The sequence below is a fragment of the Streptomyces sp. NPDC045022 genome (assembly GCF_056432605.1).
The window spans coordinates 1-57671 of sequence record NZ_JBWKIR010000009.1 but is presented as its reverse complement, the minus strand read 5'-3'; the positions used below and the strand labels follow the sequence as shown (position 1 = coordinate 57671).

At 70.4% G+C, this 57671-nt stretch carries 42 protein-coding genes, 2 tRNA genes and 3 pseudogenes (1 of these 47 running past the window's edge); 19 read left to right on the top strand and 28 right to left on the bottom strand.

The features are described from left to right. Both AC07C1_RS17950 and pepN read right to left on the bottom strand, forming a co-directional pair. Nucleotides 1–889 carry the 5' portion of a hypothetical protein gene (locus AC07C1_RS17950; protein WP_478940031.1) on the bottom strand. Its footprint begins 161 nt before the window's first position, so 889 of the gene's 1050 nt are visible here — the first part of the coding sequence; the start codon lies at nucleotides 887–889; the stop codon falls past the left edge of the window. 207 nt (nucleotides 890–1096) lie between these two features. After that, the gene (pepN, locus tag AC07C1_RS17945; RefSeq protein ID WP_478940029.1) at nucleotides 1097–3679 is read right to left on the bottom strand and encodes an aminopeptidase N; all 2583 of its coding nucleotides are present in this window, start codon (nucleotides 3677–3679) and stop codon (nucleotides 1097–1099) included. Between the two features lie 141 nt (nucleotides 3680–3820). Here pepN and AC07C1_RS17940 point away from each other — a divergent pair, with 141 nt between their 5' ends. Beyond that, entirely contained in the window at nucleotides 3821–4483 is a 663-nt protein-coding gene (locus AC07C1_RS17940) for a mycothiol-dependent nitroreductase Rv2466c family protein (RefSeq protein ID WP_478940027.1), read from the top strand. A 72-nt stretch (nucleotides 4484–4555) separates the two neighbouring features. Here the strand turns inward: AC07C1_RS17940 and AC07C1_RS17935 are convergent. The 3 genes and pseudogenes from AC07C1_RS17935 to AC07C1_RS17925 form a co-directional block, all read right to left on the bottom strand. Then, a pseudogene (locus AC07C1_RS17935) lies at nucleotides 4556–4768 on the bottom strand (response regulator transcription factor); the annotation flags it as partial. A 10-nt stretch (nucleotides 4769–4778) separates the two neighbouring features. Then, nucleotides 4779–5021, bottom strand: coding sequence for a zeta toxin family protein (locus AC07C1_RS17930; protein ID WP_478940025.1), 243 nt, complete (start codon nucleotides 5019–5021; stop codon nucleotides 4779–4781). A 368-nt stretch (nucleotides 5022–5389) separates the two neighbouring features. Beyond that, nucleotides 5390–6874 carry a glycosyltransferase family 39 protein gene (locus AC07C1_RS17925; protein WP_478940023.1) on the bottom strand — a complete coding sequence of 495 codons (1485 nt, stop codon included), beginning with the start codon at nucleotides 6872–6874 and terminating at the stop codon, nucleotides 5390–5392. Nucleotides 6875–7195: 321 nt separating this feature from the next. Between AC07C1_RS17925 and AC07C1_RS17920 the strand changes: the two genes are divergently transcribed. The 3 genes from AC07C1_RS17920 (at nucleotide 7196) to AC07C1_RS17910 (ending at nucleotide 10373) form a co-directional block, all read left to right on the top strand. Then, nucleotides 7196–7489: a lactococcin 972 family bacteriocin gene (locus AC07C1_RS17920; RefSeq protein ID WP_478940021.1), complete on the top strand. Its 294-nt coding sequence runs from the start codon at nucleotides 7196–7198 to the stop codon at nucleotides 7487–7489. A gap of 74 nt (nucleotides 7490–7563) precedes the next feature. Beyond that, the gene (locus AC07C1_RS17915) at nucleotides 7564–9666 is read left to right on the top strand and encodes a hypothetical protein (protein WP_478940020.1); all 2103 of its coding nucleotides are present in this window, start codon (nucleotides 7564–7566) and stop codon (nucleotides 9664–9666) included. Next, nucleotides 9663–10373 carry an ABC transporter ATP-binding protein gene (locus AC07C1_RS17910; protein ID WP_478940019.1) on the top strand — a complete coding sequence of 237 codons (711 nt, stop codon included), beginning with the start codon at nucleotides 9663–9665 and terminating at the stop codon, nucleotides 10371–10373. The genes AC07C1_RS17915 and AC07C1_RS17910 overlap by 4 nt, the downstream gene beginning before the upstream one ends. Nucleotides 10374–11223: 850 nt before the next feature. Here the strand turns inward: AC07C1_RS17910 and AC07C1_RS17905 are convergent. The 7 genes and pseudogenes from AC07C1_RS17905 to AC07C1_RS17875 form a co-directional block, all read right to left on the bottom strand. Then, nucleotides 11224–12606, bottom strand: a complete 1383-nt coding sequence (locus AC07C1_RS17905) for an amino acid permease (protein WP_478940017.1) — start codon at nucleotides 12604–12606, stop codon at nucleotides 11224–11226. A 121-nt stretch (nucleotides 12607–12727) separates the two neighbouring features. Further along, nucleotides 12728–13624: a TauD/TfdA dioxygenase family protein gene (locus AC07C1_RS17900; RefSeq protein WP_478940015.1), complete on the bottom strand. Its 897-nt coding sequence runs from the start codon at nucleotides 13622–13624 to the stop codon at nucleotides 12728–12730. A 14-nt stretch (nucleotides 13625–13638) separates the two neighbouring features. Beyond that, nucleotides 13639–14979: an LLM class flavin-dependent oxidoreductase gene (locus AC07C1_RS17895; protein WP_478940013.1), complete on the bottom strand. Its 1341-nt coding sequence runs from the start codon at nucleotides 14977–14979 to the stop codon at nucleotides 13639–13641. Further along, a complete protein-coding gene (locus tag AC07C1_RS17890; RefSeq protein WP_478940011.1) occupies nucleotides 14976–15710 on the bottom strand; it encodes an ABC transporter ATP-binding protein in 735 nt (244 codons plus the stop codon). The genes AC07C1_RS17895 and AC07C1_RS17890 overlap by 4 nt, the downstream gene beginning before the upstream one ends. Beyond that, nucleotides 15686–16534: an ABC transporter permease gene (locus tag AC07C1_RS17885; RefSeq protein WP_478940009.1), complete on the bottom strand. Its 849-nt coding sequence runs from the start codon at nucleotides 16532–16534 to the stop codon at nucleotides 15686–15688. Before AC07C1_RS17885 ends, AC07C1_RS17890 begins: the two co-directional genes overlap by 25 nt. Further along, nucleotides 16531–17574, bottom strand: coding sequence for an ABC transporter substrate-binding protein (locus AC07C1_RS17880; RefSeq protein ID WP_478940007.1), 1044 nt, complete (start codon nucleotides 17572–17574; stop codon nucleotides 16531–16533). Before AC07C1_RS17880 ends, AC07C1_RS17885 begins: the two co-directional genes overlap by 4 nt. 204 nt (nucleotides 17575–17778) lie before the next feature. Continuing rightward, nucleotides 17779–18977 (bottom strand): annotated as a pseudogene (locus AC07C1_RS17875) (ROK family protein). A 445-nt stretch (nucleotides 18978–19422) separates the two neighbouring features. Here AC07C1_RS17875 and AC07C1_RS17870 point away from each other — a divergent pair. Continuing rightward, nucleotides 19423–20004, top strand: coding sequence for a biotin transporter BioY (locus tag AC07C1_RS17870; protein WP_478940006.1), 582 nt, complete (start codon nucleotides 19423–19425; stop codon nucleotides 20002–20004). Between the two features lie 48 nt (nucleotides 20005–20052). On the opposite strand, the gene AC07C1_RS17865 is transcribed toward AC07C1_RS17870, so the two are convergent. Both AC07C1_RS17865 and AC07C1_RS17860 read right to left on the bottom strand, forming a co-directional pair. Further along, on the bottom strand, nucleotides 20053–21378 hold the full coding sequence (locus AC07C1_RS17865) for an FAD-binding oxidoreductase (RefSeq protein WP_478940004.1): 1326 nt from the start codon (nucleotides 21376–21378) through the stop codon (nucleotides 20053–20055). 80 nt (nucleotides 21379–21458) lie between these two features. Continuing rightward, nucleotides 21459–22883 (bottom strand): amino acid permease, encoded by a 1425-nt coding sequence (locus tag AC07C1_RS17860; RefSeq protein WP_478940003.1) that lies wholly within the window; start codon nucleotides 22881–22883, stop codon nucleotides 21459–21461. A 215-nt stretch (nucleotides 22884–23098) separates the two neighbouring features. Here AC07C1_RS17860 and AC07C1_RS17855 point away from each other — a divergent pair, with 215 nt between their 5' ends. Next, a complete protein-coding gene (locus AC07C1_RS17855; protein ID WP_478940001.1) occupies nucleotides 23099–23587 on the top strand; it encodes a ribose-5-phosphate isomerase in 489 nt (162 codons plus the stop codon). Nucleotides 23588–23621: 34 nt separating this feature from the next. Next, nucleotides 23622–24431, top strand: a complete 810-nt coding sequence (locus AC07C1_RS17850) for an Fpg/Nei family DNA glycosylase (RefSeq protein ID WP_478939999.1) — start codon at nucleotides 23622–23624, stop codon at nucleotides 24429–24431. A 103-nt stretch (nucleotides 24432–24534) separates the two neighbouring features. On the opposite strand, the gene AC07C1_RS17845 is transcribed toward AC07C1_RS17850, so the two are convergent. Further along, nucleotides 24535–25776 carry a GNAT family N-acetyltransferase gene (locus AC07C1_RS17845; protein ID WP_478939997.1) on the bottom strand — a complete coding sequence of 414 codons (1242 nt, stop codon included), beginning with the start codon at nucleotides 25774–25776 and terminating at the stop codon, nucleotides 24535–24537. Between the two features lie 176 nt (nucleotides 25777–25952). Here AC07C1_RS17845 and AC07C1_RS17840 point away from each other — a divergent pair, with 176 nt between their 5' ends. Together AC07C1_RS17840 and AC07C1_RS17835 are read left to right on the top strand one after the other, a co-directional pair. Next, nucleotides 25953–27125 (top strand): SpoIIE family protein phosphatase, encoded by a 1173-nt coding sequence (locus tag AC07C1_RS17840; RefSeq protein ID WP_478939996.1) that lies wholly within the window; start codon nucleotides 25953–25955, stop codon nucleotides 27123–27125. A gap of 353 nt (nucleotides 27126–27478) precedes the next feature. Next, complete coding sequence (locus AC07C1_RS17835) at nucleotides 27479–27943, top strand: HD domain-containing protein (protein WP_478939995.1); 465 nt, start codon at nucleotides 27479–27481, stop codon at nucleotides 27941–27943. Here the strand turns inward: AC07C1_RS17835 and AC07C1_RS17830 are convergent. Then, the gene (locus tag AC07C1_RS17830) at nucleotides 27933–29048 is read right to left on the bottom strand and encodes an acyltransferase family protein (RefSeq protein WP_478940412.1); all 1116 of its coding nucleotides are present in this window, start codon (nucleotides 29046–29048) and stop codon (nucleotides 27933–27935) included. The two genes, AC07C1_RS17835 and AC07C1_RS17830, sit on opposite strands and share 11 nt — an antisense overlap. Before the next feature lie 512 nt (nucleotides 29049–29560). On the opposite strand from AC07C1_RS17830, the gene AC07C1_RS17825 reads away from it, so the two are divergent. Together AC07C1_RS17825 and AC07C1_RS17820 are read left to right on the top strand one after the other, a co-directional pair. Beyond that, entirely contained in the window at nucleotides 29561–29755 is a 195-nt protein-coding gene (locus AC07C1_RS17825) for a hypothetical protein (RefSeq protein WP_478939993.1), read from the top strand. 55 nt (nucleotides 29756–29810) lie between these two features. After that, entirely contained in the window at nucleotides 29811–32012 is a 2202-nt protein-coding gene (locus tag AC07C1_RS17820) for a protein kinase domain-containing protein (RefSeq protein ID WP_478939992.1), read from the top strand. A gap of 235 nt (nucleotides 32013–32247) precedes the next feature. Here the strand turns inward: AC07C1_RS17820 and AC07C1_RS17815 are convergent, their stop codons facing one another. After that, entirely contained in the window at nucleotides 32248–32526 is a 279-nt protein-coding gene (locus AC07C1_RS17815; RefSeq protein WP_478939990.1) for a hypothetical protein, read from the bottom strand. A gap of 217 nt (nucleotides 32527–32743) precedes the next feature. Here AC07C1_RS17815 and AC07C1_RS17810 point away from each other — a divergent pair, with 217 nt between their 5' ends. Together AC07C1_RS17810 and AC07C1_RS17805 are read left to right on the top strand one after the other, a co-directional pair. Beyond that, entirely contained in the window at nucleotides 32744–32917 is a 174-nt protein-coding gene (locus AC07C1_RS17810; protein WP_478939988.1) for a hypothetical protein, read from the top strand. Between the two features lie 165 nt (nucleotides 32918–33082). Continuing rightward, a pseudogene (locus AC07C1_RS17805) lies at nucleotides 33083–34193 on the top strand (tyrosine-type recombinase/integrase); the annotation flags it as partial. 109 nt (nucleotides 34194–34302) lie between these two features. On the opposite strand, the gene AC07C1_RS17800 reads toward AC07C1_RS17805, so the two are convergent. Continuing rightward, a tRNA-Gly gene (locus AC07C1_RS17800) sits at nucleotides 34303–34373 on the bottom strand. Between the two features lie 172 nt (nucleotides 34374–34545). Between AC07C1_RS17800 and AC07C1_RS17795 the strand changes: the two genes are divergently transcribed. The 5 genes from AC07C1_RS17795 to clpX all read left to right on the top strand — a co-directional run bounded on the left by AC07C1_RS17795 (nucleotide 34546) and on the right by clpX (nucleotide 39365). Continuing rightward, nucleotides 34546–34622: transfer RNA gene (locus AC07C1_RS17795), tRNA-Pro, on the top strand. A 179-nt stretch (nucleotides 34623–34801) separates the two neighbouring features. Continuing rightward, a complete protein-coding gene (tig, locus tag AC07C1_RS17790; RefSeq protein ID WP_478939987.1) occupies nucleotides 34802–36184 on the top strand; it encodes a trigger factor in 1383 nt (460 codons plus the stop codon). Between the two features lie 388 nt (nucleotides 36185–36572). Continuing rightward, a complete protein-coding gene (locus AC07C1_RS17785; RefSeq protein ID WP_478940410.1) occupies nucleotides 36573–37178 on the top strand; it encodes an ATP-dependent Clp protease proteolytic subunit in 606 nt (201 codons plus the stop codon). A 69-nt stretch (nucleotides 37179–37247) separates the two neighbouring features. Next, nucleotides 37248–37913, top strand: coding sequence for an ATP-dependent Clp protease proteolytic subunit (locus AC07C1_RS17780; RefSeq protein WP_478939985.1), 666 nt, complete (start codon nucleotides 37248–37250; stop codon nucleotides 37911–37913). A 168-nt stretch (nucleotides 37914–38081) separates the two neighbouring features. Continuing rightward, nucleotides 38082–39365, top strand: coding sequence for an ATP-dependent Clp protease ATP-binding subunit ClpX (gene clpX, locus AC07C1_RS17775; RefSeq protein ID WP_478939983.1), 1284 nt, complete (start codon nucleotides 38082–38084; stop codon nucleotides 39363–39365). Between the two features lie 135 nt (nucleotides 39366–39500). On the opposite strand, the gene AC07C1_RS17770 is transcribed toward clpX, so the two are convergent. From AC07C1_RS17770 to AC07C1_RS17725, 10 genes are all read right to left on the bottom strand, one after another. Continuing rightward, nucleotides 39501–41234, bottom strand: a complete 1734-nt coding sequence (locus AC07C1_RS17770) for a 2-isopropylmalate synthase (protein WP_478939981.1) — start codon at nucleotides 41232–41234, stop codon at nucleotides 39501–39503. A 73-nt stretch (nucleotides 41235–41307) separates the two neighbouring features. Then, complete coding sequence (locus AC07C1_RS17765; RefSeq protein ID WP_478939979.1) at nucleotides 41308–42753, bottom strand: DHA2 family efflux MFS transporter permease subunit; 1446 nt, start codon at nucleotides 42751–42753, stop codon at nucleotides 41308–41310. Further along, entirely contained in the window at nucleotides 42750–43913 is a 1164-nt protein-coding gene (locus AC07C1_RS17760) for an AMP-binding protein (RefSeq protein ID WP_478939977.1), read from the bottom strand. Before AC07C1_RS17760 ends, AC07C1_RS17765 begins: the two co-directional genes overlap by 4 nt. Further along, a complete protein-coding gene (locus tag AC07C1_RS17755; protein ID WP_478939974.1) occupies nucleotides 43910–44917 on the bottom strand; it encodes an ATP-grasp domain-containing protein in 1008 nt (335 codons plus the stop codon). Before AC07C1_RS17755 ends, AC07C1_RS17760 begins: the two co-directional genes overlap by 4 nt. An 8-nt stretch (nucleotides 44918–44925) precedes the next feature. Beyond that, nucleotides 44926–45723 carry an alpha/beta fold hydrolase gene (locus tag AC07C1_RS17750; RefSeq protein WP_478939972.1) on the bottom strand — a complete coding sequence of 266 codons (798 nt, stop codon included), beginning with the start codon at nucleotides 45721–45723 and terminating at the stop codon, nucleotides 44926–44928. A 5-nt stretch (nucleotides 45724–45728) separates the two neighbouring features. Then, on the bottom strand, nucleotides 45729–47225 hold the full coding sequence (locus AC07C1_RS17745; protein ID WP_478939970.1) for a class I adenylate-forming enzyme family protein: 1497 nt from the start codon (nucleotides 47223–47225) through the stop codon (nucleotides 45729–45731). Beyond that, on the bottom strand, nucleotides 47222–47902 hold the full coding sequence (locus AC07C1_RS17740; protein WP_478939968.1) for a class I SAM-dependent methyltransferase: 681 nt from the start codon (nucleotides 47900–47902) through the stop codon (nucleotides 47222–47224). Before AC07C1_RS17740 ends, AC07C1_RS17745 begins: the two co-directional genes overlap by 4 nt. 21 nt (nucleotides 47903–47923) lie before the next feature. Beyond that, nucleotides 47924–49174, bottom strand: a complete 1251-nt coding sequence (locus AC07C1_RS17735; RefSeq protein WP_478939967.1) for a phosphoesterase PA-phosphatase — start codon at nucleotides 49172–49174, stop codon at nucleotides 47924–47926. 148 nt (nucleotides 49175–49322) lie between these two features. Beyond that, nucleotides 49323–53492, bottom strand: coding sequence for a non-ribosomal peptide synthetase (locus AC07C1_RS17730; protein WP_478939965.1), 4170 nt, complete (start codon nucleotides 53490–53492; stop codon nucleotides 49323–49325). Nucleotides 53493–53836: 344 nt separating this feature from the next. After that, entirely contained in the window at nucleotides 53837–54778 is a 942-nt protein-coding gene (locus AC07C1_RS17725; RefSeq protein WP_478939963.1) for a hypothetical protein, read from the bottom strand. A gap of 137 nt (nucleotides 54779–54915) precedes the next feature. Here AC07C1_RS17725 and AC07C1_RS17720 point away from each other — a divergent pair, with 137 nt between their 5' ends. Then, complete coding sequence (locus AC07C1_RS17720) at nucleotides 54916–57540, top strand: valine--tRNA ligase (protein ID WP_478939961.1); 2625 nt, start codon at nucleotides 54916–54918, stop codon at nucleotides 57538–57540. The last annotated feature ends 131 nt before the right edge of the window (nucleotides 57541–57671 follow it).

Sequence of the window (57671 nt, the reverse complement as noted above, 5' to 3'; positions counted from 1 at the left end):
GGGCGTATTCCGACCACAGGGCGTCGTCGTCCTGCCGATGGGCCGGGCGGGGTGCGCGCGTGTCGAGTTCGACGGCGACCGCCTGGTCCGGCCAGTACGCGTCCAGGCCGCCGAGATGCGGGCCGCCGGGCAGGCGCAGGTCGACGTTCCAGACCGGGTCGGGCAGGCCGTACTCGTGGACCATCCGGTAGAGGCGGTCCTCGGCGATCGAGCGGCCCTCCGCCAGCAGCGAGTCCACCGCGTCCACCACGTGCGGCCGGGTCAGCAGCTTCGCCTGGGTCAGCTCCCGCACCACCGAGGCCGGTTCGCAGTGGCCGCCGCGTACCGCCTCCGTCAGCAGCCGCCGTACCGCCTCCGCGTCCGTCAGTTGCGCCACCGCGTCCGCCAGCGCCCGGGGCACCGGCGCCACCGGCAGGCCCGTCACCACCCGGGGCGCGGGCAGGGCGGACGTGCGCAGGACGCGGACGTACCCCGTGGAGCGCAGCCGGCGCAGGCGCGGGACCAGGACGTCGACGTGGTCCAGGGAGAGCAGCGGCGGGGTGGCGGCGAAGCCGTACAGGGTCAGGGCCGCGAGGCCCGTGATCATCGCCTCCGTGTACAGCGTGCGGTGCGGGCTCTCGGCCGTCGGCTGGACCGGGACGCCCGGCGCCGCCTCGCGGGCCGCGTACAGCAGGGCCCCGTGCAGCCGCTCCTCGCTCGTCGGGGCGCCGGGGTGCAGCAGGATCACGTTCGGGAGCAACTGACGCCAGGGGCCGTCGGGGCGGCACTGCCCGGTCAGCTCCGCCGCGGTCACACCGTGGGAGCGGAGCTGGGCCGCCGTCAGGACGCGGCGGTGGACCTCGGAGAGGTGGCGGAGGGGGCGCGGGGAGAGCGGGGTGTTGTGCGTCATGGCCTCGAACTTTCCGCACTCGGTCCCACCCGTAACCGCTGTTACACGGTCGTCGAGAAAGGCGGACAAGAGCGGACTAAAGGTCAGGTGTTCGGATGCCGAGTAGGGACCCGAAACCCCTGGTCCGATCGGGTGTGGACCAGGGGTTACGGCTCGTCTTGACCGAATTTCGTAACGGTCACCGACCGGGCAAGCTCAGGCCAAGGCTCACCGGTCGGTGGCCGCCGCATCGCACTCCTGTGCGCGCAGCGCCCGTGCCAGGTCGTCCCGCGCCTCCAGCACCAGCCGGCGCAGCGCCGGCGCCGCGTCCCGGTGCGCCGCGAGCCACGCGTCCGTCGCGTCGAGGGTCTCCTGACGGTCCTGGTGGGACGGGAAGAGACCCCGGACCACGTCCATGCCGATCTGGATCGACCGCTCCCGCCACACCCGCTCGATCGCCGCGAAGTACAACTGCGCGTACGGCGCGGTCAGCTCCCGCTGCGAGGGCTGGTCGAAGCCCGCGATCGTCGCCTCCACGAGCGCGTTCGACAGCACGTCGGACTCCACCACCTGCGCCCACGCCTGGGCCTTGACCGCCGCCGACGGGCGGGCCGCCAGGCAGCGCACCTGGTGCCGCTTCCCGGAGGCGGTGTCGTCCCGGGCCAGCTCGGCCGCCAGCACCTGCTCGCCGGCCATCCCGTGCGCGGCCAGCGGCTCCAGGAACGCCCAGCGCAGCTCCTGGTCGACCGTCAGGCCGTCGATCGCGGTCGTCCCGTCCAGCAGGTCCCGCAGCAGCTTCAGGTCCGGCTCGGCGAAGGCCACGGCCGCGAAGAACCGCGCCCAGGCGAGCTGGTGTTCACTGCCCGGCCCGGCCGCCCGCAGCTCCCGAAGGGCGCCCTCGGCGAGCAGCTCCCCGCCGGTCTCCCGCCAGGCCGGCGCCGCGTAGTGCACCAGCGCGGAGTTCGCCCAGGCGTGCAGCATCTGCAGCACACCGATGTCCGACTCGCGGCCCGCGAACCGCAGCACCAGAGCGATGAAGTCCCGGGCCGGGAGCAGCGCGTCCCGGGTCAGGTTCCACAGCGCCGACCAGCACAGCGCACGGGCCAGCGGATCGGTGAGCGCGCCCAGGTGCGCGCGCAGCGTCGCCAGCGAGGTCTCGTCGAAACGGATCTTGCAGTAGGTCAGGTCGTCGTCGTTGACCAGCACCAGCTCCGGTGCCTCGGCGCCCGCCAGCTCCGCCACGACCGTACGCGGGCCGTCAACGTCCGTCTCCACGCGCGCGTACCGCTCCACCGCACCCTCGGGGGCGCGGCGGTACAGGCCCACCGCGACCCGGTGCGGGCGCAGGTCCGGGTGGCTCTCCGGGGCCTCCTGGACGATCGCCAGCTCGGCGATCCGGCCGCCCTCGGTGTCCAGCAGCACCTGCGGGGTCAGGGAGTTCACCCCGGCCGTCTGCAGCCAGGAGGCCGCCCACGCGGTCATGTCCCGGCCGCTGGTCTCGGCCAGCACCGACAGCAGGTCACCGAGGCGCGTGTTGCCGTACGCGTTGCGCTTGAAGTAACGGCGGGCACCCTCCAGGAACGCGTCCTGGCCGACGTACGCCACCAGCTGCTTGAGCACGGAGGCGCCCTTGGCGTAGGTGATGCCGTCGAAGTTCAGCTTGGCGTCCTCCAGGTCACGGATGTCGGCCGTGATCGGGTGCGTGGACGGCAGCTGGTCCGCGCGGTACGCCCAGGCCTTGCGGCGGTTGGCGAAGGTGATCCAGGCATCGGAGAATCGGGTCGCGCCGACGTTCGCGAACGTGCCCATGAAGTCCGCGAAGGACTCCTTCAGCCACAGGTCGTCCCACCACTCCATGGTGACCAGGTCGCCGAACCACATGTGCGCCATCTCGTGCAGGATGACGTTGGCCCGCGCCTCGTACGACGCCTGGGTCACCTTCCCGCGGAAGATGTACTCCTCGCGGAAGGTCACCAGGCCCGGGTTCTCCATCGCGCCCAGGTTGTACTCCGGCACGAACGCCTGGTCGTACTTCCCGAACGGGTACGGGTAGTCGAAGTGGTCGTGGAAGAAGTCCAGGCCCTGCTTGGTGACCAGGAAGACGTCCTCGGCGTCGAAGTGCGGGGCGAGACCCTTGCGGCACATCGCGCCCAGCGGGATCTCCAGCTTCGTCCCGTCCTCGAAGGTGCGGGAGTAGGAGTCCGTCACGTAGTGGTACGGGCCCGCCACCACGCATGTGATGTACGTCGGGATCGGCTTGGTCTCCGCGAACCGCCAGACACCGTCGCCGCGTTCGCCCGCGCCGTTGCTCCACACCGTCCAGCCCTCGGGCGCCCGGACCTCGAAGCGGTAGGGGGCCTTGAGGTCCGGCTGCTCGAAGTTGGCGAAGACACGGCGGGCGTCGGCCGGCTCGTACTGCGTGTAGAGGTAGACCTCGCCGTCCTCGGGGTCGACGAAGCGGTGCAGGCCCTCGCCGGTGCGCGAGTAGGCGCACCGGGCGTCGACCACCAGCTCGTTCTCGCCGGACAGGTCCTCCAGCGTGATCCGCGAGCCGTCGAAGACCTCACTCGGGTCCAGGTCCTTGCCGTTGAGCGAGACGGCGGTCACGTTCGGTGCGATCAAGTCGGCGAAGGTGGACGCCCCCGGCTCGTTGCAGCGGAAGCGGATGGTGGTCACCGAGCGGAAGGTGCGCGGCTCGCCGTCCCCGGCGCCGACGGCGGACCTCAGGTCCAGGGACACCTCGTACCCGTCGACGGACAGCAGTGCGGCCCGCTCCCGGGCCTCGTCGCGGGACAGATTCTCACCGGGCACGGGCGGCACTCCCTCGTGGTCGCGTGAATGATGGCTGTACAGCACCGATCCTGCCATGCGCCCCTGACAGGCGGCAGCCGGGAATGCGGTTCGCGGTGAACCCGTTGAGGATGCACAAAGACCGTTTCGCTGAGGAGAACCATGTCCGAGACCGCGACCTCGTCCGGCAAGACCCCCGTCGACTTCTGGTTCGACCCGCTGTGCCCCTGGGCCTGGATGACCTCCCGGTGGGTGCTGGAGGTGGAGAAGGTCCGCGACATCGAGGTCCGCTGGCACATCATGAGCCTCGCCGTCCTCAACGAGAACAGGCTGGACGAGCTGCCCGAGGAGTACCGGGAGATGCTCGCCACCAAGGCATGGCAGCCGGTGCGGGTGGTCACCGCCGCCTGGCGGAAGCACGGCGACGACATCCTCGGCCCGCTCTACACCGCGCTCGGCACCCGCATCCACAACAACGGCGAGGGCGACACCCTGGAGGCCATCGCCGGGGCGCTCGCGGACGTCGGGCTGCCCGCCGAACTGCTCGAGTACGCCGAGCAGGAGGACTTCGAGTTCGACGCCGAGCTGCGCGCCTCCCACAAGGAGGGCATCGAGAAGGTCGGCCAGGACGTCGGCACCCCGGTCATCGCGGTCCCGGGCCCCGACGGCGAGCAGATCGCCTTCTTCGGCCCGGTGGTCACCCCCGCCCCGAAGGGCGAGGAGGCGGCCCGCCTGTGGGACGGCACGCTCGCCGTGGCCTCGGTCCCGGGCTTCTACGAGATCAAGCGGACCCGCACCCAGGGCCCCGACTTCAGCAACCTGTAAGCCCCCTGCGACGGGCCCGGCACCCCTCGGCGGCCGGGCCCGTCGCCGTACCCCGGCCGGCGACGCCGCCGGTCACGGCCGCCGCAACAGTCCCCGCTCCATGGCCACCACCACCGCCCGCGTCCGGTCGCTGACGTCCAGCTTGGCGAACAGGCGCACCAGATGCGTCTTGACGGTGGCCTCGGAGATGACGAGGCGGCGGCCGATCTCGGCGTTGGTGAGGCCGTCGGCCACCGCGTTCAGGACGTCGGTCTCACGGGGCGTGAGCGGGTCCTGGACCGGGCGCAGCGCACCGTCAGCCGCCCGCCCGCCCAGCTCGGCGAGCCGCAATCCGTACGGCCCCGCCGCGCTGCCCGAGCGCCGCCTGGACCAGGTCGGCAACCTTCGTCTTCCCGGCTCCAGGCTGGCCGCCGACGATCACCACGACCGGGCGGCTCTGGGGTACGGCGCTCTTGGTGGCCGCAGGCAGGAGCACGCGTTCCAGGACGTCCTGGCTCTCGCGGGCCGAGAGCACGGCGCAGGCGTCCAGGTCTTCCACGGGGCCTCCAGCCTCATCCGCTTCACCGCTCGCTTGATCTGTGACTTCGCGTGGCAGATGGCCAGCGGCGGGCAGAGAAGCGCAGGTCATCGTGTCGTGACGAGTCGTAGTTGGCCATTTTGACGACCGATAGTTGGTCAGTCGGGATGTCGAAGGGCCATTCCTGCCAGGCGTTTGTCTTGTCGCTCCGGACAGGCTCATGGGCTGGCCGAGGCCGTATGTGCAGAGGAGGACACGGAGGAACTGCGCAGGTCTGCCGTCGTGGCGCCCACCACGGCCACGGCGCCGAGGCAAAGCAGGCCACCGCTGATGAGGGCTGCCAGCAGGGCGGCGGGGGCACTCAACGGCCCAGGATGATCCATGGCCCGTCAGCGAGGCGTCGGCTTACGTTCATAGACTGTCACCCTGCGGCCGCGGACCTGCTCGTCGGCCACCGGGGTGAAGTACTGGCGCAGGATTGCGGTCTTCATTTTGTCACGGTCGGCCGTCACCGGGCGGGCCACCCGAGCTGCGTCCGTCACTAGGAGGACTCGGTGCTCGGCAAGGATCGCGGTGCGTATGCGATTCGGGGCCGCCTCAGTGCCTTTCAATGTGCCGGATGTTTCCGGTGTCACCGCGAGGGCTATGTCCCTCAATCCAGCGAAGGCCTCCGGGCAGACGGACTCGGAGTCGCGGCGGGCTGAGGGCACGAAGAGCACCGCATCCCCGGGCTGCTTCAAGCGCCGTACGTCCGACGCAACAGCCAGGACATCGTCCACCCGGCTGGCCGGGGACCGCTTGGCCAGTGACTGCGGCAGCAGGGCCAGCATGGCCACCGCGAGCCCCGTGGGAAGGAACCATTTCGATGCTGCCGGGAAGCGCGGTTTGACCGCCTGCACCGCGGAGCCGACGGCCGTACCGATCAGCAGTGCCAGCCCCAGCATGCTGTAGAGGATGTAGCGGTCCAGGAAGATCGGTTGAATCAAGGACAGCGCGACGAGGCCCAGTTGCGGCACGGTCAGCAGCGGCAACCCCACGGCCGCCGACGACAAGCGACCCGCCCCCGGCCGATCCAGCAGTGCGCCGGCACCGCCGATTGCCAGCAACACCCCTGGGCCGATCAGCATGTGCCACGACAGCGGTGGGATCCAGGACAGCTGCGCGGATTGACTTCGGCTGAAGACGATCAACGGCAGCACACCGGCGGTGGCGCACCCGGCTGCCACCGTCCAGCGGACGAGAATTCCACGCTCGGCACGGGTCCAAAGCAAGGTAGCCAGGTGTGCCGCGAGGAGCATGAGAGAGAGCCAGTTCAGCAGGCCCACGAGAAGCACGGCCGCGCCGTAGGCAGTCCAATGGCGCGTTCTGACCGGTCGTTGGAGGGCGGTTACGAGGAGCAGCGTCGAAACCCCGGCTCCGGCCGCCACCAGCGCGTATGACCGGCCTTCCTGGAGATAGAACTGTACGGCTGGCAGCAGTGACAGAGCCATTCCGCCAGCCAGGCCTGCCCAGGCGCCAGCCAGCCGGCGGCCGATAACGGCCACGCAGGCCGCTGCCACCGCGGTGGCCAGCACCGATGGCAGACGGAGGGTCGTGGTGCTAGGGCCGAAGCACTCAAACAGCAGGTGCATCAGCAGGTAGTAGAACCCATGGACCACGTCGACGTTCGCCAGCATGTGCCAGATCTCCGCTGTCGAGCGTTGGGCCACCTGCCAAGTCGCGGCCTCGTCGCGCCACACACTGTCCTGCCGCGACAACCCCCACAGGCCGAAGGCGAACGTCCAGAGCATCGGCAGCAGCCACACGAGATCGGCACGGTGCGAGCGGGTAGGCGTTGCAGGCGGTGCCGTCTCTAACTTTTGGCCGGTCGGCATGAAGAAGGGCTCCCGAGGCGGTCGTCGATGAGGGCTGGCCGCCAGGGGTTACCTACCGGCCGTGGCCGTAGCACCCTAGCGAAGAGTCCTGACTCGCACCGCAGCTCACCTGCCTTCCACCGCCATCGCAACCCTGCAAATCACGCCACAGTCTGAATCCAATCTCTCCCTGTCATTCACGCCAACCTCACCCCGTGATCCGGTAGGTTCTGGCCAACTACCCACCCACCAATGATCATACGGTTGCGCAGCGATCACCTTTCGTTAAGGGTTTTGAACCGTTCACAAGCCCAGTAACACTCACAACGAGAGGTGGATCACATGCACAGGAGAAACGTGGTCAAGGCCGCTGTTGCATCCACGGCCCTCATTCTCGCTGCGGCGACCCCGGCACTCGCCACGACCGTCGACGTCGCCGGCGGAAAGTGGAGCTACGACCAGGGGGCCAACACGGCGTGGTCGAACTTCAAGCACCCGTCGAACTGGCACGCGTCGTCGGTGAAGATCGGCAGCCAGACCTTCAAGAGCGGCTGCACGACGCCGGGCGAATGGTCGCTCGCTTCTGGCACGAAGAACGGCGGCGGCATCTCGTACTACTACGACCCGAGCTGCTGACCCACCCAGTTGTGGGGGCGGGCGTTGCCCGCCCCCACAACTGCCCTCCCATTGACTGACTGGATCGACATCAGATGCTGCATCGAGGGACAAGATTCGTCCACGCCGCGGTCCTGGCCTTCGCCGCAGTGCTGGCCTTTCTCTTCGTGCGCGGTCTGGACGAGACCGGAGTTCTGGGAAACTCGGCCCTGGTCGAAGTCATCGACTCTGACGGGTCGAAAAACGGGTACCAAGTTGTCCAGGCTATCGAAACCTTTTCGACCGAGCACAAAACCGCGGTAGCCCGCGAGGTTCCTGATCTGAAGAATCCCGACGGGCTACGGCATCTGTACCTGGCATCGAGCAGCAGCACGTCCGTAACGACGGGATGGCTGGACAACGGATATCCAGAGTTCAGCAAGAACTATGCGACACGAGTGCACCCGATGTCCGATGTCGGATCGCTGGATCCACGGGGCTCGTACTACGTCTTCGGTGCGTCCGAAGCCGTCGATGAGCTGGTAGCCGAACTCGGTCAACTCGGTCTTACCACGAGCGTGACTCATCCCTTGTCGTATGCCGAACTGGCCGACGAGTACTCGAATGACCCTCTATTCCAAGCTTTCTGCGTGGTTGCCCTCGCGGCCGTGACAATAACCGGCGCAAGCATATTGCTCAATGCCAAGGGATACGGCGTCCTTCGGATGCAGGGCATGTCCTTCGTTGGCATCCTCCTGCGTGACCTGCGGCACCTGGCAGTCTTCTGGCTCGCGGCGGCCGGCACCGTGGCAGTGGCAACGGTTGTCTCCCTCAGCCTCTACAACGGCTGCGCCTGGCTCGGGCTGTTCGCCGAGGTGGCTGCGGTGGCCGCGGGGATCCTGGTCGTTGTGGTGCTCGCGGCCCATGCGGCCGTGCTCGCACTGACCTACAGGGTCGACGTACTGCCAGCCCTGAAGGGCGAGTTGCCCGCAAGGGCCGCGTCCATCAGCGTCTATCTCGTTCGCGTCCCCGCACTTCTGCTCGCGCTCAGCATCGCCACCGACGTCACCGTCGCCAGCCGGAGTGTGCTGATGCGCCAGGAGAACCAGAAGGTCTACGAGACGGTGGGCGACGCGGTCTCGATCCGCCTCAGCGGTGCATTCGCCATGCATACAGAACGACTGGACGAGCATGTGGGACCATGGCTGCGTCAGGCCGACCAGCGAGGCGAGGTCGTCCTCGCCGGCCGCAGGGACCTCCAGGTATCGGCCCCCGGTGCTCATCTACCGACCGGTGAGTTCCTCATCGTCAACGACACGTACCTTGCCGAGCAGCCGGTTAAAGGTCCAGCAGGTCGCCGCTACACCTCTCAAGCCAACCGCGGAAATACGCCCGACTCGCGTCCGGTACGAGTCATTATCCCCGATTCCCTGGCTTCTCATGAGGCGGTTATTGCGAAGGCAGCTTCCGAAATCGTCGACCCGCACCAAAACAGACATGTTCCACTTGAGGTCTTGAAGAGTGGATCTGGACAGCACCTCTTCGGGTACAACACCGGCGCCTACGTCTACAACTCGGCTCATGGCCCCGACGAGGACAGGTCCATGTTGCTCGATCCGGTCGTTATCGCCGTACCCAACGGTTCACAATTTCTCACCGATGATGCGTACACCACCTACGCCACTCAGGCGGGAGTAATATTCCCTAACCCGGGTGACGTACTGAACGGCATCAAGGCGAATGGCCTGCAGAGTTACATCAACGGGATAAGTCCAGTCGGCCAGAAAAGTGCGCTGGATCTCAGGAACTCGGTCAGTGAACTGCGGCTGCATGTGTTCAATCTCATCATTGCTGCCCTTATTCTCGTCATTGCCGCACTTGGTCTCTGTATTATCTACTCCCGCAAAAATGCGCAGATGATATTTGCGCGGCATATTAGCGGCTGGAGATATGTGGCAACGCATCGCTTCGTCCTTGCCGTAGAATTGGCTATCGCAGCAATATTTGCCACCCGAGTGCCATTTCAGGCATGGCAACAGGGGCAGGAGTTGCAGAAGTTTGCGGCTGCGGGCGCGCCCGCGCCTTTCCAGCCCACTAATCTCACCGCTCTGGACGTAGGTCTCATCACATCCCTGGTCATGGTCGAGTTCGGGGCTGTAATACTCGCTCTCGCGTTCTTTCATCGTCGGATAGTAAAGGAAGGGGCGACTGCCGCATGAACTCCCCAAGCGCCGAAAACCCCTCCATCAAACCGGAGAAGATTGTGATCGAGGTCGAGAATCTGTCGAAGGCGTTCGGATCGCGAGTCTTGTGGCGTAACGTTAACTTCACCGTCCGCCAGGGTGAGATGCTCGCGCTCGTCGGCCCCAGCGGAGCAGGCAAGTCCACCCTTCTCAACTGCCTCGGACTGCTCGACAAACCGACCGCTGGGGCGATTCGGTACAAGGGAAATGACATCACACGACTCAGCAGGAGAGAGACCCGCCGATTTCGTCGTGACAGCCTCGGTTACCTGTTCCAGCACTACGCCCTGATCGAGAACGCGACCGTGGAAGAGAACCTGGAAGTAGCCATCAAACCACGGCGGAGAGCACCGGACAGCAGCGGACCGAGCATCACCGATGCCCTGGATCGCGTGGGCCTTGCGGGTCGGGGCAGGGAGCGCATCCACCATCTGAGCGGCGGCGAACAGCAGCGGGTGGCCTTGGCCCGACTCATGGTGCAGCGGCCGAGGCTTGTCCTGGCGGACGAGCCTACCGGCGCCCTCGATGATGCCAACACCATTGCCGTCATCGATATCCTTCGCGATCTGAGTCGAGCTGGATGCGCTGTGGTGCTCGCCACCCACGACGCCACCGTCCGAGACCGCTGCGACGCGGTCTTCGCCGTACATAAGGGCTCGCAGAGAATCAACATGCTGATTTGATCTCGGTCGGGCTGCTCGCGAGGAACGTGGCATGTCGGCGGGCATCCGGAATCTGGCTGTGGGGGGTGGAATGGTGTAGCCACGCTCGACCAGGAGGGGCTGGACTTGGTGAACGGCTTGGTGGGTGCTGCCGGTGACCCCGAAGAGCTGTCCAGCGCCGGTTCGGGCATGCCGGTCAGCTCCGGGTTGCGCACCCTGGGCGCCGGCAGTGCCGTGGGCACCGATAACGCGAAGACGGCGGACTACCGGGTCGGTGAGGCCGGGCGGGCCGAGGCCATGGCAGCCGACGGGTCACAACGCCACGAACAGCAGCCAGCCGAGGAGGGCCCGCCAGGGGTGCCGGGCGCTCCAGCGCGCCGCGCGCACAGTGAATGTGTTCATGCCCAGAAGCCTTGTCGGCGGGGGCACTTCGTGGACACGGGTGCTCGGTTGAACCCGGCGTCAGCCGATCGGTGGATCCCGGGGGTGGGGAAGACCCCCGCGAGTCACGTCCTCGCGGGGGTCTTCTCTCACCGCCTGCCGACGTGAAGGGTGAGAAGACGATCACGAGGCAGGACGACTCGGAGGCGCTCAGTGCCCTCAGGGTGCCGGCAGCAGGGCGTTCGCGCGGGACTTGACGGCCTCGTGACGGCGGGCCACGTCGTGCCAGTCGACCACCTGCCGCATGGCCTCGATGAACGGGTGATCCCCTCCGGACCTTATTGCAGCTTACTTGCAGGTGCAATATGACAGCAGGAAGAGGAAGGGTGGAGGGGTGCCCGGGCGCGCGGAACGGGTGCTCGGCTCCGAGCACCCGTTCGTTGTGGGACCGTGATCGGCTCACCGCCCGGCAGGCGGGGCCGGGGCCTGATCAGCCCTTCGCCCGTGCCTTCTGCCAGCCGTAGCCGACCGCCGCCAGGGCCAGTGTCATGCCGCCCGTCGAGTACAGCTGGACGCGGGTGTCCGGCTCGCGGGCCATGAGGACGAAGATCGCGACCATGCCGGCGAGGGCTACCCAGGTCAGCCAGGGGAAGGCCCACATGCGGACGGCCAGCTTCTCGGGGGCCTCGCGCTCGATCCGGCGGCGCAGCAGCAGCTGGGAAACCGCGATGAACATCCAGACGACCAGGATGACCGCGCCGATCATGTTCAGCAGCCAGGGGAAGACGTCGTCCGGGCGCCAGTAGCTGAGCAGGACGCAGACGAAACCGAAGAAGCACGAGGTGAGGACCGCGATCCGGGGGACCCCGCCGGAGAGCCTGGCCAGCACCTTCGGGCCCTGGCCGCGCTCGACCAGTGAGTAGGCGATGCGCGAGGAGCCGTAGATGTTGGCGTTCATCGCGGACAGCAGCGCCACCAGTACGACGACGTTCATCAGCTGACCCGCGCCGGGGATGCCCAGGTGGTCGAGCGTGGCGACGTACGGGCCCTTCTCCACGACCTCCGGGGAGTCCCACGGGACCACGGTGACGACGACCGCCATGGAGCCGATGTAGAAGAGGGCGATGCGCCACATCGCCGTGCGGACGGCGCTCGCCACGCCCCGCACCGGGTCCTCCGACTCGGCCGCCGCGATGGTGACCGTCTCCAGGCCGCCGTAGGCGAACACGGACGCGAGCAGGCCGATGATCAGGCCGTCGCTGCCGTGCGGCAGGAAGTCCGTCAGGTTCGACGCGCCGGGGGAGTCCGTGCCGGGCAGGACGCCCGCGACGGCCAGCACGCCCAGGATCAGGAACAGGCTGATCGCGCCGACCTTCAGCGCGGCGAACCAGAACTCGAACTCGCCGAAGTTCTTCACGGCGGCCAGGTTCGCCCCGCAGAAGACCACCATGAACAGCGCGACCCAGACCCACTCGGGTGTGCCGGGCAGCCATCCGGAGACGATGTGCGCGGCGCCGATGCCCTCCAGCCCGACGGCCGTGCACAGCAGGACCCAGAAGGACCAGCCGGCCGCGAAACCGGCCCAGGGGCCGATCGCCCGCTCGGCGTGTGCGGAGAAGGAGCCCGACGACGGGTAGGCCGCCGACATCTCGCCGAGCATCCGCATCACCAGCATCACGAGGAGCCCGGAGATCGTGTAGGCGATGACGATGGACGGCCCGGCGGCGGCGATGCCCGCACCGGAGCCCACGAACAGGCCCGCGCCGATCACCCCGCCGAGGGCGATCATCGACAGATGGCGCTGCTTGAGGCCGTGGGAGAGGGAGGCACCATGTTCCTGAGGCGGTGTCTCCGTGGTGGTGCTGCTGGGCATGGGGGCGGCTCTCCCAGTGCAATAGGCGGGTAAAAACCCAGCCAGTCTGGGCGGCCCGTCCGCTCACGCGAAGAGGCCGCCCAGTATCCGGACATTCGCCGTACGGAGGGTGAACCCCCGGTTACGCGGCCGCGAGCACCGGCGTGTAGTGCGAGGCGTCGCCCGCGATCGAGTAGCTCTCCCTGCCCTCGATGCCGGCCGGGACGTCACCGGCGACGGTCACCCGGTGCAGACGGCGCGGCCGCCCGTCGTAGTTGTCGATGGCGTAGTGCTGCGTGATGCGGTTGTCGAAGAGGACCAGCTGGTTCTCCGACCAGCGCCAGCGCAGCACGTTCTCGGGGCGGGTGACGTACGCCTGGAACAGGTCGAGGACCTTGCGGGACTCGCCGGCCGACAGGCCCACGATCCGCTGTGCGAACCCGCCGATGAACAGACCGCGCTCGCCGGTCAGCGGGTGCACGCGGACCACCGGGTGGGCGGTGCGGTACTTGATCGACGTGAACTGGGCGCGCTGGGCGGCCTGCTCCTCGTCGATGTCCTCTTCCGGTACCGCGTAGTCGTAGTCGTTGGTGTGCTCGGCCCAGAGCGTGTCGGCGAAGCGGCGCAGCGGCTCGGGCAGGTCGCGGTAGGCGGCGGCGGAGTTGGCGATCAGGGTTTCGCCGCCGTACGGCGGGAGGGTGATCGAGCGCAGGGTGCTGGCCTGCGGCGGGTTGAGGACGAAGGTGACGTCGGTGTGCCAGTGGTTGGCGCGGCCCCGTTCGCTGTCCACGGGCAGCACGTTCGGGGCGCCCTCCACGGCGCCGACCGTGGGGTGGGCGGTGGTCAGGTCGCCGAAGTGCCGGGCGAAGGCCTGCTGGCCCTCGTCGTCCAGGTCGACGTCGTCGAAGACGAGCGCCTTGTGGGCGTTCAGGGCCTCGCGGATCGCGGCGACCTGCTCCGCGTCGAGCGGCTTGGAGATGTCGACGCCGGAGACCCGGGCGCCGATGCGTGCGGTGACCTTGGTGATCTCGATGGACATGTGGGCTGGTCCTTTCAGACGAGGGCGGAGGCGGGGGCGAGGTACTGGTTGGCGGGGCGGGGCAGGCCGTAGCGCTCCCGCAGGCTCTGGCGGGGCCCGTACTCGGTGCGGAGCAGGCCCCGGGCGCGCAGGAGCGGTACGACGTGCTCGACGAAGGCGTCCAGACCGGCGGGCAGCACGGCCGGCATGATGTTGAAACCGTCGGCGGCGCCCCGCGTGAACCAGGTCTCGATCTGGTCGGCGACCTGCTCGGGCGTCCCGGCGAAGGTGAGGTGCCCGCGCCCGCCGCCGAGCCGCCCGATCAGCTGCCGCACGGTCAGCCGCTCGCGCCGGGCCAGCTCGACCACGAGCGTGTAGCGGCTCTTGGCCCCCTCGATGGCGGACTCGGGTGGCAGTCCGGCGGGCAGCGGGGCGTCCAGCTCCAGTGTTCCGGGCTCCAGCTGCAGCAGGCTCTCCAGGCGGCCCACCCCGTGGTCGTACACGATGTGGTCCTCCAGCAGCTGCTCGGCGGCCCGCGCCTCGGCCTCCGTGGACCCGAGCACCGGGACGATGCCGGGCAGCACCTTGATGTGGTCGGGGTTCCGTCCGGCCCGCTCGGTACGGGCCTTGAGGTCGGCGTAGAAGGCCTGGGCGTCGGCGAGGGTCTGCTGGGCGGTGAACACCGCCTCCGCGTACCGGGCGGCGAACGCCTTGCCGTCCGCCGAGGAGCCCGCCTGGACGAGGAGCGGATAGCCCTGCGGGGTGCGCGGCACGTTGAGGGCTCCGGCGACGCTGAAGTACGTCCCCTCGTGCCGGGGCGGGTGGATCTTGCTGTCGTCGCCCCAGACGCCGGCGGCCTTGTCGGCGACGATCGCGTCGTCCTCCCAGCTGTCCCACAGCTTCAGGGCGACCTCGAGGAACTCGGCCGCGCGGGCGTACCGCTCGGCGTGCGCGGGCTCCGCGTCCAGACCGAAGTTGCGGGCGGCCTCGGCACCGGCGGTGGTGACGATGTTCCAGCCCGCGCGGCCGCCGCTGATGATGTCCAGCGAGGCGAACTTCCGGGCCAGGTTGTAGGGGGAGTTGTAGGACGTGGAGGCGGTGGCGATCAGGCCGATGTGCTCGGTGGCCGTCGCCAGCGCGGTCAGCAGGGTGAGCGGTTCCAGGGCGCCGGCCGGCCGCTGGGCCAGGTTGCTCCACAGCTGGGGGCCGTCGGCGAGGAAGAGTGAGTCGAAGGTGCCGCGTTCGGCGATCCGCGCCAGGCCCACGTAGTGGGCGAGGTCGACGTGCGCGTACGGGTCGCTCTCCGGCAGCCGCCACGAGGCCTCATGGTGGCCGGTGTTCATCAGGAACGCGTTGAGGTGGAGCCGTCTGGTCATGCGTGGTCCTCCGTGACACCGAGCGCGGCCAGCAGCCGCTCTCGGTACGCGCCCAGCACCGGCTCCCGGTAGGAGCGCGGGTGGGGATGGTCGATGGTCAGGTCGAGGCCGATCCGGCCCTGGTCCAGGACGAGGACCCGGTCGGCGAGCACGATCGCCTCGTCCACGTCGTGCGTGACCAGCAGCACGGAGGGCCGGTGGCGCTTCCACAGGTCGCGCAGCAGGTTGTGCATCCTGATCCGGGTCAGCGCGTCCAGCGCGCCGAACGGCTCGTCCGCCAGCAGGAGTTCGGGATCGCGCACCAGGGAGCGGGCCAGCGCCGCCCGCTGGGCCTCGCCGCCGGACAGCTCGCCCGGCCAGGCCCGCTCGCGGCCACCCAGGCCGACCTCCCGCAGCGCGGCCCGGCCGCGTTCCCCGGCGTCCTTGCCGTCCAGGCCGAGCAGGACGTTGTCCAGCACCCGGCGCCAGGGCAGCAGACGGGAGTCCTGGAACACCACCGAGACCCGCTCGGGCGCGGTGAGCCGCCCGCTTCCGGCCACCCCGTGGTCCAGGCCGGCGACCGCGCGCAGCAGGGTGGACTTGCCCGAGCCGCTGTGGCCGAGCAGGGCCGTGAACTGTCCGGCGGGCAGGTCGAGGTCGACGCCGTCGAGGACCGTACGGTCCCCGAACGACCGGGTCAGTCCGCGGAGCTGGACGGTGGGCCGGGTCAGCTGCTCAGTGTGCGGCGCCATGACAGCACCCTCCGTTCGACGAGTCGGACCACGCTGTCGGAGACCAGGCCGAAGACGCCGTAGATCAGCAGGCCGACCAGGATGACGTCGCTCTGGCCGTAGTTCTGCGCCTGGAACATCAGGTAGCCGAGGCCGCTGGTGGCGTTGATCTGCTCCAGGACCACCAGGCCCAGCCAGGAGCCGGTCACCCCGAGCCGGAGTCCCACGAAGAAGCCGGGCAGCGCGCCGGGGATCACGACCTGCCGGATGAAGGCGAACCGCGACAGGCCCTGCACCTCGGCGAGTTCGACGAAGCGGCTGTCGATGCCGGACAGCGCGGCGTGCGTGTTCAGGTAGATCGGGATGTAGACGACGATCGCGATGATGGCGATCTTGAAGGTCTCCCCGATGCCCAGCCAGAGGATGAACAGCGGGATCAGACCGAGGGTGGGGATCGCCCGGTTGAGCTGCACGGTCCCGTCGATCAGTGCTTCCCCGGTCCGGCTGAGGCCGGAGGCGAGCGCGAGCAGCACCCCGGCGGTCAGGCCGATCGCGAAACCGTAGCCGGCCCGCTTCAGGGAGGTCAGCACATCGGTGGGCAGGGTGCCGTCGGTCCACAGATGGCCGGCGGTTCGCAGGACCGTCCAGGGCGCCGGAATGGCACCCGTGTCGAGTGTTCCGGCGGCCGAGGCGGCGGCCCACAGCACGAGCAGTACCAGCGGTCCGATGAGCCGGGCGGCGGGCAGTTGACGGCCGGGGGAGAGCCGGCGGCGCCGGCGGACCTGGGGAAGTTCCTCGGCGGCCTGCGCCGCCACGGCTGTCGTCGTCGTGGTCACGGCGGTCACCTCCGGTACTCCGCCGGTACGGCCTTGGCGGCGATCGACTCGAAGCGGTGGTCGAAGAGCGAGGACACGTCGAACTTCTTGACGAAGCCGCCCTCGGCGAGCAGATCGGCGGTCTCCTGTTCCCACTTGATCGCCTCGCCCCAACTGGGCGGGAACAGCGGCTTGTTGGCGAGTGCGGTGATGGACCTCGCCTGCGCCAGGGTCAGGTTCTGCGTCTTGACGTAGAACTCCTCGTTCCACACGTCCGGGTGCTCGTACGTCCACACCTGGCCCTTGGCCCACGCGGGGATGTAGGCGGCGACCGCGGCGGCCTTCGCCGGGTCGTTCAGCACGGACTGCGGCGCCCACAGCAGGTTGAGCAGGTCGACGACGTCGGTCTTGATGACGTGGGCGCCCTTGCCCCCGTACTGCTTCAGGTACGCCGGCACCTGGTTGTTGGCAAGCGGGGCGATGTCCACCTGGCCGGCCTGCAGCGCGGTCAGGAACTGGTTGCTGGTCAGCGGGACCAGCTTCACCTCGTCGTACTTCAGGCCGGCCTGCTTCAGCGCCCGCAGCAGGACGACGCCCTGGGCCTGCCCCTGGGAGAAGGCGAGCCGCTTGCCCCGGAAGTCCTCGACGGTGCGGATGTCGCTGCCGGGCTTGGTGGCGAAGAGGTAGTTGGGCTTGCGGGTGATGTCGATCGCCACGATCTTCGCGTCGAAGCCCTGGTAGTGCGCCTGGATCGGCGGGATGCCCGCGTTGTTGGCGAGGTCCAGGGACTTGGCGCGGAAGGCGTTGATCACATCCGGGCCCGCCCCGATGTTCGCCCAGCTCGACACGGTGAAGGGCAGCTCGGGCAGCTTCGCCAGCTTGAACTGCAGCTGCTGCTGGCCCAGGTAGGAGGCGATCTTCAGACTGGTGCCGGCCGGGACCTTGGCGGCGAGCGGCTCGGTGGCGGCGCCCTTGGTGTCGGCGGAGGCATCGCCCTTGGCGCAGCCGCTGAGGCCCGCGACGGCGGCGGACGCCCCGGCCAGGGAGGTGAGAAAGGCACGACGGTGCATGGGAGGACTCCCAGGGGAAAAGAGGGGAAAGGCAGGAAGAATTCCGGGACGGCAGGCCGGAGAAGGGAAACTCACGCAGCGGGAAACACGCGCTTCATGCGCGGCAATATGTCAGCAACAGAAGGTGCGACAGCTGATGAGTACGTCCATGACCAGCATGTTCCCGGCCATGAGCGACTCCTGTCAACATTCCGAGTTTCTGAATTAAATAGGCTCAGGTGACGCACTCAGCGGATCCCGGAACAGCACGTCGAGCATGACGGATCCACCCGCCACCGCCAGTACCGAATCCGGGAAACTCGTCGGCAGTACGGCCGCCGCACGGCTGTTTCCGGCCGCTTCCCGCAGCGCGTTCAGGCAGTCCTCGAAGTGCATGACGCCCACCTCGGTCACCACGACGGTCTCCGGGTTCAGCACGTCCAGCAGCAGTCCGGCCGCCCGCCCGGTCATCCGCGCCCGGTCCACCAGCAGCCGCCGGGCCACCGCGTCCCCGCCCGCCGCCGCGGCCACCACATGCATCGGATTGGCCGAGTCGATCACCCCGGCCGCCCGGGCCCGCCGGCACAACGTCCGCTCACTCAGCTCCACCTGGAGGCAGCCGGCACGGCCGCACACGCACGGCTCGGTGCCCCCCGGCACCGGCAGATGAGCGATCGCCCCGGCCGCCGAACGCGGACCGTGGTGCACCTCGTCGTTGGTCGCGAAGGCCGCGTCGACCACGTTGCCCACGAACAGGTGCAGCACGCTGCGGCTGCCCCGGGCCCGCCCGAACAGCCGCTCCCCGTTCACCAACGCCCGTGCATGGCCGTCCACCTGGACCGGCAGACCCGTGCGGGCGCCGAGCAGCTCCCGCACCGGCACCTCCCGCCAGCCCAGCAAGTCGTGCTCGACCACGGTGCCGGTCTCCCGGTCCCCCAGCCGCCGACCGCCACCCCGACCCCCAGCGGGCGACGGCCCGGTATTGCGGCGAAGAGCCCCGCGAGTCCCTCGGCGGCCCGCGCCAGCACCCGGTCCGGATCGGTCCGTTCGTGCCGCAGCTCCCGCTGGGCCAGCACCCGGCCCCGCAGATCCAGCAGCGCGACCGTGGTGTAGGGCACGGCCACATGCACTCCGGCGACCAGGAACCGGGTGTCGTCCAGGTCGACGGGCACGTGCGGACGGCCCACCCCGTTGGAGCGGCGGGGCGCGGCCGAGTCCCGGACCAGGCCCAGTTCGGCGAGCCGGGCGCAGTGCTCGGTCACCGACGCCGGGGACAGACCGGTCAGCCGGGCGATGGTGCTGCGCGCCACCGGCCCGTGCTCCAGCACGGAGCGCAGCACGACGCTGGCACTGGTGCGCCGCCGGTCACTGTCGGCGGCACGCGGAATGGGGGAGACCAGGGTGGGAACCGCGGTACGGGGCATGGAGAACCGTCCTCGGGAACGGGGCCGACACGTCTCGGAAGGCGAGGCGCGTCGCACGACCCGCCCCTACCCCGGGCGGCGACAGGTGGCCGTGCCCTGGCGTCGCAGGTCGACATAGCGACGCGACGTGAAGTACCGGGCCTGGGCAACCATGCGCTCGAAGCTAGCAAAGCGACCCCGCGCTGCCCAGACGGCGACCGACGGGCGAGACGGGCGTCCGCGGCGCTTTGGCGGGACCCTACAGAGACTCAACGGCCGTCCGGGTATCCCCGACCACTCCACCTCAGTGACCGGTATCACGCCGTACCCGGTGTAACCCGCAACCTTTGTCCGGAGCCCACCAAGCGGCCGTCCGAGCCTTTGTCGATCGCTGACGGTGATCGGCGCGCGGGCGCCGGTATAGCGTCACGGTGTTCCCACCTGCCCAGACACCCGCGGAGTCCCCATGAGCACCGCCACCGCCACCGCTCGCCCCGGCGCAGTCCTCGCCGACCTGCTGCCCGCGTCCCGCGTCCGTGACGCCGCCCTCGTGCTCGGCGGTGCCGTGCTCACCGGCCTCGCGGCCCAGCTGGCGGTCCCGGTGCCCGGCACCCCGGTGCCGGTGACCGGCCAGACCTTCGCCGCGCTGCTCGTCGGCACCTCGCTCGGTGCCCGCCGCGGCTTCCTCTCCCTGGCCCTCTACGCGATCGCCGGCGTGGCCGGCGTGCCGTGGTTCGCGAGCGGCACCTCCGGCGCCGGCGCCCCCTCCTTCGGCTACATCCTCGGCATGCTGCTCGCCTCCGCGGCCGTGGGCGCCCTGGCCCGCCGCGGCGCCGACCGCTCCCCGCTGCGCATGGCCGGCACGATGATCCTCGGCGAGGCGATCATCTACGCGATCGGCGTGCCCTACCTGGCCCTCGCCGCCCACCTGAGCGCGTCCCAGGCGATCGCGGCCGGCCTCACCCCGTTCCTCGTCGGCGACGCCCTCAAGGCCGCCCTGGCGATGGGCGTGCTGCCCACCGCCTGGAAGCTCACGGGCAAGCGCTAGTTGTACTGATCACGAGTTCCTTGACGGGCAAACGTTGCCTGCCGCGGATCAGGAGCCGACGCCGTAGTTCCTGCGGAAGAGATTCGCCGGGTCGTAACTCTCCTTGAGCCCGGCGAGCCTCTTTCGCGTCTCGGGGTCGTAGAGCCCCGCACTCCGGTCGCCCGCGCCGAAGGCGAAGTTGAGCGACCGGCCGAGCGTGTCGTCGGCCGGCAGCGCGAACGCCGGGTCCAGCACGGCCCGCGCCCGCTCCCGCTCCCCGGCCGCCAGCACCCGCAGCAGGAACCGCCCTTCGCGGTACGGCACCGCGTTCGGCGCCGGCCGGGCGAGCGCCCCGCCCAGATGGTTGACCTGCACGACACACATCAGGTCCGCCTCCGGTCCGGTCCGCCTCAGCAGCTCACCGGCCCGCTCCACGTCCAGCTCCCGCAGCACCACGCTGTCGCCGTAGTAGGCGTGCGGGAAGTCCGGGTCGCTGTGGATGGTGTGGCTCTCGGCGTACGGCATCGTGCGCAGGGAGTCGGACAGCACCGGGCCGATCTCCCGCAGCGGGGCGACGAGGGCCTCGCCGTCGGTGCCCGTGTGGGCGACCCGGACCGAGACGACGTACCTGCCGCGCAGCTGCGGGGGCAGCGCGGGCAGGTCCGGGTACGGCACGGCGGCGAAGGACGAGGTCAGGCCGTCCGGCACGGTCCGCGTCCAGGCCTCGTACGCCCGCAGCACCGCCACGGGGTCCACCGCCCGCCCGTCGAAGGCGAGTGAACCGCCGTACAGGGTGCGGACCGGGACGAGCCCGATCTCCAGCTCGGTGACGATGCCGAAGCCGTGCCCGGCGCCGAGCAGCGCCCAGTACAGGTCGGGGTCCGAGTCCTGGGTGACACGGCGCAGCGCGCCGTCGGCGGTGACCACCTCCAGCGACCGCACATGGTCGGCGGCGTACCCGAACTCCCGTGCCAGGATGCCGAGGCCGCCGCCCAGGGTGTACGACACCGCGCCCACGCCCGGCGCCGAGCCGTTGAGCGGCGCCAGCCCGTACGGCCCGGCCGCCGCGATCACCCCGCGCCAGCGCGCCCCGGCCCGGATCCGGACGGTACGGGCCGCGGGGTCGACGGCGATCCCGTCCAGCCGCTTCGTCGTCACCAGCAGGCCGCCCTCGTAGCCGCCCGGTAGCCCGTGCCCGGTCGCCTGCACCCCGACGGGCAGGCCCCGGGTGGCCGCGTACCGTACGGCGGCCACCACATCGTGCGTCGTGCGGGCGGGCACGACCACGGCGGGCCGCTGGGGGAAACCGAGCTGGAAGGCGGCGAGTTCGTCCTCGTAGCCCGGGTCGCCGGGGCGGATGAGGGGCGGGTCCGGGCGGTGGTCCGTGGATGTCATGACACGCACACTGCCCCGCATACCTGACAGGGTCCGTCAGGTATGCGGGGCAGTCGCGTGAAGCCGGTGCGGGGATCGGATCAGCCGACGGAGACCTTGTCGGCCGGCTCCTCGGCCGCGGGGGCCGGGCCGTTCGCCGTGAGCCGCTGCTTGACCACGGCGATCACCAGCACGACCGCCGCCACGCCCAGCGACAGCAGCACGGTCTTCCGGCCGCTGCTCGGGCCTTCCGTGTCGGTGAGCATGTAGCCCAGGACGAACACGATCATGGCGGCCGTCGCCCAGGTCAGGTACGGGTACAGCCACATCTTCACGACGAGCTTCTCCGGCGCCTCCCGCTGGATGATCTTCCGCATCCGCAGCTGCGAGAAGCAGATGGCCAGCCAGACGAACAGGGCCACCGCGCCACTGGAGTTCAGCAGGAAGAGGAAGACCGTGTCCGGGAACTTGTAGTTGAAGAAGACCGCCACGAAGCCGAAGACGACCGAGGCCAGGATCGCCGCCATCGGCACACCGCGGGAGGTGGTGCGGGCGAACACCTTCGGGGCGTCACCGCGCTGACCGAGCGAGAAGGCCATCCGGGAGGCCGTGTAGAGGCCGGAGTTGAGGCAGGACAGCACCGAGGTCAGCACGATGACGTTCATGATCTCGCCGGCGTGCGCGATGCCGAGGGAGTTCAGGGCGGCGACGTAGGAGCCGTCCTTCTTGATGGCCGGGTCGTTCCACGGCAGCAGCGAGACCACGACGAGGATCGAGCCCAGGTAGAAGACGCCGATGCGCCAGATGATGCTGTTGGTCGACTTGGTGACCGCGCGCTGCGGGTCCTCCGACTCGCCGGCCGCGAGGGTGGCGATCTCGCTGCCCATGAAGGAGAAGACGACCAGCAGCACACCCGTGAGGATGGCACCGGGACCGTGCGGCAGGAAACCGCCGTGATCCGTCAGATTGCCGAAGCTCGCCTTGTCGGCGTGCACGCCCGGCAGCACGCCGAACACGGCGAGCAGGCCGATGACGATGAACGCGCCGATCGCCACGACCTTGATACCGGCGAACCAGAACTCGAACTCGCCGTAGGAGCCGACGGAGACGAGGTTGGTCGCGGTCAGGACGATCATCACGATCAGAGCCCAGCCCCACTGCGGGACGGCCGGGACCCAGCCCTCGAGGATCTTGGCGCCGGCGGTCGCCTCGACGGCGAGCACGACGACCCAGAAGAACCAGTACAGCCAGCCGATGGAGAACCCGGCCCAGCGGCCGAGGGCACGGTCGGCGTGGGCCGAGAAGGAACCGGAGGTGGGGTTGGCGGCGGACATCTCGCCGAGCATGCGCATCACCAGCACGACGAGCGTGCCGACGAGGGCGTACGACAGGAGGATGCCCGGTCCCGCGGTAGCGATACCGGAACTGGAACCGACGAAGAGGCCGGCTCCGATGACGCCACCGATCGCGATCATCGAGAGATGGCGGTTCTTGAGTCCTGCTTGGAGGCCCGAACCAGGGGTCATGGACGGATTTCCTTTGCGCCAGGTGGAGCTGCCCGTACGAGCGGTGTACGAGTCGGTCCAGTGAATCCGAGGTGAACGAATTCGGGAACCTCTGAATCCGGATTGTTATTTGAGGTTTCCTTGAGGATCTATGGTCCGGCTCCACATTTCCCTGCCGTTCTCGCTCCTCGCCACCCGGGGCTGCTGCCCTCCGACAGGCGTGTCACACTCGTTGCATGCGCGTGTACCTCGGCTCCGACCATGCGGGCTACGAACTCAAGAACCACCTCGTCGAGTGGCTCAAGGCCGCCGGCCACGAGCCCGTCGACTGCGGGCCGCACATCTATGACGCCCAGGACGACTACCCGCCCTTCTGTCTGCGGGCCGCGGCGAAGGCGGGCGCGGACCCGGACGCCCTCGGTGTCGTGATCGGCGGCTCCGGCAACGGAGAGCAGATCGCCGCGAACAAGGTGAAGGGCGTGCGGGCGGCCCTGGCCTGGAGCGAGGAGACGGCGGCGCTCGGCCGTCAGCACAACGACGCCAACGTGGTGGCCGTGGGGGCGCGCATGCACAGCACGGAGGAGGCGACCAAGTTCGTCGAGGTCTTCCTCAACACCCCGTTCTCGGGTGACGAGCGTCACATCCGCCGCATCGACATGCTGTCGGCGTACGAGACGACCGGCGACCTGCCCCCGGTCCCGGCCCACCACCCGCAGCAGGACTGAGGCTCCCCTCGGGGGCTGGAAGGAAGAGCGGACCGTGCCAGAGGGGCACACGATTCACCGGCTGGCGCATGACTACGCCGCCCGCTTCTCCCACACGGCTCCCCGTGTCACCAGCCCCCAGGGCAAGTTCTCCGACGCCGCGGACCTGCTGAACGGTGCCGTGCTCACGGCCACCGAGGCCCACGGCAAGCACCTCTTCCTGCGGTTCCGGGACGCCGACTGGGTCCACATCCACCTCGGCCTCTTCGGCAAGGTCGGTTTCGGGGACGGCCCCGCGCCCCCGCCGGCCGACACCGTCCGGCTCCGGCTCGCGACCGGCGCCTCCTACGCCGATCTGCGCGGCCCCACCACCTGCGCCCTGATCACGGACGCCGAAAAGCGGGCCGTGCACGCCCGGCTCGGCCCCGACCCGCTCCGCGAGGACGCCGACCCGGGCGCGGCCTACCGGAGGATCTCCCGCAGCCGTACGACGATCGCCGCGCTGCTCATGGACCAGAAGATCGTGGCCGGCGTCGGCAACGTCTACCGCGCCGAGATCCTCTTCCGGCACGGCATCGACCCGTACCGCGCGGGCCGGGACATCACCCCGGCCGAATGGGACGCCCTCTGGGCCGACCTGGTCGAGCTGATGCGCGAGGGGGTCCGGAACAACCGGATCGACACCGTACGGCCCGAGCACACCCCGGAGGCGATGGGCCGTCCGCCCCGCGTGGACGACCACGGCGGCGAGGTGTACGTCTACCGTCGCGCCACCCGGTCCTGCCACATCTGCGGCGACGAGATCCGCACCGCCGGCCTCGCCACCCGCAACCTCTTCTGGTGCCCCACCTGCCAGACACGGTGACCTGCCGGGCCCGGTGACTTTCCGGACGCGGTGACCCGCCGGGCGCGATGGCCTACGGTCAGCGGCGGCCTGCCGTAAGCGGTGACCTGCCGGGAACGGTGGCCTAGAAGCCGTGCGGCAGCCAGGGGGCCACCGGTGAGCCGAACGCCACCGACGCCTCCGTCAGCGCCCCCGGCCGCAGCTCCCGTACCCGCCCGGCCGCCGCCAGCGACAGCAGGGTCACTCCGCCGAGATAGGCCGCGCCCAGCTCCCGTACCGGCAGGGCGACATCGGGTGAGTCCGTCGTGCGTTCGCAGGACGCGCCCCCGGTGTCGCCGGTCAGCCGCCAACGCCCGGCGTTCCACGGGCAGAAGACGTCCTCGACCTCGAACACGACGTCCACCGGCGTCAGGTAGGTGCGCGCCGACAGGGCCGCACCCACGTCCACGAGGCGGAGGTGCCCGGCGTCCCGCAACCGTGGCCGGCAGCGGCGGATGTCGGAGACCAGGTGCTGCCAGGCGTCGTCGACCGGCCGTGCCCGCAGCGTCAGCGTCGTCATCAGGTCGATGCCGAACAGGAGACGCCACAGCGCGCCCTCGGTCGCCGGATCGAGCGCGGCCAGGTTCTCCAGGGTCACCGTGCCGTCGTGCCCGCTCGGCCCCCAGCCCGTCTTGGTGCGGAAGCGCGCGTACCCGGTGACCTCGCCGTCCCGTTCGGCGACCACGCACTGCAGCGCGGACGCCCCGTCCCGCTCGCTCTCCGGATCGAGCAGACCGGCCCGCTCCCAGCCGGGCTGCCGGGCCAGCATGCCGGGGCGGCGGGGCACCAGGGCCGCGTACACCGCCTCGCACTCCTTCAGGACGTCCGCGGGCGGCGCGTACCGCACGCGCACCTCGTCGGTGTCCGCGGGCAGCGCCAGGGTGACCCGGCCGGTGTCGATCTCGGCGTTGATCTGGAAGGTCGCCGTGCCGTATCCGAAGCGGCCGTATATGGCGGGCTCGGAGGCGAACAGCGCCGCCAGCGGCTCGCCCTCGGCGCGCGCGTCGTCCAGCAGCCGCCGCATCATCGACGTCAGCACCCCTCGCCGCCGGTGCGTCGCGGCCACACTGACCATGGTGACGCCGGCGGTGGGCACCACCGCCCCGCCCGGCACGGTCATCCGGAAGCTGAAGGCCCCCGACGTACCGACGATCGCGTCCGCGTCCCAGACGGCCAGGGAACGGTCGAACTCGGTGAGGGATCTGTCCAGTTCGCGCTCTTCGGGCGAGGCCGGCCCGCCGCCGAACGCACGGATGAGGTGGTCCCACCACGGGTCGAACTCCTCCGGGCGCAGCGTCTTCAACTCGGTCGCGTGGTGAGTCCCCATGGGCCATGCCTATCAGCGCATTGCGGGGCGAGCCAGCGAATTTCTCCCGGACGGCGGCGCGATGGCCCCGCGTGCCGTTCACTGTGAGGGCGCACCACCGAAGCGCAGCGCCGCACGGGGGACAAGTGGGACCTCCCGTGCCGAGTGGCCGGTCCGATGGATAGGGTCCCGAACTAATGGCAGCAGGACGAGAGCGGCGCTCGAAGGCCGAGACGTTCACGGCCCGGTGGAAGATGCAGTGGCACCGGGCCCGCGTCGGCCTGCGCAGAAGCGCCGTGGACTACTTCCGCGGCGACGGCTCGGACTGGATCGCGTTCGCCGGACTGCTGCTGGTCATACCCGTCCTCGCGGTCATGACCCTCGTCAACTCGGTGTGGTGCTCCCCGGCCACCCTGGTGCTGCCGATCGTCGCGGGCGGCCTGCTACTGCGCCCGTCGAGCCTGCTCGGCCTGTACGCGGCGGCGGCCACCGCGCTGATCGTGGAGTCGGTGCGGCTCGGCCCTTACACCGAGGGGCCCTCGCGGGTCACGCCCGGTGTGGTCCTGGTGGTCGCCGCGTGCGGCTTCTTCGGGCTGCTCACCGCGCAGTTCCGCAGCCGGGTCGGTGTGCCCTGGCGGCGCGGCGGCACCATGCTCTTCGACCTGCGCGAGCGGATCCGGGTGCAGAGCAAGCTGCCGAAGCTGCCGCAGGGCTGGCACCACGAGATGGCGCTGCGCCCGGCCGGCGGGCAGTCCTTCTCCGGCGACTTCGTGGTCGCGGCCCGCACGAACGGCGGCCGCACGCTGGAGGTCGTGCTGACGGACGTGTCCGGCAAGGGCATGGACGCGGGTTCGCGCGCCCTGTTGCTGTCCGGTGCCTTCGGCGGCCTCCTCGGCTCGCTTCCCCCGCACGCCTTCCTCCCGGCCGCGAACGGTTACCTGCTCCGCCAGGACTGGGACGAGGGCTTCGCCACCTCCATCCACCTCGTCCTGGACCTCGACTCCGGGGACTACGAGCTGTACACCGCCGGTCATCCGCCGGGGCTCCAGCTCAGCGCGGGCAGCGGACGCTGGGAGGAGAAGGCCGCCGAGGGGCCGCTGCTCGGTGTGTACGACGGCGCCCAGTTCGATCCCGTGAAGGGCTCGCTGCGTCCGGGTGACGTGTTGATGCTGTTCACGGACGGACTGGTGGAAACCTCCGACCGCGACATCGTCGAGGGCATCGACCGCCTGACCGGCGAGGCCGACCGCTATGTCGCGGGTGGCTTCCACGGCGCCGCCTGGCACCTCATCGAGTCCGTCGCGAAGGACGTCAACGACGACCGCGCCCTCCTGCTCATCTGCCGCAAGACATCGGCGAACGGCCGCTGAGCCAGGGCGTCCGGCCGGACCGGACTGTCCGGCCGGGCGGACCGGCTCCCCGGCCGGCGCCTTCCGCCGGGCCGGCTCGCCCCGCAGAGCCGGGCGGACCGGACGCGGTGCCGCGGCCCGCCGAACCACGTGGCACCTGTCCGTGCAGCCAGGACGCGTACGGTTCCCGGCCCTCCGGCGTCGCGCCCGGTACGGCCGCCGCCGCACCCTCCCGGGCGGCCGCGCCGGTGAGCGTCCACGGCACCCCCCGCCCGGGGCCCCGCCGCTGAGGGCGCGATCGTCCCGGCCTGCTCGACGAGGGCGGTCCGGCCGGTGACGGCGATGGCCGCTCCGCGGCAGGGGACACTGGAGGGGTGACCGAGACGCAACTCACCCTGGCGGAGGTCGAGGCCGTCGCGCGCGCCGCCCACAAGGGGCAGACCGACAAGGCGGGGCGGCCGTACGCCGAGCACCTCGCGGCCGTCGCCGAGGGCGTCCGTGCCCGCGGCGGTGACCAGGAGCAGATCGCGGCGGCCTGGCTGCACGACTCGATCGAGGACGACGCGCTCACCCGGGAGTGGCTGGCCGCGGCCGCCCTGGCCCCGCGCACCAAGGCCATCGTGGACGCCCTCACCAAGCGGCCGGGGGAGGAGCCCGGGGAGTACGCCCGCCGGATCCTCGCCACCCCCGGCGCGCTGGTGGTGAAGGAGTCCGACCTGGCGCACAACGCCGACCCGGGACGGCTGGCCGTCCTGCCCGAGGCGACCCGGAGACGGCTGACCGAGAAGTACGCCCGGATGCGCGCGCTTCTCGGCCTGGACCGACCGACTAGGCGCTGACCTTCTCGCGCTCGCGTTCCTTCCGCTCCCGCTCCCGGGCCAGTTCGGCCGCGTCCTGCTTGAACGCCCACTCCATCTTCGGCTCCATCGCGAAGCGGAAGACGCGCTGGACCGGCTTGGTGCACAGCAGCGTGACGGCGGCGGCCGCGAGGACGGTGACGGCGACCGCGCCGAGGGCCCCGTACCGCTGGGCGAGGTCGAACCCGCCCGCGTAGAGAGAGCTCTTGACCACGAAGCCGTGGAGCAGATAGCCGTACAGCGTTCCCGCGCCGAGCGCGGTGAACCACGTCCGGCGGCCCGGCACCCAGGCGAGGAAGCAGGCGGTCAGCAGCAGCGCGCAGCCGAACATGGCCAGCGTCATCAGCGGTCCGGTCCACCAGGGGGCACCGAGATCCTGCGCGCTGCTCTGCCGGTAGAACCACCCGCCGTCCACGCGCGGTACGGTCCACCAGCCGATGACCAGCGCCGCGGCGAACACCGGTACGGATGCCACCCGCACCCACCGTTGCCGTATCAGCGTGAAGTGCTCGGGCTTCAGCAGCAGACCGAGCACGAAGCAGGGCAGGAACTGCAGGACGCGGCCGAGGTCCAGATTGTCGTCGATCCCCCGGGAGACCGATCCGACCATGGCGATCCCGAGGGCGATGGGCAGCGGCCAGCGCACCAGCTTCCACATGGGCGTGGTCAGGCGCCAGATGAACAGCGCGCACAGGAACCACGTCAGGTAGTAGGGGGAGACGAGGCTGATCGGGTCGGTGGCCTGGCCCGCGTAGCGCCTGAACAGCGAATAGGCGATCTGGAACAGCAGGTAGGGCACCGCGATACCGGTGATCAGCCGCTTCAGCCGGTCCGGGCGCATGTCGAAACTGCGCGAGAAGTAGCCGGAGATGACGATGAACGCCGGCATGTGGAACGTGTACACGACGTTGTACAGGCCTTCGAGGACCCGGTTGTCGGTCTTGATCGCCGACCAGGAGTGCCCCAGTGCCACCAACACGATCGCCAGGTACTTGGCGTTGTCGAAGAACGCGTCGCGCTGTCTGCCCGGTCTGTCGGTCGGTGACCGCCTCTCCTGCGTACTCGCCGGGGTGCGCGGACCGGGCACTGCGCCCACCGGCGACTGTGCCGGGGGGAGCGGCCTGCGGTTGTGACCGGGGGACGGGGCAGCGTCAAACATCTCAGGCACCCTAGCGTCGGCCGTGGGATTCCGTAAAACCCGCGCTCTTTTTCATGGTTATCACGCCCGGGTACCCCGGAATTCGTTCAACTCGCCATCACCGTCGACGTGATGATGGGTACACAGGTGTCGTCCGTTCACCCCGGATGTACCGATTAATCCAGACTAACTCGGGCATACGGCGCCTCGGTGTTATGTACTTCGAATCGCCGCCCGCATGGTGCGTGGATATGGAAACGAACTGCCGTGAATTCGTGGGGATTCAGTGCCCGGGCGTCCCGTCGTATTCCTGTGCGAGGTGTCGCGCGGGCGATCAGTTCCCCGACGTTGTGTCACGGGCCGCATACCGGAGCCGGGTTGGTGGCACGATGGTTCTGTCGGGGGTGTGCGGGCCGTACCCCCGGGCCGGCAGAGCGGACCGACCGAGGGTGTGATCAGTTGTGGCCATTTCACTGTCCGTGGTGCTTCTGTTGGCGATCATCCTGGTGGTGCTTGTCCGAGGGGGGAACATCAAGGCGGGCCCCGCGATCGTCGCGATCCTCTTCGGTTTCTTCCTCGCCTCGACCGGCATGGCGCCGTCCATCAACCGGTTCCTGAACTCCATAGCGGAGTCCATCAACTCGATCAGGTTCTGACCCGGCGGGGGGCCGGCAGATTCTGGACAACTGAACCAACGGGGGATGTAAGGGCATGGCGCTGCGCGACTCCGACCCGGCGGAGGTCGGCGGCTACCGGATCGAGGACCGCCTCGGCAGCGGCGGCATGGGCGTGGTCTACCTCGCCCGCTCCGCGTCCGGCCGCCGGCTCGCCGTGAAGGTCGTCCACGGCCAGTACGCCGACGACGACGAGTTCCGTACCCGCTTCCGCCGCGAGGTGGCCGCCGCCCGCCAGGTCAGCGGTGCCTTCACGGCACCCGTGGTGGACGCGGACGCCGACGGGCCGCGCCCCTGGATGGCCACGCTCTACATCCCCGCCGAGGACCTCGGCACCCACGTCCGCCGCCACGGCCCGCTCCCGCCGCACCGGCTGCGCGACCTCGCCGCCGGCCTCGCCGAGGCGCTGCGCGACATCCACCGCGCCGGAGTGGTCCACCGGGACCTGAAACCGGCCAACGTCATGCTCGCCGAGGACGGCCCCCGGGTCATCGACTTCGGCATCTCCCGCGCCACCGAGGCCGCCGCCATGGACGCCCTGACCCAGACCGGCCGCGTGATGGGCACCCCGCCCTTCATGTCCCCCGAGCAGTTCGCCGCCCCGCACGAGGTCGGCCCGGCCACCGACATCTTCTCCCTCGGCGCCGTCCTCGTCTACGCCGCCACCCGGCGCGGCCCCTTCGACAGCGCGAGCCCCTGGGAGACGGCGACACGCGTCGTCGAGGGACGCGCCGACCTCGACGGCGTCCCGGACGAGCTGCTCCCCGCCGTCCGCCTCTGCCTGGAGAGGCACCCCAAGTCCCGGCCCACCCCCGACGAGCTGCTGCGCCTGCTCCGCGACGGCCGGCTGCCCGACCGGGACCCGGCGCCCGAAGCGGACGCGCCCGAAGCGGACGCGGCCGGACCGCGGAACCGGCCCGGACAGGAGACCCGGCCCCAGCCCGGGCCGTCGCGCCGGCGCGGGTGGTGGCCGGCGGCCGTGGCCGCCGCCGTACTGGCCGCCGTGGCCGCCACCACCTCCGTCCTCGCCCGCGACGGCGGCAGCGCCGCGCACGCCCTGCCGGCCGGCTGGCACACCTGGCACCGGCAGGCCGTGGACCCCACGGCCAAGAACCCGAACGCCATGGGCCCGAGCGGCCCCTTCAGCCGCTGCGTCACCTCGCGGCAGTCGCTGCTGTGCGCCGGCGACGGCATCATGGCCGCCCGGTTCGACCTCGCCGACGGCCGCAACGCCTGGACCCGCCCCATGGACCCCACGCCCGCCGAGACCACGACCAGCGGCGGAGGCACGATCATCGGCACCCGCCCCGGCGGCGTGTACGTCTTCGGCGCCGACGACCGTGACATCAGGACCGGCAAGGCGGAGCCGGACAGCCGGACCCGCTACACCGTGCAGGCCCTGGACACGGCCACCGGCAAGCCGGTCTGGAAGACCGTCGTCGCCGACGACGTCAACGGCATCGGACCGGACTCCGGCGGCGCCGTCGCCACCCCGGCGGGCGTCATCACGACCTACGGCGACGCCTCCGACTCCTACGCCCTCCTCGACGCCGCGCACGGCAGGGTCCGCTGGCACCACCGGCTGCCCTACGGCATGGGCGACACCGGGGACTGCCTGCTGAGCGGCGCCGGCGGGAAGGCGTACCTGGTGTGCCACACCCCCGACGACGAGGGCGACACCGACCACACCACCATCGCCCAGCTCGACCCCATCACCGGAAAGGCCCGCTGGACCCGGACGGCCAAGGGCGGGGTGTACCTGTTCGGCCAGGCGCGGGGCCACCTGGTGCTGGGCGCCGACCCGCTCATGGGGAAACTGAGCGCCCTGACCCTCGTCGACCTCTCCTCGCGCGTCGTGACGACCGTACGGCTGACCGCCCCGAAGGCCGCCGCGGGCGCCTGCCTGGTCCGCGGCACCCTCTATCTCACCCTCGGCAGCGGCAGCGTCCGCGCCGTCGACCCGGACACCGGACGGCAGCTGTGGCAGAGCAACTCCACCGTCGAACAGCCAGGCCCGCCCACCGCCTCCGCCACCCGGCTCTACCTGGCCTCGCCCACCGGCCGGCTGGCCGCCCTTGACCTGCGCACCGGCCGGGTCACGGGCACACTCCCCGGCCGTGACGACAGCGACACCACCGGCTCCTCCGACACCCCCGCGCCCCCCGTCCTGTCCGGAGACGCCCTCTACGTCCCCTACGGCATGCGCTCGGTCTACACCGTGGACGTCAAGGACCTCTGAACGCGCCAGGGGCCCGGCACCGCCGAAGCGGAAACCGGGCCCCTGGACCGAACAGAGCGGGCGACGGGAATCGAACCCGCGTAGCCAGTTTGGAAGATCGCGTATGTGGATCCCGCCTGAGCTGGCAAAACGCTGACCTGCGCGTTCCTGGGCTGCGCGCCGTGGTTCCCCGTTGCTCCCCGTCGGTCGCCGCCCTATCGGGCACGCATGGGGCACGGTGGCTGGCTGCGTGCGGCTACGACGACAGAGTCGGCTTCCTGCGCCGGGCGAATCGACGGCAGGCTACCCAGAGGTTGATCAAGAACAGCACTGACCCGGCGATGGGCCAGCCCACTGACCCACCGTCGCGGTAGGTCTCGATACCGATCACCAGCAGTAGTGAACCGACCGCCACGCCCATCAGGTCGAGGAAGATGTCTGCCTGCGTCGCGATCTTCGAAAGGTTGACCACGGCTTGAACGTGACAGGTAAACGTGGTCGCCGCCAAGGTCGAGTGCTCTGCCGGCAGCTGCACCTTGCCACGCCCCCCTCGACCGGTCAGCCGACCACCCCGCCACGGCACCACTTCAGGGATCGATTCCCCGGCCGCAGGCGAGTCCGGCTGCCATTACAGGCAAAGCGGTCATAAAATCTGCATGAATGGGCGCAATCGGACATAAAACGGAATAGACTGGGCATTGTGCAGCCAAGGGGTGCATCACCGGGACAGTCCCGACGCCAGGAGAATCTCAATGACCTACGGAACGATGGCCGCTCCCGAGCCCAACCCCCGCGCCAACGCCGCTTTGGCTGCCGACTGCGAGGTGTGCAACGGCTGGGGAAGCGTGATCACTTTCGAAGGGCGGCACGAACTGTGTCAGACCTGCCAGTCCCCCACGGAACGCGAGTGCCACGACAGCAGCTGATTTCAGGGGGTGCCAGGTCCATGCATGCATTCTGGATCAACAACTTCTTGTCCATGTGCGGGTCGCGCCAGACAGAGCGGTCGGCGCAGCGACTTTGGCCGGGAGCTGCTTTGGCGCGAGTGATCATGGCCCCGTAAGCTTCCGGCGCGTCGGGCAGTCTGTGGTCAGTTCGGCCGCGTTCGAAAGCTGCCTCGGGTCGCCACCAAGCTCGCTACGTCGGCCCTGACGGGCTGCTGAGGCCCGCTCCCGAGACCTTCCGCACCAAGCGGGACGCGGACGACTGGCTGGCCGACAAGCAGTCGGAGTTGCGCCGTGGCGACTGGCAGGACCCGGACGCGGGCAAGGTGTCGTTCGGCTCGTACGCCGCTGCCTGGATCGAGGAACGCGAGCTGACCGCCACCACACGGCAGCTCTACGGTTCGCTGCTGCGTCAGCACCTTGAGCCCGCCCTCGGCACTGTCAGCGTCGCGGAGATCTCACCCCCGCTCGTGCGGCGCTGGCGTGCCGACAAGCTGGCGTCCGGTACTGGTCCGACGACCGTGGCCAAGGCCTACGCCCTTGCTGCGCGCGATCATGGGGCCGTCGATGACCAGATGATCAGGCGCAACCCGTGCACGATCAAGGGCGCGAGCACCGTGCACACCCCGGAGCGGCCGACCGCCACCGTGCAAGAGGTGTACGACCTGGCCGACGCGATCCAGCCGCGCTATCGGGCGCTCGTACTGATGGCCGGCTTCCTCGGCCTGCGCTGGGGCGAGCTGATCGGGCTGCACCGCCGGGATGTCGACCTCGACCACGGCACCGTGCGTGTCCGCCGGGCCGTCGCGGAGCTGAACAACGGCCAGCGGCAGATCAAGGCCCCCAAGAGCGCGGCGGGCAAGCGGACGGTGACGATCCCGGCCGCGATCGTCTCCGACATCCACGATCACTTGGAGCGGTTCGCGGAGCCCGGTGCGGACGGCCGGGTCTTCGTCGGCGCCAAGGGGGCGACTCCGCGCCGGAACCACTTCAACCGGCTGTGGCACAAGGCCGGCGAGGATGCCGGGATCAAGGGCCTGCACTTCCATGATCTTCGGCACACGGCAACACCCTCGCCGCCTCGACCGGGGCCAGCACGCGAGAGCTGATGGCGCGCATGGGGCACAGCACCGCCCGCGCCGCGCTGATCTATCAGCACGCCAGTGCCGACCGAGACCGGCTGATCGCCGACGCGCTGAGCGCCCTGGTCGACAAGGGGCGCGGGAAGACCCGAACGGGGGACGAGAAGCAAGATTCAGAGCCCGAGGGGCACGCGGGGGGGGGGCACGCCCGGCTGAACAGCTCGGGGAACGACCGAAGGCCCAGGGGCAGTAAATTCACTGCGTACCTGGGCCTTCGCCGTACAGAGCGGGCGACGGGAATCGAACCCGCGTAGCTAGTTTGGAAGACTAGGGCTCTACCATTGAGCTACGCCCGCAACAGTGCGCCGCAGGTCCGTGACCGCGGCACTGCAGGCATCGTAGCGGGTCGCCCACCACCGAGGCCAACGTGTTGCCCGACGCGCGGGCCGCGCCCGGGCCACGCCGACCGCCGCCGTCAATCCGGCCGACGGATCCGGCCGGGGCATGTACCCTACGTGTCGCACCAGACGGGGTGTGGCGCAGCTTGGTAGCGCGTCCGCTTTGGGAGCGGAAGGCCGTGGGTTCAAATCCCGCCACCCCGACCACCGGTTCGTGACGTCACGATGATCGCCTTTTGGGGCGCTGACCGGCTGCGGTTACTATGCAAGCTGCGCGCCCGTGTGTCCCGGCCCACTCGGCCTACGAACTCCTCCGGGCGGCGAAATCCGCCGGACCAGTCTGGCTCCGGCAGAAACCAAGAAGTCAGCCACAAGGAGACCGAACCGTGAAGAGCGCCGTGGAGACCCTGAACCCGACCCGGGTTCGGCTCACTGTCGAGGTGCCCTTCGAGGAGCTCAAGGACAGCCTCGACGCGGCGTACAAGAAGATCAACCAGCAGGTCACGGTGAAGGGCTTCCGCAAGGGCAAGATCCCGGCCCGGGTCATCGACCAGCGGTTCGGCCGCGGTGCGGTGCTGGAGGAGGCCGTCAACGACGCGCTGCCGAAGTTCTACACGGAGGCGGTCAACGAGGCCGAGCTGAGCCCGCTGGGCCAGCCCGAGGTCGACATCACCGAGCTGAAGGACGGCGAGACGCTGAACTTCACCGCCGAGGTCGACGTCCGCCCCGCCCTGGAGATCCCGGACTACTCCGGTATCGAGGTCGAGGTCGACGCCGTCGAGGTCACCGACGAGGACATCGAGAAGTCGGTCGAGCAGCTGCGCGAGCGCTTCGCCTCCACCTCCCCGGTCGAGCGTGCCGCCGAGGACGGCGACGTCGTCACCGTCGACCTGGAGGCCAAGGTCGACGGCGAGGTGCTCGAGGACGGCATCGCCAACGGCGTCTCCTACACCATCGGCTCCGGTGAGCTGCTGGAGGGCATCGACGACGCCGTCAAGGGTCTGTCCGCCGGTGAGGAGGCCACCTTCACCTCCGAGCTGAAGGGCGGCTCCGCCGCGGGCAAGGAGGCCGAGGTCACCGTCAAGGTCACCCAGGTCGCCGCCCGTGAGCTGCCCGAGCTGGACGACGAGTTCGCGCAGCTCGCCTCGGAGTTCGACACCCTGGACGAGCTGAAGGCCGACAGCCGCAAGCGCCTGGCCAACATGAAGCAGTTCGACCAGGCCACCCAGGCCCAGGAGCGCGTCCTGGAGAAGCTCCTCGAGCTGGTCGAGGTCCCCGTCCCCGAGAAGCTGCTCGAGGACGAGGTCAACACCCGCAAGCACAACCTGGAGCACCACCAGCTCGGCCAGATGGGCCTCGACCTCGACAAGTACCTGGAGATCCAGGGCAAGACCGCCGAGGAGTTCGAGACCGAGACCCGCGAGGCCGCGGTCAAGGGCATCAAGACCCAGTTCGTCCTCGACGAGCTGGTCAAGAAGGAGAACCTCAACGTCAACCAGGAGGAGCTCACCGAGCACCTCATGCGGCGTGCGGCCTCCTCCGGCATGTCCCCCGACCAGTTCGCCCAGGCCGTCGTCGAGGGCGGCCAGGTGCCGCTCCTGGTCGGCGAGGTCGCCCGCGGCAAGGCCCTGGCCGTCGTGGTCGAGGCCGCCACGGTGAAGGACACCAACGGCGAGATCATCGACCTGGACGACGAGGAGGAGGAGACCGAGGCCGAGACCCCGGCCGCCGAGGCCTCCGAGTCCACCGAGGAGAACACCGAGGGCTGAGCCCTGCGGCGCCTCTGAAGCGTGTACGACGGGCCCCTGGGACTTTCCCCGGGGCCCGTCGCCGTACCAGGACGGGCGGCCGGCCCGAAGGGGCACGGGGCTGTATGGGCGTGTGCCGCCGCCGCGGGGCGCGACAAGGCCCCCCACGCACCGGGGGCCCGGCGACAGCCGCACGCCCGCCACCAACCGGGCCCAGCCCCCGGGCGGAGCCTCTACGCCCCCGGCGAACACCACCATCTCCGGGATTCCCCGAAGGGACCCGCGCGTTAGGGTCCATGAATACGGGGGCAGGGGAGTCTCCTGAAAGCCCCCGCCAAGCCTCCCGCAGGACGACGTGAGACGGCCCGGCGCCGTCGTAAGACGAGCAGGTGGATACGTGACGAATCTGATGCCCTCAGCCGCCGGCGAGCCTTCCATCGGTGGTGGCCTCGGCGACCAGGTCTACAACCGGCTGCTCAACGAGCGGATCATCTTCCTCGGCCAGCAGGTTGACGACGACATCGCCAACAAGATCACCGCACAGCTGCTGCTCCTTGCCGCCGACCCGGTCAAGGACATCTACCTCTACATCAACAGCCCCGGCGGCTCGGTGACGGCCGGCATGGCGATCTACGACACCATGCAGTACATCCCGAACGACGTGGTCACGATCGCCATGGGCATGGCTGCCTCGATGGGCCAGTTCCTGCTCACCGGCGGCGCCGCCGGCAAGCGCTTCGCGCTGCCCCACGCCGACATCATGATGCACCAGGGCTCCGCGGGCCTCGGCGGTACGGTCTCGGACATCAAGATCCAGGCCGAGTACCTGCTGCGAACCAAGAAGCGCATGTCCGAGCTGACCGCGCAGCACTCCGGCCAGACCGTCGAGGCGATCATCCGCGACGGCGACCGCGACCGCTGGTTCACCCCGGAAGAGGCCAAGGAGTACGGTCTCATTGACGAGATCATCACGCACGCCTCGGGTGTTCCGGGAGGCGGCGGCACCGGTGCCTGACCGGCCCGGCCACGCCACGCACCGCCGAGACCCCAGCCCCCAGAACGCCACCAGGACGGTGAACACCCCATGAGCAACTTCCCCGGCGCCGCCAGCGGCACGTACGAAGGGCCCCGGCCCGAGAGCCGTTACGTCATCCCGCGCTTCGTCGAGCGCACCTCCCAGGGCATCCGCGAGTACGATCCGTACGCGAAGCTCTTCGAGGAGCGCGTGATCTTCCTGGGCGTCCAGATCGACGACGCCTCCGCCAACGACGTCATGGCGCAGCTGCTGTGCCTGGAGTCGATGGACCCGGACCGGGACATCTCGATCTACATCAACAGCCCCGGTGGCGACATGACCGCCCTCACGGCGATCTACGACACCATGCAGTTCGTGAAGCCCGACATCCAGACGGTCTGCATGGGCCAGGCGGCCTCCGCCGCGGCCATCCTGCTCGCCGCCGGTACCCCGGGCAAGCGCATGGCGCTGCCGAACTCCCGTGTGCTGATCCACCAGCCGGCCGGCTCCACGGGCCGTGGCCAGCTCTCCGACCTGGAGATCATCGCCAGGGAGTTCACCCGGATGCGTGAGCAGCTGGAAGACATGCTGGCCAAGCACTCGAACCAGCCGCTCGAGAAGATCCGCGAGGACATCGAGCGCGACAAGATCCTCACGGCCGAGGAAGCGCTGCAGTACGGCCTCGTCGACCAGATCATCTCCACCCGCAAGCTGAACAACTCCGAGGTCCGCTGACCCGGAGGACGTACTTTCTGCCCCTCTTGGCACGGTGCACGTCAAAGTGAACCCTGCCAAGGGGGGCCCGAACACCGGGCCCGGCAAGGTACCGTCGGACATAAGGCAGCACCAGGAGCCGCTGGACCTCCGGGTCCAGTCGTCTCCCAGGCGAAGGGGAAGCACACCGTGGCACGCATCGGTGACGGCGGCGATCTGCTCAAGTGCTCGTTCTGCGGCAAGAGCCAGAAGCAGGTCAAGAAGCTCATCGCAGGTCCCGGTGTGTACATCTGCGACGAGTGCATCGACCTCTGCAACGAGATCATCGAGGAAGAACTCGCGGAGACCAGCGAGGTCCGCTGGGAGGAGCTGCCGAAGCCCCGCGAGATCTACGAGTTCCTCGAGGGCTATGTGGTCGGCCAGGAAGCGGCCAAGAAGGCGCTCTCCGTCGCGGTGTACAACCACTACAAGCGGGTCCAGGCGGGTGAGAACGGCGGCGGGAGCCGTGACGACGCCATCGAGCTGGCGAAGTCCAACATTCTCCTGCTGGGCCCCACGGGCTCCGGCAAGACCCTCCTCGCGCAGACCCTGGCGCGGATGCTGAACGTCCCGTTCGCGATCGCCGACGCCACGGCGCTGACCGAGGCGGGCTACGTCGGCGAGGACGTCGAGAACATCCTCCTGAAGCTCATCCAGGCGGCCGACTACGACGTCAAGAAGGCCGAGACCGGGATCATCTACATCGACGAGATCGACAAGGTGGCCCGCAAGAGCGAGAACCCGTCGATCACCCGCGATGTCTCCGGTGAGGGCGTGCAGCAGGCCCTGCTGAAGATCCTCGAGGGCACCACGGCCTCGGTCCCTCCGCAGGGCGGCCGCAAGCACCCCCACCAGGAGTTCATCCAGATCGACACGACGAACGTCCTGTTCATCGTGGGCGGTGCCTTCTCGGGGCTGGAGAAGATCATCGAGTCCCGGGCCGGCGCCAAGGGCATCGGCTTCGGCGCGACGATCCTCTCCAAGCGTGAGCTGGACGCCAAGGACGTCTTCGAGGACGTCATGCCGGAGGACCTGGTCAAGTTCGGCATGATCCCCGAGTTCATCGGCCGCCTCCCCGTGATCACGAGCGTCCACAACCTGGACCGCGAGGCCCTGCTCCAGATCCTGGTGGAGCCCCGCAACGCCCTGGTCAAGCAGTACCAGCGCCTCTTCGAACTCGACGGTGTGGAGCTGGACTTCGAGCGCCAGGCGCTGGAGGCCATCGCCGACCAGGCCATCCTCCGCCAGACCGGCGCCCGCGGCCTGCGCGCCATCATGGAGGAGGTTCTCCAGGGCGTGATGTACGAGGTCCCGTCCCGCAAGGACGTCGCCCGCGTGGTCATCACCGCCGACGTGGTCCTCTCCAACGTCAACCCGACCCTGATCCCGAGGGACGCACGGGGGCGGGGCTCGGGCGAGCAGAAGACGGCGTAACAGCCCCGTACGACGCCGAAGGGGCGTCCCGGCCGGAATACCTCGGCGGGGACGCCCCTTCGGCGTGTCGGCGACGCTCAGGCCGTCGCTCAGGCGGTCGCTACGGCGACGTGTCGGCGACGCTCAGGCGGCCGCTCAGGCGGCCGCTACGGCGCCGGAGCGGTGCAGGGCGGTGCACACGGCCCTGAGCGAAGCGGTCTCCGTGTCCGGCGCGAAGCCGCAGCCCCAGTGCGGCCGGCCGTCGACAGCGCAGCGCACGTACGCGAGGGTGCCCTCGACCCCGGCCAGGGTGATCCGCTGGCGGCTGTGCTCCAGCACCTCCACCGGCCGCCCGTCGCCCCCGAGCGCGTCGGCGAACGCGGCCGGCACGTCCGCGCCCGAACCGCTCACCGCGTGGGACTCGCCGTCCACGGCGACCTCCGCCTTCAGCGCGGTCACCCCCGACGGCCCCGCCGACGTCTCGTACCACAGCAGCACGACCCGCGGGGCTTCGGGCAGCAGCTCCCCCGCGAACACCGTCCACAACTCCGCCGCCGGCACCTCCCGGCCCTCTCCGTCGGACAGAGCCTGTACCAGGGCCGACACCTCCGCCTGGAGTCCGCGGGGCAGCCGCAGGCCGTACTGCGAGCCGAGGAGGAAGTCCACAGCGCCCTTCCCCGACTGGCTGTTGACGCGGATGATCGCCTGGTAGGAGCGCCCGATGTCCCTGGGGTCGACGGGCAGATACGGCACGTCCCAGCCGAACTCGGCCAGTGGTACGCCCCGTTCCGCCGCATCCCGCTCCAGCGCCCTCAGCCCCTTGTTGATGGCGTCCTGGTGGGAGCCGGAGAACGAGGTGTGCACCAGCTCACCGGCGTAGGGGTACCGCTCGTGCACCCGCATCCGGGTGCAGTCCTCCGCCGCCTCGCGGACCGAGTCGATGTCGGAGAGGTCGACCTGCGGGTCCACGCCCTGCGTCATCAGGTTCAGCGCCAGGATGACCAGGCAGACGTTGCCGGTGCGCTCGCCGTTGCCGAACAGGCAGCCCTCGATGCGGTCCGCCCCGGCGAGCAGCCCCAGTTCGGCGGCGGCCACCCCGGTGCCACGGTCGTTGTGCGGGTGCAGTGACAGGCACACGTGTTCGCGCCGGGTCAGGTTCCGGCTCATCCACTCGACCTGGTCGGCGAACAGATTGGGGGTCGAACACTCCACCGTCGACGGCAGGTTGAGGATGATCTCCCGGTTCCGGTCCGGCTCCCACACGTCCATGACGGACTCGCAGATCTCCAGCGCGAAGTCCAGCTCCGTCTGCGAGAACGACTCGGGCGAGTACTGGAAGCCGATCCGTCCGGGATGCCGGTCGGCCAGCTCCCGGCAGAGCCGGGCGTGGTCCACGGCCAGCCGGACGACACCCGCCCGGTCCGTGCCGAAGACCACCCGGCGCTGCGTCGACGAGGTTGAGTTGTACAGGTGGGCGATGGCCTGCGGGGCCCCCTCCAGCGCGTCGAACGTGCGCCGTATCAGGTCCTCGCGGGCCGGCACGATGGCCTGGACGAGCACGTCCTCGGGGATCTCCGCGTCCTCGATCAGCCGGCGGACGAACGCGAACTCGGTGTCGCTGGCGGCCGGGAAGCCGACCTCGATCTCCTTGTAGCCCAGCCGCACCAGCAGCCGGAACAGGCGCGTCTTGCGTTCCAGGTCCATCGGGACCGGGAGGGCCTGGTTGCCGTCCCGCAGGTCGGTGGAGAGCCAGCGCGGCGCCCGGGTCAGGCGCCGCGCCGGCCAGGTGCGGTCGGCCAGGTCCACCGTGGGGGCCGGCCGGTAGCGCGCGTACGGCAATGAGGTGGATCGCTGCCGGGGGAAGTCCACCGGAAACGTGTCTTTGCTCATGAGCTTTCTCCTCGTAACGGATGTGCTCGGCTCATGGGGGCACGGCGAACCGTCCGGCGCTTCCTCGGGCCGGTCAGTCGGTCTCGCTGCCCGGTTGCTGCCTCCGGGCCACCCGCAGGGCGTCGGGGCCGCAGGCCAGGGCCCCGATGGCGATGGCGCCGATGGGCAGGGCCATGCCGAGCCGCAGGGCGTCGGCATAGGCGGCCGACGCGTCCGGCGCGCGGCCCGCCATGCGCTGCTCGATCAGCAGGTTGACCAGGGTCACCGCGATGACCGGACCGAGCTGGCGCACGGTGTTCAGCACGCCGGACGCCGCCCCCGCCAGGCGGGGCGGCATCCCGCGCATGGCGACCGCGGCCATCGGGGCGATGAGCAGGCCGTTGCCGAGCCCGATGACCACCATGGGCGGCAGGAACCGGGCCCAGGCCGTGTCGACGTCCATGACCATGGTCGTCCACACCATGCCGATGACGGTCAGGACCAGGCCGGCCAGCAGGATCGAGCGCGCCTCGAACCGGTCCGTGAACCGGCCGGCGAACGGCGCGAGCGCGGTCGAGATCAACGCCGGAGGGGCCAGGGCGAAACCGGCACGCAGGGCGCTGAAGCCCAGCACGGACTGGAAGTACAGGGTCAGCAGCAGCATCAGCGCGATGATCCCGAAGGCCACGGAGGCCGCCACCACCAGCATCGCCGCGTAGTTCCGGTCCTTGAACAGCGCGAACGGCACGAGCGGCTCCGACTCCTGCCGGCGCCGTTCGTGCACCACGAACCCGGCGCCGAGCACGAGCGAGGCGGCCAGCTGGACGAACACCCAGGGTGCCCAGTCGTAACGCTCGCCCTCCATGAGCGGGAAGGTGAGACAGAACAGCCAGGCCGCGGACAGGACGATCCCGCCCAGGTCGAGCCGGTGCCGGCGGTCGAAGCGGAGGTCGGGCACCGCCAGCAGGGTCAGCACGACGGCCGCGGCGCCCACCGGGACGTTCACATAGAAGATCCACTGCCAGCTCAGCGCGGTGACGAGCACACCGCCCAGGGAGGGGCCGACGACGGCGGCGACACCACCGACGGCCCCCCACACCCCGAGCGCCAGCCCGCGCCGCTCCGCCGGGAACAGGCTGACGATCATCGACATGGTCTGCGGCAGCAGGAGCGCGGCACCGAGGCCCTGGAACGCGCGTGCGGTGATCAAGGCCCCGATGCTGTCCGCCAGACCGCAGACCAGGCTGAACACCGTGAAGACGATGACGCCCAGGAGGAAGAGCCGGCGGGGACCGTACAGGTCACCCAGCCGTCCCGCCGTGATCAACAGGACGGCCACCACCAGGACATAGGCGTTGACCGCCCACAGCACGTCGCCGAGCGACGCGCCTAAGTCCTGCCGGATGTCGGGGATGGCGATGTTGACGATCGACACGTCGAGCATCGTCAGGAAGAAACCGAGGGCGAGCACGATCAGGCTCGTCCATGGATTCGTCCGCCACCCTTGTGGTGCGTTGGCCTTCTGCTGGACTGATGTCATGCGTCCCTCCACAGAGCCGGTGGCACCTTGTTGGTGCGCTCCACCCGGCTGATTCTCCCCACTCGACGTGCCGTGATCGAGCCCGGATAGCGCGCGTGCACGGCGGCCAGGTGGTAGAACGCGGAGGTCAAGTGCTGCCGTACGTCGTCGGGTTCGGCGCCGCCGGTGAACTCCAGGGTGAGCGCGGTGGCCGCCTTCAGCTCGTCGGTGGCCCGGGTCAGCACCAGCTGGGCCTCGTCCACGCCGGGCAGCGTACGGGCCCGGGCGAGTACCTCACCGACGCTGAACAGGGCACTGCGCAGACTTACCGCGTCGTCGGCACGGCCCAGCACCCGCAGCGCGTCCGGCCGGCCGCAGCGGCACTCGGCGGCCGCCAGCCTGTCCCCGAGCCGGTAACGCACGGTCGGCATGGTCCAGCCGTCCCCGATCCGGGTGAGCAGGGCGCCCGCCTCCTCCAGCTCCAGCACCTGATCCGGCATCAGATGCAGCGTCTGCAGGTCGCAGGCCGGGGTGTTGGTGCCGATGATGTACGTCTCCACGGAGCCGTAGTTGGCCCAGAAGCCCGCGTCGGGGAAGGCCTTGACGACAGTGCTGTGCTTGGCGTCCGTCCAGGGCTCGGCCATCCAGATGATGCCGCGGACCGGCAGCTGTTCGCCGGCCAGCAGGACGCCCTCGGCGAAGTCCGCGAGCGCCGTCGGAGTGCCGGCGAGGGTATCCACGCCGATCTCCCGGAACAGGGCCAGCCAGCCGCCGACGTCCTCCGGGGCGAACGGCCCGGAGGGTACGACGGTGCAGCCGACGTGTTCGGCGAGGGTCTGCATGTAGTAGTGGGAGGCCCACAGGCGGCCGGGGTTGAACAGGTTGAGCATGACGCTGTCCTGCGTCAGCGGCCGCCACTGCTCCAGCAGCCGCCCGCACGCCTGGTGGTAGGGCACGTACGTCAGCTTCGGCTTGCCGGTGGTGCCCCCGCTCGACATCACGACCGCGCCCCGCCCGGGCGCCGCCTGCCGGGTGACCTCCAGGATCTCCTTCGGGCCGGTCACCGCCAGATCGGCCAGCCGGGAGGCGCCCGCCGGCACCTGGGCACCGCCACGGGTCTGCAGCTCCCGGGCCCGGGCCAGCACGTCCTGCCAGGCCAGGTCGCCTATGACCGCGGTCATGCGGCGGCCTGCGCTCGCTCGGCGATCCAGCGGGCGTGGGCGGCGATGTAGGCGCGGAAGCGGCCCTCGATGACCAGGCGCTGGATCTTGGCGACCTCCTCGGTGGGGGCGTAACCGCACGCCCCGTCCGGCTCGACCTCCGACAGCCAGAACTGCTTGCCGTCCCACAGGAAGTCGGCGCAGAAGTACGGCATGTCCAGCTTGCCGGCGATGTAGTCGATGGAGCTTTCCAGCTCCTCGGGCAGCTCGGGGTACTCCAGCCGCCCGCCGTTGACCAGGTTGGCGGTGAGCGAGGCGCCCTGCGGGATGCGCTGCAGCACCGTGTGGGCCTTGCCGTCGATGACGTACACCCGGAAGTCGTTGACACCCTCGCCGAGGTAGGGCTGCACGACCAGAGCCGTGTCGGCCCCGCCGGCCAGCCCGATGACACCACGCAGCTCGTGGTCGTTGCGCACGAGGCACACACCCTGCCCCATGCCCCAGTAGGCGGGCTTGACCAGCAGGGGGTACGTGAGGCCGGCCAGAGCGGGCTCGTAGTGCCGGCTGATGGAGTCGCGACCCGATCCGATGCGGACGGTGGGCACCCGGGGGACCGGGCAGTCCCGCAGGAAGAGCATCGTCGCCATCTTGTCGGTCGTGATGTACGACATGTGCGGGTGGATCGGCAGGTAGAACCCGGCCTGTTCCAGGATCGAGTACGCGAAGAGCTGGTTGCAGACCTCGGGAACCTGGTGCGGCAGCGACCACAGCGAGGTCACCAGGATGGTGTCCTCCGGGGTGATCCGCTCGCCGTCCAGGAAGACGCCGGGCTCGCCGTCCGTGGTGGCGTCGACCGCGAGCGCCTCGGCTTTGTGCAGGGACATCCGCAGGCCGCAGTCGGCGGCGATCTTCGTGTACGTCGTCCAGATGGCAGCGGCCTCGGCCTCCCGCTGGCGCAGGGTGCCGCGGTCCGGGTAGATCCAGCACAGTCGGCCGGCCGACTGCCCGGGGGGTGCTTCGGTCATGGCGGGGTTCACCTTTCCGTCGTCTCAGGGGCCAGGAATGCGCGGACCGTGCCGCAGAACCGCTCCGGCTGCTCCAGGAAGCAGAGGTGTCCGGAGTCCTCCAGAAGCTCCAGCCGGGCCCGCGGGAACGCCTTGGCGAGCCAGGTGCCGACCTCGGGCGGGTAGACCTGGCTGCGGGCGCCGTGCACCAGCAGGGTCGGGACGTCGATCCCGCCCACCCGGGGGCGCCAGTCCTCGCGCAGGACGTCACCGAGCAGCCCGCGCAGAGCCGCGGACGAGGTCCGCCGGGCGCGCTCCACGAGCGGTTCCACCACGGCCGGGTCCGGTGCCGTACCGGCCGCGAAGGAGCCGCGCACCAGGTTCTCGGCGACCGCGCCCGGGTCGGCGGCGGCGCTCTCCAGCAGGGCGGCGGCGCCCTCGGCGTCGAGGGTGCCGAAGGCGGCGTACGTCCAGCCGTCCTCGGCGAGCAGCCACGGCGTCTGCTCGACGGAGACGAGCGCCCGCACCCGCCGGCTGCCGTACTGCTCCAGATACGTCCAGGTGACGGTTGCGCCCAGGGACCAGCCGAGCAGGGTCACGTCCTCCAGGCCGAGTGCGTCCAGGACCTCGGCGAGACCGGCGGCGGCCCCGGCGAGGGTCGGGGCGTCACCCGCGGGCGAGCCGCCGTGGCCCGGCAGGTCCACGCTCACCACCGTGTGGTCCCGGGCCAGGCCGGCCACGACGGGGGTGAAGAAGTCCTTGTCCGCGCCGAGCCCATGGACCAGCACCAGCGCGGGACCGCTGCCGGTGCGTTCGTGGTTCAGCATCCGCTTCACCCACCCGCCCGGTTGCCGGTCAGTGCGAAGCGTGTCCGCAGCCGCGGCTTGTCGATCTTGCCGACCGGGGTGCGGGGAATCGCGTCGACCACGTGTACGGCGGCGTCCAGGCCGTGCCCGCAGAGCACCGCCTCCACCTGCTTGAGCGCGTCCTCCGCCGGCCCGTGCGGGGCCGGCCGGACCACCACCACGACCCGGTCGGTGCACTGCCCCGGGTCGACCGGCAGCACCACGGCCTCGGTGCCCGGGCAGGCCTCGGCGATCTCGGCGTCCAGTACCGGCGCGAGGACGGGCCCGCCCCGCGCGGCCAGGACCTCGGAGACCCGGCCGACGATACGGAACCCGCCGCCCGGCACCGCCTGGGCGACGTCCCCGGTCCAGAACTCGCCGTCCCGGAAGGTGCGCGCGTTGGCCTCGTCCGCGAACAGATAGCCCTCGCTCGTACAGTCCGAGCGCAGCACCAGCTCACCGGTCTCCCGGACCTGCTCCGACAGCGGCGCGATCCGGGCACCCACCCCGCCCACCGGCACCATCGCCCCCGACGTCTGCACCTCGTCGGCCATGTTGCCCAGCGCGATGCCGAACTCCGTGGAGCCGTAGATCTGCCGGATGCGGACGCCCAGCACGTCCGCCGCGTCCCGCACGACGGCCGGGCTGAGGTAGGCGCCGCCGCACAGCGGCCTGCGCAGCGCCGACAGGTCCGCGTCCGTCCGGACCCGCGCGGCCTCGACCAGGCCCGCGTAGTGGCTCGGCAGGGCGCTCATCACGGTCGCCCGCTCCTCGTGCAGCCGCCGCAGGTGGTCCTCGGCCGCCGCACCGGGGTCGGCCAGCACCAGCCGCGCCCCGCTCAGCAGCGCGGCGAAGACGTGCAGGTCGGTGGCGTGGGCGACGTCCAGCGGGTGGCGGCAGTAGAAGACGTCGCCGGCCGTCACCCCGGTGTCCGCGATCCAGCGGCGCCGCTCGGTGACGAACTTGTCCTGCCGCCAGACCATCATCTTCGGGAACCCCGTCGACCCCGAGGTCCACAACTGCCGGAACAGACCCGCGTGCGGCTGCGCGGGCAGCGGGGCGGGCGGCGCGGCGGAGCCGTACACGGCCGGCAGCGGGACCGTGCGCACTGCTTCCGCCGCGGCGTGGTGCGGCCGGTCGGCCACCAGCAGCACGGGCCGGGCCAGTGCCAGGGCGCGGGCCGTCTCCTCGGAGGTGAAGTCACCCATCAGGGGCACATAGCGGGCGCCGAGCCGGGCCGCCGCGAGGATCAGACCGACGTAGCGGGCGCTGTTGGGCAGGGCGAAGGCGACGGTGTCGCCCTCGCGCACCCCGTGGGCGTGCAGCCCGGCGGCGAGCCGCTCGACGAGCGGCAGCAGTTCGCCGTAGCGGACGTCGCTCCCGTCCACGTCGGTGATCGCGACGGCGTCGGCACGCCGCGCGGCGGTGTCGGCCACCGCCTGGCACAGCACCGCGCCCGCACGGCCGGTAACGGTGTCCGTCATGCGGCGACCCAGGCGGCGTAGGTGCCGTAGCGCCAGTCCTTGGCCAGGCAGTCGACGTGGCTGAAGCCGACCTTGCGCAGCCACTCGAACTGCATCTCCAGGGTGGCGCAGATGTCGATCTTCATGCGCTCCTTGCCCGCCTCCCACTCGTCGGGCGGACACTGCTCGCGCTGGACGTGCGCCTCGTGCTGGTAGTCGTACATGGCGTCGACGGGGGCGTTCGGACCGCAGAACTGCTCGACGTTGACGAAGACCCCCTGCGGGGTGAGGACCTGGTGGATGCGCCGGAACAGGTCCTCCTTCTCCGCGTGGGTGAGGTGGTGGATCGCGAGACCGGAGACGACCGCGTCGAACGGCCCCTGCGGCAGCGGGTCCTTCATGTCGGCGACCTGGACGGTGACGCGCGGGTTGTCCGCGAACCGCTCCCTGGCCTTCTCGAGCATCACCGACGAGTGGTCGACGAGGACGAGTTCGGCGTCGGGGAGCCGCTCCAGCAGGGCGCCGCCGAGCAGCCCGGTGCCGGCGCCGAGGTCAAGGATGCGGGCCCGCTCGGGCACCGTCTCCACGACCGCGTGGACACCGCTGGCGTAGATCAGGTCGAAGGAGGGGATGAGCTTGCGCCGCATCGAGTCGAAGGTGCTGGAGTTCCAGATCTCGGGCTTCTTGGCCGTGGTCATGGCGTGATCTCTCCGTTTCTCTCAGCTGAACAGGCGGGGGAGGTTGGCCAGGTGGTGGGCGGCCACCTCGCGGCCGAGTGCGGCACCGGTGTCGTCGGTGTTGCGGTAGTGCACTCCGGCCCGGACCCGGGCGTCGACGGTGTCCTCGGCGAGCTGGCTCCAGCGGGTGTAGGTGCGGCTCACCAGGCCCGGGAAATACGGGTTGACGAGGGTGAACGGCTCCGCCGAGCGGGCGCCCGCAACGGCGTTGAGCACGGCTTCCGCGGCGCCCGCGAAGCAGGCGTGACCACTGGGATATTCCGGATGCGGCGGGGTCGGGATCAGCGGCGTCCACTGGTCCTGGCCCCGGGAGCGCAGGGCGGTGACCGGACGCCAGAAGGCGTAGAAGTACTTGGCCTCCTGACAGGCGATCTGCGTGTCGACGGAGGCGGTGTGGAACACGGCCAGCAGACCGACCCGCGTGCGCAGCGGGCGGGTCACGTCGGCGGCCGCGTGCCGTACCGCCTGGGTGAAGGCGCTGAGCGCGGACTGCGCCCAGATCTGCGCCGTGGTCGTCTGCTCCGCGGTCCGCGCGGTGCTGTCGGCGGCTCCCATCGCGCGCACCTCCTCGAGGTCCCGCAGGAACAGCCCGGAATCGAGCACGGGCGGCGGTCCGGGCCGCAGCTGTGCCCCGTCGCGCAGCAGGAAGGGCCGCGCCCCGCCCTGGCCGGCCTGGATGGCGGCGGCGTATCCGGGTGGGGTGGGCTGCCATACGCCGGGGGCGGCCGGCGGCGGGGTCCAGGGCACGTTGATCGACGCCTCGTCGAGGCCGTCGCCCGTGCGGTCCCGCAGCAGCCGGGCCGCTTGTGCGCGCCCGGCGTCCGCGCCCTGCTGCCGGGAGGCGCCCGCGGGCAGCGTGCCGAGGGTCCGGGTGAGTTCGGCGTCCAGTGCCGCCGCCTGGCTCGGGAGCAGCGCCGCCAGCGCGTCGTGCACGGCGGTGGCGGTCGCCGCCCGTTGGGCGACGTCGGAGGTCAGCGGCCGGACGGCCCGGGCGGCAGCCAGCCAGGCGACGGCCCAGGTGCGGGAGTCGATGACCGGGGTCAGCGGGGTGCCGGCCGCGGCGATCGCCCGGCTCGTGGCGTCGTACCAGCTGAGAACCACGTCCTCGCCGCCGTCGCCGGTGCCGTCGAGTGCCGCGGCCACGGCCGGGCGTTGCAGGGCCCACGAGGCCGTGGCACCGAGCGTGAGGGTGAGTGCGGTGCGTCGGGACATGCTGAAGTGCGTGCTGCGCATTCGATTCCTTTTCGACGGGTCGTGCGAACGCGGATCACGGAACGTGTGGACGGACGGCCCCGGCGTCGGGGCGCGTGGCGGGCTCCGGCACCATGAGCGGACCGGACCGGGCGGCGGCGCGGGACCGCCGCCGCGGCTGCGCCGGGGTTCAGCACCAGAGCGCGGAGTTGAAGTACGGGTCCTGGTCCGGACGCCGGCTGGCGATCCGGTGGGCGACGAGTTCCGCGAGGCCCTGCGTACCCTCGGGGGACATGACCGAGTAGTGGTCCCCGTCCATCAGGCACGGCTTCACATCGTCGTCCAGGCACTCCTCCAGCGGGACGAGCCCGGGGAACGTCCGGCCGTCGCTGCCCCGCGCCCGCACCAGCAGCAGCTTGCCGGGAGTCCCGGCCGGCCGGTGGGCCTCCAGCAGTGCCGAGTTGCTCGCGTACACCTCGAACAACCGGAGCAGGTCCTCCTCGGCCAGCGGCCCGCCCAGCAGACCGGCGGCCACCACGGACTCCTGCACGGAGAGCAGACACCTCGCCCGGTCGACCCCCTCCGACAGGGCCTCCGGGACGTGCGCCCGCACGTCCGCGCCCTGGGCGAGGTCGGAGAAGAAGCCGGTGACCCGTTCCCGGAAGGTCGCCGGTGGTACGCCGGGACCGCCGGTGAAGGAGTCGATCGCCGTCACCGACGCCACGGACCGGCCCCGCGCCCCCAGCTGATCGGCCAGGCCGACGGCGATGGTGCCGCCCATCGACCAGCCGACCAGGTGCAGTTCACCGTACGGAAGGGCCTCTTGCAGCGCGCTCGCGTAGCCCGCCACCAGTTCCGCCATGTCGCCCGCCGGACGTTCGCCCGGCAGCAGGCCCGGGGCGCGCAGCCCGTGCACGGCGGTGCCGGCCGTCATCGGATGGGCGCCCAGCGCCCGTACCAGCCGCTCGTAGCACAGTACGTCGCCACCGACCGGGTGCACGAGCACGAGGTGGCGCGGGGCACCGGTCTCCTCCTCGGCGTCCTTGATGCGCACCAGCGACGAGACCGACTGCCGCACCTGCCCCTCGCCCCGCCCGAGTTGGGCGGCCTGCTCGGCGACGGTGCGCCCGCGCATCAGGGCGGCCAGCGGCAGAGCGCGGTCGAACGTCTCCCTGATCCGGTGGAACAGGCGCACCGCCAGCAGGGAGTTGCCGCCCAGGGCGAAGAAGTCGTCCGTGACCCCGTGCACTTCGGTGCCCAGCATCTCCTGCCACAGGGCCAGCAGCCGGCTCTCCTCGGCGGTGCGCGGTGCGACGACCGCCCCCGGCCGGCCGCTGGACGTCCCGGTCGTCCCGGCCGCGGAGGTGAGCCGTCCCGGCAGCGCCTTGCGGTCCACCTTGCCGTTGGAGCTGAGCGGGATCTCGTCCAGGGTGTCGATCGTGGCCGGGACCATGTACGACGGCAGCTGCGCGGTCAGGCGGGCGCGCAGGGCGGCGGTGTCGGGCCGGGTACCGGGCACCGGAGTGACGAACGCCGCCAGGTAGGAGTTGCCCGGGGCGCCCGCGACCACGGCCACCGCCGTCTCCACGTCGGGCTGTGCCGCCAGCCGGGTCTCGATCTCGCCCAGTTCGATGCGATGTCCGCCGATCTTGACCTGGTCGTCCTCGCGGCCCAGGAACTCCAGGGTGCCGCCCGGCCGGTAACGGGCCCGGTCACCGGTGCGGTAGAGGCGTTCCCCGGTCACGGGGTGGGCCAGGAAGGAGGCCTTCGTCAGCTCGGGCGCGTTGCGGTAGCCGTCGGCGAGCCCCGCGCCGCCGATGTAGAGGTCGCCGGGCACCCAGACGGGGGCGTCGGCCAGCTCACGGTCGAGGACGTGCATGCTCTGGTTGTCGAGCGGATAGCCGTACGGCACGCTCGACCAGCCCTCCGGCTGCCGCTCGGTCCAGAAGTGGTTGGACCAGATGGACGCCTCGGTGGCGCCCCCCATGGCGAGCACCCGGGCGGACGGGCACACCCGTGCGATGCGGTCCAGCAGCGGCAGCGGGATCCAGTCGCCGCTGAGCATGACGAGCCGCAGCGAGCCGAGCACGTCGGCGGCCCGGTCGCCGAAGTACTCGAGGGTGAGCTGCAGCAGCGCGGGCACCGAGTTCCACACGGTGACCCGGTGGCGCCGGCACAGCTCCCCCCAGCTCTCCGGGTCGGGGACCTCGCTCTCGGGCGGGACGACGACGGTGCCGCCGGTCCCGAGGATCCCGAAGATGTCGAACACGGACAGGTCGAAGGCGAGCGAGGAGATCGCGAGCACCCGGTCCGCGCCGTTCAGCCCCAGCCGTCCGGCCAGGTCGCGCAGCGTGTTCGTCGCGGCCCCGTGCGAGATCACCGCGCCCTTGGGGGTGCCGGTCGAGCCGGAGGTGTAGATGACGTAGGCGGTGCGCGCCCGGTCGCCGCCGAGCCCGTCGGGCGCCGGGGCCGGGCCGGCCGGGGTGGCGGGGTCGGGGACGCCGACCACCGGAAGGCCGGCGAGTCCCTCCTGCGGTGCGTCCGGGAGAGTGACCACCGCCGCGGCACCGCTCTGCCGGAGCACCTCGGCAACCCGTGAGGGGGGCCAGCTCGGGGCCATGGGCAGATAGGCTCCGCCGGCCCGGAGGATGCCGAGTACGGCCACGCTCTGCTGCCAGGACCGGGGCGTCCGGACGGCGACGAGGTCGGGCCGGTCCGGGTCGCGGCCGATGCCCGCGGCGCGCAGCCGTTCCGCCAGGACGCCCGAGAGCCGGTCGAGTACGGCGCCGCTCAGGGCGCGTTCGGCGTCGACCACGGCGACCGCGTCCGGGCGGCGGCGCAGCTGGTCGAGGGCGGCCTCGTGCAGTTCACCGTCGAGGCCCTCGGTCGCGGTGTCGTTGGCGCGCCGGCGCTCGGCGAGCTGTTCCTCGGGCAGCGGTGCGGGTTCGCTGCGGTTCCAGGCGCGGCCGTCGCCGGCCAGCTCCGTCAGCCGGCGCAGATGGTAGGCGGCGAGATCGTCGATGAGGCCCGGCGGGAAGCTCGCCGGGTCGTGGTCGAAGTTGCACACCAGGTCGCCCGACTGCTCGTAGACCTGGTGGTCGAGCAGGATCTCCGGGGTGCTGATGGCGCTGTGGACGAGTGTGGCGCCCGGCAGGTCGAGGCGGAAGCCGTCGGTGATGCCCTCGACCAGGTCGAGTCCGCTGCTGAAGACCACGGGGACCGGGTTGCCGCTCTCGCCGCGCCGCCGGTTCAGCCTGCGCCCGACCTCGACACCGGAGACCTCACCGGCCTCCAGCGAGGTGTAGAGGTACTCGTTGTAGGCGTGGCAGCGTTCGCCGAAGGACCCCTCCTGCGGGTCGTACGGGACGATCACCGTGGAACCGCCGCACCCCCACATGCGCTGGGCGCCGGGCCGGCCGGCCGGCCGGTGCGAGGCGAGCACCGTGAGGCTGCCGGAGCGGCCGCCCGACCAGCGGAGCAGGCACTCCACATACAGACCGAACAGGGCCGCGCCGGGGGACAGGCCCGCTTCGGCGGCGTGCCGGCGGAAGCTGTGCCAGGTGTCGGGGGCGAGGCGGTGCCCGGTCCGGTGCAGGGCCTTCGGGGCGGCGGCGCCCCGGCCGTCGCCGGCCGCGGCCCGGACCTCGTCGACCGCCGGAAGGCGGGGCAGGTCCGGTGCGGGCGGAAGGGAGGCGAGCCGCTCGTCCCACTGACCCGAGGCCGCTGTGTAGGCGGCGGAGGACATGCGGTCCTCCTGTCCTCGGAGGTATTCCTCGAAGGTCAGGGTTTCCGGTTGCGGCCGGTACGCGGGATCCGTGTAGCAGCGGACGAGTTCCGCGAAGAACAACTGGATGGTGACACCGTCGAATGCGGTCAGCCGGAGGGCGATCTGGAGATGGGAAGATTCGTCCGGCAAGCACACCAGGCGTATGAGAAAGGGCAAGCCGGTCTCGTGCCCGGGGACATCCGAGGGAATGGCATCGCGGAGTCTTGAGAGCTCTTCTCGCGCGGCGTCCGGGGCCGACTGCGAAAGGTCGCACAGGACGAGTGGGGAGGGGTTCTCGTCGGTGTCCGGCGGTGAAGTGAAGGATTGTGTCCCGTCGGCGGCGATCCGCAGCCGCAGTGCCGGGTGCGCCTGCCGCATCCGGGTCAGCGCGTCGCGCAGGCGTGCGGTGTCCGGGGCGGCGTCGGCCGGGAAGCGGTACTCGTGGATGTAGAGGGCCGGTGCGGCCAGCGGGCCCCCGCCCTGCTCACCGACGAAGTACGCCTGCTGGAGATCGGTGAGCGGATGACCGCCGTCCGGGCTGTCCGGCTGTTCGCTCAGTAGCGAGCTGAGTTCGGCGATGCAGGAGCGGATCACTGCCCTGGCACGTTCGTCGATACATCGCTCCAAGGCCCGGGAAGTGGGCTGGATGTTTCTGAGAAGATCACTTTCTTCGTTGTGCGCCATGGACACATGACCCCCTGTTGGGATGTCCGAAAGCGGCTGTCGCCGAAGTGGTGAGAAGGTGACCTTAGTCGCTTGTACAGGGGGACGCGGTGCGGCCCGAGCGAAAGTCAAGCGGGGCTGAAGACGGATTCGAATCCGTGGCCTGCTCCCGCCTCAACGGGCGGCGGCACCACCGCGTTGATCGGTGGTGCCGCCCTGTTCTTGCCCGAGGCGCCGCGTTGATCGCGCCATCGCCCGCCGGAGCGTGGAGCGCGTCAGGCCTTGACGCGCACCTCGGCGCGGAACTTGGCCGCGAGTTCCGCGTCGGTCGCCGGATCGCTGCTCTTGCCCGCCGCGAGGCTGATGATGTCCATCGGCATGACGAGGCCGAGGGTGCTGTGGTCGCCCCAGATGCAGATCGTCATGGTCACGTCCTTCGGCCCACCGCTGCTCGCGCCGGTGGGGGCCTGGGCCTGCTGGCACTTGAGGACCGCGCCGTCGAGCCCGGCCGGCTCGTACGCCTTCGGCTCGCCCTTCAGGGTGACGTCCTTGCTGTCACTGTCCTTCTGGGCCTCGGTCTTCATGTACGCGAACATCGCGTCGACCGTCTTCTCGGGGTCGTCGATCGTGCCGTAGACGCCGCCGAACTGGATCATCTTCTGGCTGAGCGGGTTGTCCTTGTCACCGGACGTGTACTGGGCACTGACGTCGTGGGGACCGTGCACGCCCCACTTCTCGGCGTCCTTGAGGTCGTCCTTCGTCATCGTGCCGCTGTCGGTGTCGCCCCGCTTGTACTCGGTCAGCACCGTCGCGGGCGTCGTCAGCTTGTGCGGGCCGTCGTCCGGGACGCCCCCGGCGCTGCTGCCGCCCCCGCCGCCGACCACGAAGTACACGCCCACCGCCACGGCGGCCACCACGGCCACCGCGCCGATGATCAGGCCCGTCTTCTTCTTCCCCCCGCTCGGCTCCGGCGCCTGCGGCATGCCGTAGGGCTGCTGGCCGTAAGGGCTGGGCTGCTGCGGCACGCCCTGCTGCGGGTAGCCGTACCCGGGCTGCGCGGGAGGGGCCTGCTGGGGGTAGCCGTAACCGGGCTGCGGGGCCTGCGGCTGCTGGCCATAGGGACCCGGCTGGCCGTACGGACCGGGCTGCCCCTGCTGGCCGTACGGACCCGGCTGCTGGGGCGGGCCGCCGTACGGGCCCGGCTGGTTGCTGCTCATTCCTGCGTTCCCCTCCAGGAGCTTATGTGTTCCTGACATCCTGGCCCAGACCCGGGAAACGCACGGCACCGGGGGGCGCACCGTTACAGAACAAACGCGTTTCGGGACCACCCCGTAACACCTCTAAACTGACCCCCGTGACCGAGAACGCTCAGCAGCAGCCACCCGCGCCCGACTCCGAACTGCCGACCCAGTACGCGCCGGCCGATGTAGAGGGGCCGCTGTACGAGCGCTGGGTAGAGCGCGGTTACTTCGAGGCGGACGCGAAGAGCGACAAGCCGCCGTACACGATCGTCATCCCGCCGCCGAACGTCACCGGCAGCCTGCACCTCGGGCACGCCTTCGAGCACACCCTCATCGACGCGCTGACCCGCCGCAAGCGCATGCAGGGTTACGAGACGCTGTGGCAGCCCGGCATGGACCACGCCGGTATCGCCACGCAGAACGTCGTCGAGCGCGAGCTGGCCAAGGAGGGCAAGTCCCGCCACGACCTCGGCCGGGAGGCGTTCGTCGAGCGCGTCTGGCGGTGGAAGGGCGAGTCCGGCGGCCAGATCAGCGGGCAGATGCGGCGGCTGGGCGACGGTGTCGCGTGGTCCCGTGAGCGCTTCACCATGGACGAGGGGCTCTCCCAGGCCGTCCAGACCATCTTCAAGCGGCTCTACGACGACGAGCTGATCTACCGCGCCGAGCGCATCATCAACTGGTGCCCGCGCTGCCTGACCGCCATCTCGGACATCGAGGTGGAGTACCAGGACGACGACGGCGAGCTGGTCTCGATGAAGTACGGCGACGGGGACGACACGATCGTCGTCGCCACCACCCGTGCCGAGACGATGCTCGGTGACACGGCCGTCGCCGTCCACCCCGACGACGAGCGCTACCGGCACCTCATCGGCAAGCTCGTCAAGCTTCCGCTGACCGACCGCTCCATCCCGGTCGTCGCCGACACGCACGTCGACCCGGAGTTCGGCACCGGCGCCGTCAAGGTCACCCCGGCCCACGACCCGAACGACTTCGAGATCGGCCAGCGGCACGACCTGCCGTCCATCACGATCATGGACGAGCACGCCGTCATCACGGCCCACGGCCCCTTCCAGGGCCTGGACCGGCTGGAGGCCCGCTCGGCGATCGTCGCCGCGCTGCGCGCCGAGGGCCGGATCGTCGCCGAGAAGCGGCCGTACGTCCACTCCGTCGGCCACTGCTCGCGCTGCAAGACCACCATCGAGCCGCGCCTGTCCATGCAGTGGTGGGTCAAGGTCGGCCCGCTGGCGAAGGCCGCCGGCGACGCCGTCCGCGAGGGCAAGGTCAAGATCCATCCGCAGGAGATGGAGAAGCGGTACTTCGACTGGGTCGACAACCTCCACGACTGGTGCATCTCGCGGCAGTTGTGGTGGGGCCACCGCATCCCGGTCTGGTACGGCCCGAACGGCGAGGTCGTCTGCGTCGGCCCCGACGAGGAGCCGCCGGCCGGCGAGGGCTGGCACCAGGACACCGACGTCCTCGACACCTGGTTCTCCTCCGGCCTGTGGCCGTTCTCCACCCTCGGCTGGCCCGAACAGACCGAGTCGCTCGCGAAGTTCTACCCGAACTCCGTCCTGGTCACCGGCTACGACATCCTCTTCTTCTGGGTCGCCCGGATGATGATGTTCGGCCTGTACGCGATGGACGGCACCCCCCCGTTCCACACCATCGCCCTGCACGGCATGGTCCGCGACCAGTTCGGCAAGAAGATGTCGAAGTCCTTCGGCAACGCGGTCAACCCGCTGGACTGGATGGACAAGTACGGCTCCGACGCCCTGCGCTTCACGCTGGCCCGTGGCGCCAACCCGGGCGTCGACGTCCCGATCGGCGAGGACTGGGTCCAGGGCTCCCGCAACTTCGCCAACAAGATCTGGAACGCGACCCGCTTCGCGCTGATGAACGGCGCGACGGTCGAGGGCCCGCTGCCGGAGCCGTCGGCGATGTCGGCGACGGACCGCTGGATCCTCTCCCGCCTCAACTCCGTCATCGCCGAAGTCGACGCGTTCTACGACGACTTCCAGTTCGCCAAGCTCTCCGACGCCCTCTTCCACTTCGCGTGGGACGAGGTCTTCGACTGGTACGTCGAGCTGTCCAAGACGACGTTCCAGGCGGGCGGCGAGCCGGCCGAGGTCTCCAAGCGGGTCCTGGGCGAGGTCCTGGACGTCACCCTCAAGCTGCTGCACCCGGTCGTCCCGTTCGTGACCGAGACCCTCTGGACCACCCTCACCGGCGGCGAGTCGCTCGTCGTCGCCGAGTGGCCCGCGGACAGCGGCTTCCGTGACGCGGCCGCCGAGCAGGAGATCGGGACCCTCCAGTCCGTCATCACCGAGGTGCGCCGCTTCCGCGCCGACCAGGGCCTGCAGCCGGGCCAGCGCGTCCCGGCCCGCCTGGCCCTGGACGGTACGGCGCTGGCCCCGCACGAGGCGGCCATCCGCCAGCTGCTGCGCCTGCAGCCGGAGGGCGAGTCCTTCACGGCCACGGCCACCCTGCCGGTCGCCGGCGCCGAGGTCGCCCTCGACCTGTCAGGCACGATCGACGTGGCGGCCGAGCGCAAGCGCCTCGCGAAGGACCTGGCCGCCGCAGAGAAGGAGAGGGCCCAGGCCACCGCCAAGCTCGGCAACGAGGCGTTCCTGGGGAAGGCCCCGGAGAACGTGGTGGACAAGATCCGCACGCGTCTGTCCAAGGCCGAGGAGGACATCGCGCGCATCCAGGCCCAGCTGGAGAAGCTGCCGCCGGCGTAGCCACGTCCACGGCGACGAAGGCCCCCGGAGCCGATGGGCGGTTTCTAGGGATCGTCGCAACACGTGGTCGGTTGTGTCAGACGGCGAGCAGTTTATGCAGGCGCTCGGCTGGGGTTTCCCAGCCGAGCGTT

Excerpts from the sequence above, each read along its gene's own strand:
- AC07C1_RS17910 (WP_478940019.1), top strand. The coding sequence starts at position 9,663 with ATGAACTCCCCAAGCGCCGAAAACCCCTCCATCAAACCGGAGAAGATT.
- AC07C1_RS17750 (WP_478939972.1), bottom strand. The coding sequence starts at position 45,723 with ATGCTGAACCACGAACGCACCGGCAGCGGTCCCGCGCTGGTGCTGGTC.
- AC07C1_RS17755 (WP_478939974.1), bottom strand. The coding sequence starts at position 44,917 with ATGACCGAAGCACCCCCCGGGCAGTCGGCCGGCCGACTGTGCTGGATC.
- AC07C1_RS17915 (WP_478940020.1), top strand. The coding sequence starts at position 7,564 with ATGCTGCATCGAGGGACAAGATTCGTCCACGCCGCGGTCCTGGCCTTC.
- AC07C1_RS17895 (WP_478940013.1), bottom strand. The coding sequence starts at position 14,979 with ATGACCAGACGGCTCCACCTCAACGCGTTCCTGATGAACACCGGCCAC.
- AC07C1_RS17855 (WP_478940001.1), top strand. The coding sequence starts at position 23,099 with ATGCGCGTGTACCTCGGCTCCGACCATGCGGGCTACGAACTCAAGAAC.
- AC07C1_RS17925 (WP_478940023.1), bottom strand. The coding sequence starts at position 6,874 with ATGCCGACCGGCCAAAAGTTAGAGACGGCACCGCCTGCAACGCCTACC.
- AC07C1_RS17900 (WP_478940015.1), bottom strand. The coding sequence starts at position 13,624 with ATGTCCATCGAGATCACCAAGGTCACCGCACGCATCGGCGCCCGGGTC.
- AC07C1_RS17770 (WP_478939981.1), bottom strand. The coding sequence starts at position 41,234 with ATGAGCAAAGACACGTTTCCGGTGGACTTCCCCCGGCAGCGATCCACC.
- AC07C1_RS17940 (WP_478940027.1), top strand. The coding sequence starts at position 3,821 with ATGTCCGAGACCGCGACCTCGTCCGGCAAGACCCCCGTCGACTTCTGG.
- AC07C1_RS17820 (WP_478939992.1), top strand. The coding sequence starts at position 29,811 with ATGGCGCTGCGCGACTCCGACCCGGCGGAGGTCGGCGGCTACCGGATC.
- AC07C1_RS17740 (WP_478939968.1), bottom strand. The coding sequence starts at position 47,902 with ATGACCACGGCCAAGAAGCCCGAGATCTGGAACTCCAGCACCTTCGAC.
- AC07C1_RS17865 (WP_478940004.1), bottom strand. The coding sequence starts at position 21,378 with ATGACATCCACGGACCACCGCCCGGACCCGCCCCTCATCCGCCCCGGC.
- AC07C1_RS17860 (WP_478940003.1), bottom strand. The coding sequence starts at position 22,883 with ATGACCCCTGGTTCGGGCCTCCAAGCAGGACTCAAGAACCGCCATCTC.
- AC07C1_RS17920 (WP_478940021.1), top strand. The coding sequence starts at position 7,196 with ATGCACAGGAGAAACGTGGTCAAGGCCGCTGTTGCATCCACGGCCCTC.
- AC07C1_RS17780 (WP_478939985.1), top strand. The coding sequence starts at position 37,248 with ATGAGCAACTTCCCCGGCGCCGCCAGCGGCACGTACGAAGGGCCCCGG.
- AC07C1_RS17765 (WP_478939979.1), bottom strand. The coding sequence starts at position 42,753 with ATGACATCAGTCCAGCAGAAGGCCAACGCACCACAAGGGTGGCGGACG.
- AC07C1_RS17845 (WP_478939997.1), bottom strand. The coding sequence starts at position 25,776 with ATGGGGACTCACCACGCGACCGAGTTGAAGACGCTGCGCCCGGAGGAG.
- AC07C1_RS17840 (WP_478939996.1), top strand. The coding sequence starts at position 25,953 with ATGGCAGCAGGACGAGAGCGGCGCTCGAAGGCCGAGACGTTCACGGCC.
- AC07C1_RS17725 (WP_478939963.1), bottom strand. The coding sequence starts at position 54,778 with ATGAGCAGCAACCAGCCGGGCCCGTACGGCGGCCCGCCCCAGCAGCCG.
- AC07C1_RS17760 (WP_478939977.1), bottom strand. The coding sequence starts at position 43,913 with ATGACCGCGGTCATAGGCGACCTGGCCTGGCAGGACGTGCTGGCCCGG.
- AC07C1_RS17870 (WP_478940006.1), top strand. The coding sequence starts at position 19,423 with ATGAGCACCGCCACCGCCACCGCTCGCCCCGGCGCAGTCCTCGCCGAC.
- AC07C1_RS17735 (WP_478939967.1), bottom strand. The coding sequence starts at position 49,174 with ATGCGCAGCACGCACTTCAGCATGTCCCGACGCACCGCACTCACCCTC.
- AC07C1_RS17880 (WP_478940007.1), bottom strand. The coding sequence starts at position 17,574 with ATGCACCGTCGTGCCTTTCTCACCTCCCTGGCCGGGGCGTCCGCCGCC.
- AC07C1_RS17905 (WP_478940017.1), bottom strand. The coding sequence starts at position 12,606 with ATGCCCAGCAGCACCACCACGGAGACACCGCCTCAGGAACATGGTGCC.
- AC07C1_RS17810 (WP_478939988.1), top strand. The coding sequence starts at position 32,744 with ATGACCTACGGAACGATGGCCGCTCCCGAGCCCAACCCCCGCGCCAAC.
- AC07C1_RS17785 (WP_478940410.1), top strand. The coding sequence starts at position 36,573 with ATGCCCTCAGCCGCCGGCGAGCCTTCCATCGGTGGTGGCCTCGGCGAC.
- AC07C1_RS17890 (WP_478940011.1), bottom strand. The coding sequence starts at position 15,710 with ATGGCGCCGCACACTGAGCAGCTGACCCGGCCCACCGTCCAGCTCCGC.
- AC07C1_RS17745 (WP_478939970.1), bottom strand. The coding sequence starts at position 47,225 with ATGACGGACACCGTTACCGGCCGTGCGGGCGCGGTGCTGTGCCAGGCG.